We start from the raw sequence: 57671 nt of genomic DNA, 5'->3' as shown, positions 1-57671 counted from the left end.
CCGGAAGCAGCGTTTCGATGCCTGACAGGAGAGCCTCCACGCCTGCGCCCGTGGCGGCGGAGCCGAAGTAGACCGGATGGACGAGCGCCTCCCGGGTCTGCGCGACGAGAGACCTGTGCAGCGCTGCGTGCGTGACGGTGTGCTCGACGTACGCGGCCAGCAGGGCGTCGTCGTGCCCGGTCAGAACGTCGAGGGCGGCGGCCGGTCCGAGCCCGGGGGTGAAGCGGGCCGCGCGGGTGCCGAGGCCGGTGGCGGTCCCCATCGGCACGATCGCGGGGGTCAGCCGGGCCGAGATCTCCCGCAGCACCGCCTCGTGGCGTGCCCCGCTCCGGTCGATCTTGTTGACGAACAGCAGGGTCGGGATGCGCAGCCGCTGAAGCGTCCGCATCAGCACCCGCGTCTGCGCCTGCACCCCTTCGACGGCGGAGATCACGAGGACGACGCCGTCCAGCACGCCGAGGACGCGCTCCACCTCGGCGATGAAGTCCGGGTGACCGGGGGTGTCGATGAGGTTGACGGTCACGCCGTCGAGCGGGAACGAGACGACGGCGGACTTGATGGTGATGCCGCGCCGGCGCTCCAGGGCGAGGGTGTCGGTGCGGGTGTTCCCGTCGTCGACGCTGCCGATCTCGTCGATCACCCCGGCCGAATGGAGCAGCCGCTCGGTCAGGCTGGTCTTACCCGCGTCGACATGGGCGAGAATTCCAAGGTTGAGCATGTGCACGAAGCGTCATGTCCTTCGGAGAGAGGTCCGTTCCTGGCTGGGGGGACATGCACGCAGTGCGCATCTGAATCTCCTTCGGACTCGGTGACGTGGCTGTCCTGAGCAGTGCAGCAGACCGGCACGGAGGGTCACAACGGAATTAACCGCCGCCGGGGTACCCGGCGGGTGCGCGCAAGGAAGGGAGCGGCTCGTGCGTGACGTTCTCCCGGTGCTCGGCCGCTGGTACGCGGCCGGGGTCCCGTTCGGCCTCGCGACGGTCGTCCAGGTCAGCCGCAGCGCACCGCGCGACCCGGGCGCGGCGATGGCGGTGGGCCCGGACGAGGAGGTCGTGGGCAGCGTCTCCGGGGGCTGTGTCGAGGGTGCGGTGTTCGAACTGGCGCAGGACGTCGCCGCGGGCGGCGAGGCCCGGCTGGAGACCTTCGGCTACAGCGACGAGGACGCCTTCGCGGTCGGTCTGACCTGCGGCGGCGAGATCACGCTGCTCGTGCGCGCGGTCACGCCCGAGCGGGATCCCGGCTTCGGCGCGGTCGCGGACTCCGTCGCGGCGGGCGAGCCGGTCACCGTGGCGACCGTGACCGACGGCCCGGCGCCGCGCGGGGCGGCCCTCGCCGTCTGGCCGGACCGGACCCTCGGCACGCTCGGCGCCGGCGGCCTGGACGCGGCCGTGACCGCCGACGCCCGCGGCGAACTCGCTCTCGGCGCCACCGGCCTGCGGCACTACGGACCCGAGGGGCAGCGCCGCGAGGACTCCGTGAGCGTGTTCCTGCAGTCCTTCGCGCCACCGCCGCGGATGCTGGTCTTCGGCGCGATCGACTACGCGGCGGCCGTGGCCCGCATCGGGGACTTCCTCGGTTACCGGGTCACCGTCTGCGACGCCCGCCCCGTCTTCGCCACACCCCGGCGCTTCCCCGAGGGCGTCGAGGTGGTCGCGCAGTGGCCGCACCGCTATCTGCGCGAGACCGACACCGACGAGCGCACGGTGATCTGCGTCCTCACGCACGACCCGAAGTTCGACGTGCCCCTGCTCCAGGAAGCGCTGCGCCGGCCGGCCGCCTACATCGGAGCGATGGGCAGCCGCCGCACCCACGCCGACCGGGCGGCACGGCTGGCCGAGGCCGGGCTCACGGAGCGCGAGCTGTCCCGGCTGCGCTCACCGGTCGGCCTCGACCTCGGGGCCCGTACGCCCGAGGAGGTGGCGGTGTCCGTCGCCGCCGAGGTCGTGGCGCTGCGCTGGGGCGGCACCGGGGTGCCGCTCACCGCGACGGAGGGGGCGGTGCACCCGCACCGAGCCTCCTGATCGCCGGCGCCGAGCCCGTCGCGTCGCCATCACGCCGGGTTCGTACGATCGTGTCGGCGTCTGCACATCGGCATACCAGCACATCAGCGAAGGGATTCCCATGATCTTCATCACCGCCAAGTTCCGCGTCCGTCCCGAGCACGCCGACCGTTGGCCCGAGATCGCCGCTGATTTCACCCGGGCGACGCGCGCCGAGCCCGGCTGCCTGTGGTTCGACTGGTCGCGCAGCGTGGACGAGCCGTCGGAGTACGTCCTCGTCGAGGCCTTCCGCGACGACGAGGCCGGAGCCGCACACGTACAGTCCGCCCACTTCAAGGCCGCGCAGCAGACGCTGCCTCCGCATCTGGCCGAGACGCCGCGCATCGTGAACGCGAACGTCCCGCAGGACGACTGGTCGCTCCTCGGAGAGATGGCGGTGCCGGGAGAGGAGTAACTCCCTGCCCGCGAGCTGCTCACCGGCATGAGCCGCAAGTCGTAGCGGACTCGCTCTTGCCTCGGACGGCGGCCCCCCGTACGCTCACGGCCGTACCGACTGGACGGTATGGAGCCGAGGAGAGGCGCCGGAGATGAGCACGATCAACCGCCAGATACGCCTGGCCGCGCGTCCCGTGGGAGAGCCGCGCCCCACCGACTGGGAGCATGCCGAGGAGCCGGCGGGACAGCCGGGCGAGGGGGAGTTCCTGGTACAGGTGCTCTGCCTGTCGATCGACCCGGCGATGCGCGGCTGGATGAACGCGGGCAGGTCCTACATCCGCCCGGTGGAGATCGGCGAGGTGATGCGCGCCGGGGCGGTGGGCAGGGTGATCGCCTCCCGGCACTCCGGGTTCGCGGTCGGCGACCACGTGTCGGGCACGTTCGGCGTGCAGGAGTACTGCGTGTCGGACGGGCGCGGCGTGACCAAGGTCGACCCCGCGGCCGCTCCCCTGCCGACTTATCTCGGCACGCTCGGCATGTCGGGCCTGACGGCCTACTTCGGCCTGATCGAGGTCGGGCGTCCCGAGCCGGGGCAGACCGTCGTGGTCTCCGGAGCGGCCGGGGCCGTCGGCAGCGTCGTCGGACAGATCGCCAAGATCCTCGGATGCCGGGTCATCGGCATCGCCGGCGGCGAGGCCAAGTGCCGGATGGTGGTGGACGAGTTCGGCTTCGACGCCGCGATCGACTACCAGAGCGAGGACATCCGCAAGGCCCTGCGCGAACACGCCCCCGACGGCGTCGACGTGTACTTCGACAACGTCGGCGGCGACGTTCTGGACGCCGTGCTGCTGCGGCTGGCGCGCGGCGCCCGCGTCGTGGTCTGCGGCGCGATCTCCCAATACAACAGCACCAAGCCGCAAGGCCCCGCCAACTACCTGTCGCTGCTGGTGAACCGCGCCTCCATGACGGGCATCGTGGTGTTCGACTACGCCGATCGGTACGCGGAGGGCATCGCGCAGATGGCCGCGTGGCGGGCGGAAGGCCGGCTGAAGTCCCTGGAGGACGTGGTGTCCGGCTCGGTCGCGGCGTTCCCCGAGACCCTGATGCGCCTGTTCCGTGGTGACAACCACGGCAAGCTGGTGCTGAAGATCGCGGACTGACGGGCCGGGGGGAGGGAGAGATCCGATGAAGGCACTGACCTACCACGGCCGTCACGACATCCGCTACGGGGAGGTCCCCGACCCGGCCGTCACCAGCCCCACCGACGCCGTGGTGCAGGTGACCGCGGCCGGGATCTGCGGCAGCGACCTGCACATCTACGGCGGCAACGCGTTCAGCCCGGAACTGGGCTACACGCCGGGACACGAGTGTGTCGGCGTGGTGGTCGACACCGGCGGCCAGGTCACCCGGTTCAAGCCCGGCGACCGGGTTCTGGTGCCCGCCTCCGTCGGCTGCGCGCAGTGCCGGCAGTGTGCGGCCGGGTTCACCGCCCGCTGCGAGCGCGCCACGTCGAGCACGGAGCTCTGCTACGGAGTCAGCCCGAAGCTCCCGGGCAGCCAGGCCCAACTCCTGGCCGTGCCCTGCGCCGACGTCAATCTGGTGCACCTGCCCGAGGACATCTCCGACGAGGCCGCCCTCGTCCTGACGGACAACGCCCCCACCGCCTGGTACGGCTGCCGCCGTGCCCGCATCCAACCCGGTGAGACCGTCCTGGTCGTCGGCCTCGGCCCGGTCGGCCTCATGGCCGCTCAGTCCGCCTTCGCGATGGGCGCGGCACGGGTGCTGGGCGTGGACCTGGTCGCGGAGCGCCGCGCCTTCGCCGCAGGCCTGGGCGTCGAGCCGGTCGAAGGAGACGACGTGCGGTCGGCCGTCCGGGAGATGACATCCGGCCGCGGGCCGGACGCCGTGGTGGAGGCCGTGGGCTCCGACGCCACCATCGAACTCGCCCTCAAGGCCGTCCGGCAGGCCGGTCGCGTCAGCGTCATCGGGGTCAGTCAGAACAAGGCGTTCCCGTTCCACATGGGACTGGCGCAGATCAAGGAACTGGAGTTCGCCATCGGGCTGTGCTCGGTGCACTACGAACTCCCTCCCCTGATCGCCCTCACCCGTGCCGGACGGATCAAGCCCGAGGTCGTGGTCTCCCACCACTTCGCCCTCTCCGATGGACCGGCGGCGTACGAACTGTTCGCCGGCCGCTCCGACGGTGTCCGCAAGATCGTTCTCGACCCGACGGGCTGACTGGTCCCGGCCCTTCACGGCCAGGCGTTCAGCCGGTCTCCTAGGGTGAGTCCCTCGGAAACCGGAGGCCGCCATGTCACAGCGCCACGAATCCGCCCGACCGAGCCGTCCACGACTGGAGCCGCTCCCCGAAGAACAGTGGGACCCCCGGACCAGGAAACTGCTGGCCGCCGCTCCCCACGACCCCGGGGGCGGGATCCCGAACATCTTCACCACGCTCGTGCGCCATCCCGATCTCTACGAGCAGTTCATGCCTTTCGGCGGCCAACTGCTCGGCAGGGGCCGACTGCCGGGAGACCTGCGCGAGTTGCTGATCCTGCGCACCGCATGGAACACCGGCGCGCGGTACGAGTGGGGGCGGCACCTCCCCCTGGCCAGGGCCGCGGGTGTCGCGGACGCGGACATCGACCGCATCGGCGAAGGGCCGGAGGCACCCGGCTGGACGGACCTCCAGAGGCACCTGATCCGCGCGGCGGACGAGCTGCACGGTGATGCCGCGATGTCCGACGCGACCTGGGAGGGTCTGGCCGAGCACTTCGGCGACGCCGAACTGATCGAGATCGCCATGCTGGTGGGGCAGTACCACATGGTGGCCTTCTTCCTGAATGCCACCGGTGTGGAACTGGAGCCCGGTTTCGACAGCACCGGCTTCGCGGGGGAAAGAAACGACGGGTGAGGGGTGCCTGGAGGCTGCGGAGGGCCGACTCCAGATGAGTCGCTGCGAGCCGTCGCCGGTCGGTCTGCGGCCCCACGCGGAGATCATCGGCGAGGTGGCGAGGTCCAGGCGTCCCGCCTCGACGGCGGCGAGATGCTCGTCGATCTCCTCGTCCCTGGCGAGGCCCGCGGCGACGAGCCTGTCCCGCACCTGCCGGACGGTGGCCGCCTCCAGGACGTCGCAGGCGGGCGAGGTGATCGGGAAGTAGGCGTCGGCCTCGACGTCCACGAGGCCCGCCTCGCGCAGCAGCCGCGGCAGTCTGCGCCCGTAGGAGAGATCGGCGCCGCGCTGTCGCAGCAGCTCACGGAAGCCGGTGCGGAGCCGGTTGGCCCGCTCCTGCTCGGGGCCGTGCTCGTCGGGGCAGATCAGCGGCTGCAGCGCCGGGTCGGCGTCCTCGACCAGCAGCAGCCCGCCGGGCCTGAGCGCCCGGACCATGGCGCGCAGCGCGGCGTCGCGCTCGGTGACGTGGACCAGGACGAGACGGGCGTGCACCAGGTCGAAGGGGCCCGGCGGAGGGGCGTCGCGGCCGACGTCGTGCCGGAGCACCTCGACCCCCTCGGTGGCGGCCGTCCCGGTCCAGGACACGTCGATGTCGGTCGCGAGCACGCGCCCGGTCGGCCCGACGCGCTCGCGCAGCCACGCCGCCACGCTCGGCCCGCCGGCCCCGACCTCCCAGCAGCGCCACCCCTCGGCGACCCCGGCCGTCTCGATGGCGGAACGTCGAGGCGTCGAAGAGGGCCGCCAGCGCGTCGAAGCGCGTACCGGCCTCGGCCTGCCGGTTGGCCAGGAGGTATCCCTCGTCCCGACCCAAGCGGCGATCATGTCACGCGCCTGGCCGGGGCGGTTCAGCGCGGTGCGCGGGGCGGCAGCCGGTGCAGTTCCACGTCCGTGAGCAGCCCTTCGGTGACCGTGGCGGTCATGTAGGTGCAGTGGGGCTGACGGCGTCGGTCCGTCGGGGAGCCCGGATTCAGCAGACGCAGGCCGGAGGGGGCCGTGGTGTCCCAGGGGATGTGGCTGTGGCCGAAGACCAGCACGTCCAGGTCGGGGAAACGGGCGGCGCACCGCTGTTCCCGGCCCTGCTTGGCGCCCGTCTCGTGGATCACGCCGAACCGCACCCCGTCCAGTTCCGCGTACGCCACCTCCGGCAGCCGGGCCCGCAGATCAGCCCCGTCGTTGTTGCCGTACACACCGACGAGCCTCCGGCAGCGGGCCTCCAGCAGATCGAGGGTGTCCGTGTCGACCCAGTCCCCGGCATGGAACACGACATCGGCGTGCGGCAGTTCGGCGAGCAGGGGGGCGGGCAGTTCCCTGGCCCGCTTGGGCAGGTGGGTGTCGGACATGAGGAGCAGGCGCACGTCATCACCCTAGAGGGTGCCGAGCAATATCCACTTATACGGATGAATCGGCATCCAGGTTGAAGGGTCAGTGAAGATCCCTCCATTCTTCCTCCATGTCTCTCCTCTCCCCTGCCTTTGATGCGTCCGGGCTGCGCGACTACCCCTACGACTGGGCAGTGGTCGACGTGGAAACGTCAGGCCTGGTCGCCCGCCGCGACCGAGTGTTGTCCCTGGCCGTGGTGACGCTGGGGCCGGACGGGGAACAGACGGACGAGTTCTCGACGCTCCTCGACCCCGGCTGCGATCCCGGGCCGGTGCGTGTCCACGGGCTGACGGCCGAGAGGCTGCGCGGCGCGCCGGTCTTCGACAAGGTCGCGCCGCGGATCGCGGCGATGCTGCGGGACCGGGTGCTCGTCGCGCACAACGCCCAGTTCGACTACGACTTCCTCGCCCACGAGTTCGCCCGCGTCGGAGCCACGCTGCCGGTGGCTCGTCGTCTGTGCACCCTCGCACTGAACCGGCGGGTCGATCCCCCGACCGAGGACCTCAGGCTGGGCACGCTCGCCGCCCACTACGGCGTCCCCCAGGTCACGGCCCACGACGCGCTCGACGACACCCGAGTGCTGGCGGGGGTCCTGCGCGCCTCGCTGCAGGAGGCAGCACGTCTCGAACTCCCGCTGCCCCTCGTGCCCTGCCCGCCGCGCCAGGACCCCCGGTTCGCACCCCGGACATCCAAGGCGCCGTGCGCGTACCGCAATCCGGGGCGGCCGGAGCCGGGCGGGCCCTTGGTGCAAGGCATGAAGATCGCGATCACCGGTGAGACGCGGATGTCACGCGCCGAGCTGGAGCGGCGGGCGCTCGATGCGGGTCTGAACGTCATGACGTCCGTCAGCCGGCACACCAGCGCGCTGGTGACCAACGACGTCTCGTCCGGCTCCGGCAAGGCGCGTCGTGCGCTGGCGGAGGGGGTGCCCGTACTCGACGAGCCCACGTTCGTACGGCTGCTGGAGGATGTGCGGCCGGGAACGCCACATGAGCGGGCACGACCCGCGGAAGCCGCGACCTCATCTCCCGCAATGCCGGCTGCGGCCCTCGCGCAGGCACCTGTCCAACCGCCCGTTCCCGTTCAGCAGGCCCCGGCCCCTGTCCTCCCCGACCCGGCGAAATCGGCGCCGGTTACGCCGTCGCGCCCGGCACACCCGGCCCCGGCCACCCCCGCCCGCCCTCTCTCCGGCCGACGGGTCCTGGTACTCGGTGGCAAGCACCCCGATGCCGTGGCGGCTCGCAGCAGGATTGTCGAGCTCGGCGGGGCGGCAGCGATCAACCTCTCCGCGAGCGTCACCGACGTCGTACTCCTGGAGGGCGGCGAGCGGGACCGCCGGATGAAGCGGATCACCACGCTCGCGTTCCCCACACACGACGCCGCATGGCTCGACGCCCCGGTCATCGTCCCGCTCCCGCGCCAGGCCTGCGGGGCAGCGGCCTCACGCGTCCTGCCGCGCGGCGGCGTCGTCGATCTGCCGCAGTCGGGCGGACGGGCCCCTGCGGCTCCCTGGACCGTCACCGCATCCTGGGCCCAGCGGACGTCATGCGGGATCGACGTGGTCGCGTTCGTCGTCGACGAGCAGGAACAAGTCGGCTTCGACGAGGACTTCGTGTTCTACGGCGCACCGGAGAATCCCGGCGGAACGGTGCGACTGCACAGCGACGGGCCGACCGAGCAGACGGTCAGCGTCGGCCTTGCCGCGCTGCCGCCCTCTGCCCGCAAGGTGGTGATCGCCGCCGCCATCGACGGCTCCCCGACCTTCGGCGACGTCGGCGCCATCCACATCAGTTCCGGTCCGGGCACCAGCGCCGCACCGGTGGTCCAGGCCACGCTGGACGCCGCGACCACCGAGCGCACCCTGCTCCTCGCCGAGATCTACCGCCGCGGCCCGTTGTGGCGCCTGCGCACCGTGGGGCAGGGGTACGACCAAGGGCTCGACGCCCTCGCCCGGGGCTACGGCGTGGATGTGGCGAACTGACCCGCCCCTGACGGTGAACAGACAAGCAGCGCAGCTCAGTTGCCGTGTGGGGAGATGATCACGGCCAGGTCTCGAAAGGTGAGACCGCCTCGCCCACCGGGTTAGCATCGGGCAACACGCACTACAACAGGACGTCTACGGCGAGCGACCCGAAGGGGCCCGGAAACCCGATGCCGGTCAAGGTCAGCGTCATCATCCCCGTGTACAACCCGGGGGTCTACATCGAGGACTGCATCTCCTCGCTGCAGCGGCAGTCGCTGCCTCCCGACGAGTTCGAGGTGATCTTCGTCGACGACGGCTCGACCGACGAGACCCCGGCCCGGCTCGACTCTCTCGCCGCCGAGGACCCCCGGATGAAGGTCATCCACCAGGAGAACTCCGGCTGGTCGGGCAAGCCCCGCAACGTCGGCATCGAGGCCTCCCGGGGCGAGTTCGTGATGTTCGTCGACAACGACGACTACCTGGGCGACGAGGCCCTGGAGCGGATGTACGACTACGGCGTGGCCAACGGCGCCGATGTCGTCGTGGGCAAGATGGCCGGCAAGGGCCGCGGGGTGCCGGTGGAGCTGTTCCGCCGCAACCACCCGCGCGCCACCGTCGAGAACGCCCCGCTCATCGACAGCCTCACCCCGCACAAGATGTTCCGCCGGGCCTTCCTGGACCGCATCGGCCTGCGCTTCCCCGAGGGCAGGCGGCGCCTGGAGGACCACGTCTTCATCGCCGAGGCGTACCTGCGCGCGGAGAACGTCTCCGTGCTCAGCGACTACGTCTGCTACTACCACCTCCGGCGGGACGACGGCTCCAACGCCGGCTTCGAACGCTTCGACCCGGCCGGCTACTTCAGGAACCTCCGCGAGGCCCTCGACGTCGTCGAGCAGTACACGGAGCCGGGTCCGGTGCGCGACCGGCTGTTCCGGCGCTGGCTGCGCGTGGAGATGGTCGAGCGGCTGCGGGCCCGGCGCTTCCTGAACCTGCCGGACGACTACCGCAGGGAGCTGTTCGCGGAGATCCACGAGGTCGTCGTCGAGCGCTTCGGGCCCGGTGTCGCGGCCGGGCTGCAGCCGACGCAGCAGGTCGTCGCCGCGCTGACGGCGGCCGACCGGTACGACGACGTGGTGGCCTTCGCGGAGTGGGAGGCGGGCGTCGCCCCCAAGGCGACCCCCGGCGACATCGAGTGGCGCGACGGCTCGCTCCGCGTCGGCTTCACGGCCGAGTACCTGTCCGGCGGCGAGCCGATGCTCTTCCCCGCCGCATCCGAGGCCGCGCCGCTGACCGACGTACCGAAGGACGTGTCCGAGGCGGTGCGGTGGGTGGCCTCGGAGACCGCCGCGCGGTTCGGACAGGCCACGGCCGATCTGCTGCTGCGGGAGCGCTCCAGCGCCGCGCAGTACTTCCAGCCGGTGGAGTTCACACGCGAGACCGTGCCGGTCGGGGACGGCGAGGAGGTCCGGCTGGTGCTGCGGGCGACCGCCACGGTCGACCCGGCCGAACTGCCCCGTGACGGCGCCTGGGACGCACTCGTCCGGGTGAAGACCGGCGGCTGGACCAAGGAGTGCCGGCTGGGTCCGGCGCCGCGCGAGGACCGGCCCACGCCGGAGGTGGGCATCGTCGGCGACCGCCCGGTCCTGCCGTACTGGACCGAGCCGCACGGCAACTTCTCCCTGGAGGTCCGCCCGCGCGGCAAGCGGCTCGGGCTGGGCCGCGTTCAACTGGGGGATGTCACCGTCTCCGACGAGCGGTTCCGTGTCCTGCTTCCGGTGCACACCCCGGGCGACACGGACGTGCGGCTGAGGTTCGTCTCCTCCAGCCGGATCCTGGAGGTGCCGGGCACGCTCGCACCCCACGCGGACCGGCCGGGCTCGGCGGTGGAGGCGGAACTGCCCCAGGATCTCTCGGACGACGTCTGGCGCGTGGCCGTGTGCCTGAACCCGGGTGCCGACGGGGCTCGCTTCACCGGTCTGCCGTTCGCCCTTCGGGCCGGGGGCGGAAGTGTCCTGGTGACGCCGGTGCCGGGGCCCGGTGTCGCGCTGCGGCTGGCCCGGCGCGCCCGGCGCGTGCTCGGAGCCGCGCGCCGCAAGGTGAATTCCCGTATCAGGAACGGAGGGCGGTGACGGCATGCGACCCCTGGGGATAGAGGGCGCCTGGGTTCTGGAGCCCAAGATCTTCCCGGACGACCGGGGCAGCTTCCACGAGTGGTACCGGGGTGCGGAGTTCCGCGAGGCGACGGGGCACGACCTGTCCCTGGCCCAGGCCAACTGCTCGGTCTCGCGGCGGGGCGTGCTGCGGGGCGTGCACTTCGCCGATGTGCCGCCCAGCCAGGCCAAGTACGTCACGTGTGTACGCGGCGCCGTCCTGGACGTGGTGATCGACATCCGCGTGGGCTCTCCCACCTACGGGAAGTGGGAGGCCGTACGGCTCGACGACGACACGCGGCACGCGGTGTTCCTCGCGGAGGGCCTCGGCCACGCCTTCATGGCCCTCACGGACGACGCGACGGTGGTCTACCTGTGCTCGGAGGGTTACGCCCCGGGCCGCGAACACGGCATCCACCCCCTCGACCCGGCCTTGGGCATCGAGTGGCCCGAGGGCATCACCCCGCTCCTGTCCCCCAAGGACGAGCAGGCCCCGACCCTGGCGGAGGCGGAACGGCAGGGGCTGCTGCCGTCGTACGAGGCCTGCCTGGCGTACTACGCGGAACTGCGGGGCGGGCCGGGGACCGCGACTGACGGCTGAGGCAGGCGCAGTGGCGTGGGGCCGGGCGTACCCGGGCCCACGGTGCTCGGTGTGCCAGGCGCACGCATGCGTCGTCGGCGGACAGGCCGGGGCGCGTACTGAGGCCGGCGCGGACCTCTGCTCGCTGTACGGAACGCCGAAGGGCGGCACCCCCTGGCGGGGTGCCGCCCTTCGGGCGTCGTACGGCGGTGACTACTTGCGCATGACCTCGGGCGCGTGGCAGCGCAGGAAGCGGGCCACGAAGAAGCCGCAGATCACACCGAGGACGAGGGGCGCGCCCATGTCCAAGGCCCAGGCCCTGGCCGACGCGGCGGCCGAAGGCGGTGGAGACCTTGTCGGCCGGTTCGGCCGGTTCGGCCGGTTGGACACACCGCAGGCCCAGACGCGCGTGGCGTCCGGGCCTGTGCCCCGGAAGGCCGGGAAGGTCGTCGGCGCCGGCCGCCCCCGGGGGGGTGGCCGACACCCTCGTTCAGCGGCTCACGCCGACCTGCTGCAGGGCCTTGCGCAGGGGCTCCCAGCCGATGGAGCGGGGCAGGCCCCTGTTGCGGGCCTGGGTGAGGGGGCGCCAGAAGCCCGCTCCCAGGAGGGTTTCGGGGCGGACCGCGCCGGCCCGCTCCAGGATCGCCTCCGGGACCTTCTGCGGGTCGGGGATCTTGTACTCGGCCATGATCTCGTCGTACTTGTCGTGCAGGACCCGGTTGTCCGGGTCGGCGCCGAAGACGACCAGCTGGCCGGTGGGGGCGGTGTCCACCTGCACCGTGACCAGGTCGGGACGGTAGCGCGCCAGCACCTCGGTGATCTTGTAGACGTCACCGGTCCAGGCGTTGGTGTGCCGGTCCCGGGCCGCCTCGTCGATGCTGCGCGGCAGCATGTCGTCGAGGACGATCACACTGCCCCAGTCCGAGTACTTCTCGACGTTCATGAAGTCGCGCAGTGCGAACTCGAACAGGTGCATTCCGTCGATGAACGACAGATCCAGGGTCGTTTTGCGCCAGTAGCCGATCGGGCTGCGGCCGCGGCGCAGGTTGCGCAGCGGGTGACGGCCGCCCTTGAGGTGCTGGAGCGGGTTGTCGCGCGCGAAGAAGTCGTCGCTGGTGGCCTTCACCAGGTGGACGTCGCACCTCAGCTCCGAGACCACCTTGAAGGCGGGGTCGATCGCGATGCTGGGGACGCGGGACAGCGTCAGGCTGCGCCCGTCGTTGACGCCGATCTCCAGGTAGTTGCGGTTGGCGCTGACCTTGTGCAGTTCCCGGAGGAACTCATGGCGTTTCACGAGGAAGACCTTCCTTGCGGATGCGGGGCAGTGCTTCATGCAGGGCGGAGCGCCAGTCGCGCGGCAGCGGCAGGCCGATCTCCTGCCACCGTCGGTGTGCGAGGGCGCTGTACGCCGGGCGGGGGGCGGGCCGGGGGAAGGCCGCGCTGCTGGTGGGGCGCACCCGGTCCGGGTCTGCGCCGATGAGCGAGAACACCTCGCGGGCGAGGTCGAACCAGGTGGCCTCACCGGAGTTGGTGGCGTGGAAGACGCCGTGCGTTGCAGGGCCGAGCCGGGGGCCGAGGTCGGCGATCCGCTCGGCCACGTCCGCGCTCCAGGTGGGCTGCCCGCGCTGGTCGTCCACGACGTCGAGGGTGTCCCGGCGGGCTTCCAGGCCGATCATGGTCCGGACGAAATTCGAGCCGTGGACGCCGTAGAGCCATGCCGTGCGCACGATCGCGCTCGCCCCGGGGAGCTCTTCCAGTACGGCCCGCTCCCCGGCCAGCTTGGTGCGGCCGTAGGCGGTGCGCGGCCCCGTCGGATGGTCCTCCGGGTAGGGGGTGGAGCGGGCCTCGCCGGAGAAGACGTAGTCCGTGGAGACGTGGACCAGGCGGGCGTCGTGCGCGGCGCAGGCCCGGGCCAGCAGACGCGGACCGTCGCCGTTGATCTCCAGGGCGCCGGCCTCGTCGGTCTCGGCGTCGTCGACGGCCGTGTAGGCGGCGCAGTTCACGACGAGTTCGGGGCGGTGCTCCCGGACGGCCGCGTCGACGACCGAAGGGTTGGTGACGTCCAGGGCGGCGCGGTCGAGGCCCACGACGGTCTCGCCGCGCCGCGTGAGTTCCTCGACGACGTCACGGCCGAGCATCCCGCCCGCCCCGGCGATCAGCCACCTCATGCCTGCTCCTGGGCGACGCGCTGCTTCAGGGGCTCCCACCAGGTCCGGTTGTCGCGGTACCAGGCGACGGTCTCGGCGAGGCCGGTGGTGAAGTCGTGACGGGGGCGGTAACCGAGTTCGTCACGGGCCTTGGACCAGTCGACGGAGTAGCGCAGGTCGTGGCCCTTGCGGTCCTCGACGTACTCCACCCGGTCCCAGTCCGCTCCGCAGGCGTCCAGGAGCAGGCCGGTGAGTTCCTTGTTGGTGAGTTCGGTGCCGCCGCCGATGTTGTAGACCTCGCCGGGCCGGCCCTGGGTGCGGACGAGGTCGACGCCCTGGCAGTGGTCGTCGACGTGCAGCCAGTCGCGGATGTTGCGGCCCTCGCCGTACAGGGGCACCTTGTGGCCGTCGAGGAGGTTGGTGACGAACAGCGGGATGACCTTCTCGGGGAACTGGTGCGGGCCGTAGTTGTTGGAGCAGCGCGTGACGCGCACGTCCAGGCCGTGGGTGCGGTGGTAGGCCAGCGCGAGCAGGTCGGAGGAGGCCTTGGAGGCCGAGTAGGGCGAGTTCGGTTGCAGCGGGTGGTCCTCCGGCCATGAGCCGGACTCGATGGAGCCGTAGACCTCGTCGGTGGAGACGTGCACGAAGGGGCCCGTGCCGTGCCGCAGGGCGGCGTCCAGCAGGGTCTGGGTGCCGAGGACGTTGGTGCGGACGAAGTCGGCGGCGCCGCTGATCGAGCGGTCCACATGGGACTCCGCGGCGAAGTGCACGACCTGGTCCGCGTCGGCCGTCAGCTTGTCGACCAGCTCGGCGTCGCAGATGTCGCCCTGGACGAACTCCAGCCGCGGATGGGTCAGTTCGAGGTTGTCGAGGGTGCCGGCGTAGGTGAGCTTGTCCAGCACGGTGATGCGCGGCGCGTCGGGCGCGTCCGAGGCGAGCAGTGCGCGGACGTAGCGGGAGCCGATGAACCCGGCGGCGCCGGTGACGAGGAGGTTCATGAAGTGATCTGCACCTTGCTGTGATCTCCGAGGACGAAGCGGTGGGCGCTGGGGACGCTGGGGGCCGGGGTCACCTCGACGTGCCGGCCGATCAGCGAGGACTCGATGCGGCCGACGCCCTGGATCGAGGAGTCCCGCAGCACGATCGAGAACTCCAGCTCGCTGTCCGTGATCCGGCAGTTCTCCGCGACGGAGGTGAAGGGACCGACGTAGGAGTTGCTGACGACGGTGCCCGAGCCGATGACGGCGGGCCCGACGATACGGGAGTTGACGATCCGCGCACCCTCTTCGACCACCACCCGCCCGATGGTCTCCGACGCGTCGTCCACGTCGCCATCGATACGGCGCTCCATCGCTTCGAGGACCGTGCGGTTCACCTCGAGCATGTCGCCGACGTTGCCGGTGTCCTTCCAGTAGCCCTTGATGACCGTGGAGCGCACGTCGGCGCGGGCGTCGATCAGGTGCTGGATGGCGTGGGTGATCTCCAGTTCGCCGCGCCAGGAGGGTTCGATGGCGCGGACCGCCTCGTGGATGCGGGGCGTGAACATGTAGACGCCGACCAGCGCGAGATCGCTCTTGGGCTGGTCGGGCTTCTCCTCCAGGCCGATCACCTGGCCGGACGGGTCGAGTTCGGCGACCCCGAAGGCGCGGGGGTCGGCCACGCGCGTGAGCAGGATCTGGGCGTCGGGCCGGTGGTCGCGGAACTCGTCGACGAGGCCGGTGATGCCGCCGACGATGAAGTTGTCGCCGAGGTACATCACGAAGTCGTCGTCACCGAGGTAGTCCCGGGCGATCAGCACCGCGTGGGCCAGCCCGAGGGGCCGCTCCTGGGGGATGTAGGTGACCTTGAGGCCGAACTTCGACCCGTCCCCCACCGCTTCCTCGATCTCCTCGGCGGTCTCCCCGACGATCATGCCCACGTCGGTGATGCCGGCCTCGGCGAGCGACTCCAACCCGTAGAACAGGACGGCCTTGTTGGCCACGGGCACGAGTTGCTTGGCCGACGTGTGGGTGATCGGCCTCAGCCGTGTTCCTGCACCGCCGGACAGCACGAGAGCCTTCATTCGGTTCACCTTAGTCGTGATCCGGCGGATGTGAACATCACTTCTTTTAGTTGTCGATGCGCGCAGTTACTCGGGTCGTCACCGCGCGGTCGTCCGGAGGGCCGTCCGGAGAGGGATCAGTCCTCGCCCCGGACAATGTTCCACTCCGCGCCGGAGTGCGCCGTCCCCCGGGTGCTCCGGTCCTCGACGGCGGGGAGGCAGGTCCGCAGCGCGGCCTTTCCGCGCAGGCGGCGCGCCTTCGACCAGCCGGTTTCGTGCTGACGGACGGCGGGCTTCTCACTGGTGTCCATGGACTCCACGACTCATCATCTTCCTTCTGCTTCCGCTGCTGTTCGAGTCCCCAGCGAAAAACCGAACAAACCCGGACCGGAACGCTTGCGCCCCGCCGTCGAACTCCCCTTCCCCCGTCCGGTGTTCAGCAGTCGTGTGCGGTAGAACTGCGACCGGACCCACGACGGTCCCGCGCACGGCGGGGTGCGCGGGACCGTCGGGCGGGTCGCTGTTCGTCAGGCGTTGGGGCGCGCGGCGCTGATGTCGCCGAGCGCCGAGTCCGGGTCGCGCTCCATGGCCATGTCGCCCAGGGAGACGATGCCCACGGGGTGCCCGTGGTCGACGACCGGGATGCGGCGCACGGAGTGCTCGCGCATCAGCTCCACCGCCTGGGCCAGGTCCTCGTCGGGGCCGACGGTGACCAGCTCGTCGCTGCACGCGCCGGCGACGGTGATCCGCTCCGGGTCGCCGCCCCGGCTGACCGACCGCACCACGAGGTCACGGTCGGTGACCAGACCTCGCAGATGGTCGCCGTCCGTCACCAGGACGGCTCCGAGGTCCTCGTCGCGCATGATGCGTGCCACCTCGGCGACGGAGGTCTGCGGCTCGACGGTGACCGGGTCGCCGGTCATGATGTCGCGGACATGCTGAGCCATGATGTTCCTCTTCCTTCGGCTCGTGGCGGTTTCTCCGTCCTACACCGCGCCGGGTACCCGTCCGGCCGGGCTGCCAACGGGGAACCGCTCAGCGTCCCAGCACCAGCTCCGCCCACACCTGCTTGCCGCCGCTGACCGGCAGGGTGCCCCAGGTCGCGGAGAGCGCCTCGACGAGCAGGATGCCCCGGCCGCCGGTGGCCTCCCAGCCGATGCTGGTCGGTCTGACCGGGGAGCGGGGGGAGGCGTCGGCGATGGCGATCCGCAGACGGTTGTTGACGAGGGTCAGGTCCATCCGGACCTTGCCGTCGGTGTGGACCAGGGCGTTGGTGACGAGTTCGGAGACGACGAGGAGCGCGGCGTCGTAGTCCACGGTGACGCCCCAGGAACGCAGGGTGCGCCGGGCGAAGCGGCGGGCGTGCCCGACGGCCTGCGGCACCCGCCAGACCGTCCAGCTCTCCCGGAGCGGGCGCAGGTCCATGCCGTCGTAGCGCATGAGGAGCAGGGCGACGTCGTCGCTGCGCGGGGCGTCGCCCAGGAGGGCGTCGGCGACGAGTCCCAGGTCGGTGGGGGCCGCGGCGCCCAGCCGCTCGGCGAGGTGGTCCATGCCTTCGTCGATGTCGGAGTCGGGCGTCTCGACGAGACCGTCCGTGGCCAGGGCGATCACGGTGCCGGGCGGGAGCCGGAGCGGGCTCATGGGGAAGTCGGCCCGGGTGACCACCCCGAGGGGCGGACCGCCCTCGGCCTCGGCGACCTCGGTCCGGCCGTCCGGGTAGCGCAGCACCGGCGGCAGGTGCCCGGCGCGCACGCACCAGGCGGCCCCCTCCTCCAGGTCGATGTCGACGTAGCAGCAGGTGGCGAAGAGGTCGCTCTCCATGTCCATGAGGAGCCGGTTGGCGTGCGCGACCACCACGTCCGGCGGGTGTCCCTCGACGGCGTAGGCGCGCAGGGCGGTGCGCATCTGGCCCATGAGGGTGGCGGCGCCTGCGCTGTGGCCCTGGACGTCGCCGATGACGAGGGCGACGTGGTTGTCGGGCAGCGGGATGACGTCGTACCAGTCGCCTCCGAGTTCGAGCCCCGCCGTGCTGGGCAGGTAGCGGGCGACGGCCACCGCGCCCGGCAGGCGGGGCAGGCTGCGCGGCAGCAGCTGGCGCTGGAGCATGCCGACCAGTTCGTGCTCGGCGTCGAAGGCCCGGGCCCGCACCAGGGCCTGTCCGGCGAGGCCGGCGCAGGCGGTGAGCAGCGCGCGCTCGTCGGTGCCGAAGTCGTGCGGGGTGTCCCAGCCGATCAGGCAGGCGCCGGCCATGCGGTTCCCGGCGGGCAGCGGCAGGACGGCGAGGCCGCCGGGGCCGACCTCCGCCAGGGCGCGTTCCAGGGGGCTGCCGGCGGGCCAGATGCGGGCCCGGCCCTCGCGCAGCGCGGCGGCGAGGGTGGGCATGGCGCGCACGGGTGCGTCGGGCCACTCGGTGCGCCACTCCGACCGCCACAGCTCGGGCCAGGCCTCGGGTTCGGGCGGGTCGAGGACGGTGACGACGAGCCGGTCGCTCTCCAGCTCGGCGAGTGCGATCCGGTCGGCCCGCAGCGGCCGGCGCAGGGCGGCGACCACGGCCTTGCCGACGTCGCGGACGGTGACGGCGGTGGCCAGCGCGGCGGCCAGGCGCTGGACACGGGCCACGTCGGTGACGTCGGAGCGCAACGTGGAGACGTCGACGACCGTGCCCACGAGCCGTGCCGGGCGGCCCTCGCCGCCGGGCAGGAGGCGCCCGCGCAGCCGGAGCCACTTCGGGGGGCCGGTGGGCTGGAGCACCCGGAACTCCAGCTCCCGGTCGCCGATGGACATGTGGTCGGCCTCCACCACGGACATCAGCGACGGCAGGTCCTCGGGCACGGTCAGGCTGAGCAGCGTCTCGACGCGGCCGTCGAACTCCACGGGGTCCAGGCCGAACAGGTCCAGCAGGTCGTCTCCCACCCGGACGCGGCCGCTGTCCATGGCGAGGTTGAAGGCGCTCGGCGGCAGTTCACCGGCCTCGGCGGGCGCGGCCGGGGCGGTGAAGGCGACCGCGTCGGAGATGAGTTCCAGGCACCTGCGGTCGCCGTCGGTGAAGCCCTCGGGGCGCTCGCTCACGGCCACCAGGCAGCCGTGGTCCCCCTGCAGGGGAAGGGCCGTCAGGAAGAAGTCCCGGGACGGAACGCGCCGCGCCTGGGCGTGCTCGGCGAGTTCCGCCGGGCCCAGCGACACCGGTCGTCCGCCGCGGTGGGCCTCGGCGACCGGGGACCGCCCGGCGCGCGGATAGCTGTCGCGCAGCCCGTAGAGGGTCCTCGGAACCCCGGCCGACTCCATCAGGCACAGCAGCTCGCCGTCCTCGCTGGGCGCGTAGACGGCGGCCAGCGCCGCACCGGCGAAGACCAGTGCCTGTTCGAGGACGCGGCGCAGCCGTTCGGGCGAATCCTGATCGACCGCGATCGCCTTCAGGGCACTTTCGGCACGCAGCGTTCGCGTTCCGCGCTCTTGGGCGCCCTGACTGACCACGTTGGCCATTACAGCGCTAATGAGACACCTGCGCAGCCCCTGTGGGCGTTCCGTGGACCGGCGCCGACGCGGGCGCTCGAAAGGAACCGAACATGTCTTAACGCATGCGTTCCGCACGGTGTTCTCGTGACAGGCGTGACTGTGCGTGCCCGTCTCGTGGCTGGAAAGCTCGGTGCCCGTCACGGAGGGGGACGCATGGACAAGCGGTACGAGGTGTACGCGCTGGCCGACCGGCATTTCTACGAGACGCCGGACCGGCTGGCGCGGGGCGGGCAGGGGACAGCCGCCCACCTCTACGAGACGGCCCGCCGGCCGCTGCCGGAGGGCTGGGAGTCGGCCCGGATCGGCGACTGGCTGACGATGACGCCGCTCGGCCCGGACGGCGAGCCGCTGCAGGGCCCGGCCCAGGGGTGGAAGATCCACGCCTCGGCGACCCGGGCGAACGCGGAGGAGATCGCCCGGATCGTGTGGGACTACTGCGTCGAGCGGCGCGTCCCCTTCAAATTCGTGCCGGGCCCGCACCTGCTCCACCTGCGCAACACCAAGTACGCGCCACGCGACGGCAGCGGCAAGTTCGTCACCGTCTACCCGGCCGACGAGGAGCAGCTGCACCAGGTGCTGCGCGAGCTGGGCGCGCTGCTGAAGGGTTTCGAGGGTCCGTACATCCTCACCGACCTGCGCTGGGGCGAGGGGCCGCTGTACGTCCGCTACGGCGCCTTCGCACGCGCGTTCGTCGTGGACGAGCGGGGCTCGCTGGTGCCGGCGGTGCGGAACGGCGAGGGACGGCTGGTGCCGGACCGGCGGTCGCCGTCCTTCCAGGTACCCGAATGGGTGACGCTCCCGGCGTTCCTCCAGCCGCATCTCGACGCGCGGAACAACACGACGACGGGCGAGCTGCCGTACCGCATCGAGAAGGCGCTGCACTTCTCCAACGGCGGCGGTGTGTACGCGGGCACCGACACCCGCGACGGGCGCAAGATCGTCCTCAAGGAGGGTCGGCCGCACGCGGGTCTCGCCTCGGACGGCGCCGACGCGATCGCCCGGCTGGAGCGGGAGAAGCAGGCGCTGGAGCAGGTCGCCGGCACGGGCGTGGTCCCGGAGGTGCGCGACTGGTTCGAGCTCGGCGGGCACCGCTTCCTGGTGATGGACTTCCTGGAGGGCCGTCCGCTCAACTCCTTCTTCGCCGAGCGGCATCCGCTGCTCACCCAGGACCCCGACGCGGAGGCCGTCGCCGCCTACACGGCATGGGCCCTGCGCATCCACCGCAAGGTGGAGGAGGCCGTGGAGGCGGTGCACGCCCGCGGCATCGTCTTCAACGACCTGCACGTCTTCAACATCATGGTCGCCCCGGACGAGGAGACGGTGTTCCTCCTCGACTTCGAGGCCGCGGCCCCGGCCGAGGAGAACGGCCGCCAGGTCGTCGCCCACCCCGGGTTCTTCGCGCCGCCGGACCGCCGGGGCGCCGACATCGACCGCTACGCGCTGGCCTGTCTGCGGCTCGCTCTGTTCCTGCCCGTGACCACGCTGTTCGTGGTCGACCGCGGCAAGGCGGCGCACCTGGCCGAGGTGATCGCGGAGCAGTTCCCGGACGTGCCGCGGGAGTTCCTCGACGAGGCGGTCACGGAGATCACCCGGGAGGTGTCCGGCGGTACGCCGGCCGCTCCCTCCTCGCCGGTGGACCCGGGCGACTGGCCCTACAGCCGCGACTCGATGGTCAAGGCCATCCTCGCCTCGGCCACCCCGGAGCGCGACGACCGGCTCTTCCCCGGCGACGTCGCCCAGTTCTCCGACGGCGGGGGGCTCGGGCTGGCCCATGGCGCCGCGGGGGTGCTGTTCGCACTGGACGCGGCCGGCGCCGAGCGGTACGAGGAGGGCGAGCGCTGGCTGCTCGACCGGACGGCCCCGGCCCCGGTCGGCACCCCGCTCGGCCTGTACGACGGGCTCGCGGGCGTCGCCCTGGTCCTCGACCGGCTCGGGCACCGGCAGCGGGCACTGGACCTGGTCGAGGGCATCCTCGCCGAGCGGTGGCAGAACCTCTCCTCCGACCTGCACGGCGGACTGGCCGGGCTGGGCCTCGTCCTCGGGCATCTGGCCCGTACGACCGGCGAGGCGGAACTGGGCGAGCGGGCCCACGAGGCCGCGCGGATCCTCGTACAACGGCTCACCGAGCCGGTCCCGGCCTCGTCCCGGCCGCGCGCCGGACTGCTGCGCGGCGCGAGCGGCCCCGCCCTGCTCATGCTGCGCCAGTACGAGTGGACCGGCGAGGAGGCCTGGCTGGAGGCGGCTGCCGTGGCCCTGCGCCGGGACCTGGCATCCTGCGTCACCCGCGAGAACGGGTCGCTGGAGGTCGACGAGGGCTGGCGGACCCTGCCCTACCTCGGCGACGGCAGCGCGGGCCTCGGCATGGTCCTCGACGACCTCGTGGCCCACTCCCCCGGCCTCGCCGGGGAGTTCGAGCCGGCCCGCTCCGGTGTGCTCACCGCGGCCACCTCACGCTTCTACGCGCAGCCCGGGCTCTTCCAGGGCCGCGCGGGAATGATCCTGCACCTCAGCCGCACGACCACGCCGGGCGCGACCGAGGACCGGCTGGCCGGGCAGATCGCCGGGCTCGGCTGGTTCGCGATGGCGTACCAGGGCCAACTGGCCTTCCCCGGACACCAAATGATGCGGCTCTCCATGGACCTCGCCACCGGAACGGCAGGGTGCCTGCTGGCGCTCGGCGCGGCCCTCGACCCGGCGACCGACGCCCACCTGCCGTTCCTCCCGCCGCCCAGCAGGCGGCCCCACTGACGCGGTTCCGCGATCCCGCGGAGTCGTGACACCACCCCGTCCCCACGGATGACCACGGACGGACACCCAATGGAAGGACACACCATGGCACTTCTCGACCTGCAGACCATCGAGACCGAAGAGCGGACCGACGGCGGCGGCAACAGCACGGTGAGCCTGCTCTCCTGCATCAGCGCCGCGAGCGTTCTGCTCTGTCTCTGACCTACGGTCTGCTCGCCCCGGGCGGTCCTCTCCCTTCGGGGAGGGGCCGCCCGGGGTCCTTCCCGTCCCAGGAAAGGCCCGTATGACCTCGCGCGGCGACGACGACCCGGCGGCCGGACACGCGCGCACGCTGCTGCGCACGGCCACCCGGCACAGCGGGTCCCGCTGTGTGGCGCTGTGCCTGGTGAGCATCGCCGCGACGGGTGCCGGCCTGCTGCTGCCGGCCGCGCTGGGCCGGGCCCTCGATCTTCTGCTGGCGCAGGCCCCGGCGACACGCTGGGTGCTCTACTGCGCCGGCCTCGTGACTCTGCTCGCCCTGCTCGACGCCGTCCAGACCGTCCTGACCGGCACCGTCGACGCCCGTACCACCGCATGGCTGCGCCGCCGGCTGACCGGGCACGTCCTCGGCGTCGGCCCGCGGGCCGCCGACCGCTTCGGCTCCGGTGATCTCGTCGCGCGCCTGGTCGGCAACGCCGCCGAGGCGGGGACCACTCCCGCGGCACGTGCGGCGCTGCTGGCCGCGCTCGCCGGTCCCGTCGGCGGGGTGGTCGCGCTGGGACTGATCGACTGGTGGCTCGCTGCGGTGTTCCTCGCCGGAGCCCCCGTGCTGGCACTTCTCCTGCGCGCCGTCTCCCGTGACACCTCCGAGAGCGCGTCGCGCTATCAGCGGGCCCAGGGCCGGATCGCGGCCGCGCTGGCGGAGGCCGTCGAAGGGGTCCGCACGGTCCGGGCGGCCGGTACGGAGGGCCGGGAGACGGCCCGGGTGCTGCGACCGCTGCCGGACCTGTCCCGGGCCGGGCACGGCATGTGGCGGGTACAGGGGCGGGCCGCCGCCCGGGCGGTCGCCGTGGCCCCGCTGCTGCAACTCGGAGTCGTCGCGGTGGCCGGGGTGCTGCTCACCCGGGACCGGCTCTCGGTGGGCGAGGTGCTCGCGGCCTCCCGGTACGCGGTACTGGCGACGGGCGTCGGCGTGCTGGTCGGCCGGCTCGCGGGCCTGGCCCGGGCCCGGGCCGCGGCCCGGCGCCTCGGCGAGGTCGAGACCGAGCCCGCCACCGCGTTCGGCGCCCGCCGGCTGCCCGACGGCCCCGGGCGGCTGGAGCTGCGCGGGGTGACGGCCCGGCGCGGCGGACGCACCGTGCTCGACGGGGTGGACCTCGACGTGCCCGGCGGCACGACCCTGGCCGTGGTCGGGCGGTCCGGCGCGGGCAAGTCGCTGCTCGCCGCGCTCGCCGGACGGCTGACCGACCCGGACGCGGGCGAGGTGCTCCTGGACGGTGTGCCGCTGCGCGAACTGCAGCACGACGACCTGCGGGGCGCCGTCGGCTATGCCTTCGCCCGCCCGGCCCTCCTCGGCGGCACGGTCGAGCAGGCGATCGGCCTCGGTCTGCCGTCCCCCTCCCCCGCCCACATCCGCGCGGCGGCCCGCAAGGCCCTCGCGGACGACTTCGTCCGCCGCCTCCCCGGCGGATACGGCACGGCCGTCGCCGACGCCCCGCGCTCCGGCGGCGAGTCCCAACGGCTGGGCCTCGCCCGGGCGTTCGCGCACGGCGGGCGTCTGCTGATCCTCGACGACGCCCTCTCCAGCCTCGACACGGTGACGGAACGCCGCATCACCGACGCCCTCTTCGGCGACGGCCCGGGCACCACCCGGCTCCTGGTCGCCCACCGCGGCGCGACGGCCGCCTGCGCCGATGCCGTGGCGTGGCTGGACGGGGGGCGGGTGCGGGCGGTGGGACGGCACGAGGAGCTGTGGCGGCTCGCGGAGTACCGGGCGGTGTTCGGGGACGGGGCGGACGCCGCCGGCACGGATGCGGGCGACGGCGGCTCGCGGCAGGCCCCGGACGACGTGGAGAGGGACGTGACGGCATGAACGGCCCCCTGCGTACGGGCGCGGCTGCCGGGGACGGGGCGCGTCCATGACCGCCCGGATCCGGACGCGCGGGCGGCTCCGGCGGAACCCGGACCCGACCGCCGATACCCCCGCCGCACGACACGCCGGCCTCCCCGGCCGGGGCCTGCGCTTCCTGCTGGCCCGCCGGCGGGTTCTGCTGCGGCTCACCGCCTGGTCCGTGCTGGAGACCGGGCAGACCTTCCTCATCGGGTACGGGCCCGCCCGCGCCCTGGACGAGGGGTTCCTGCGCGGACGTGCGGACACCGGACTGGTCTGGCTGGCGGTGACCGGGCTCGGTGTCCTGCTCGGCGCGTACGGGACCGCCCGCGTCTACGCCGCCGTCGCCGCGCTGGTCGAACCGCTCCGGGACCGGCTCGTGGAACAAGTGGTCTCGCGCGGGGTGCGGACCGGTGACGCGGGGTCCCTGTCCGGGCTCACCCAGCAGGTGGAGATCGCCCGGGACACCTTCGCCGGACTGGTCATGGTCTCCCGCTCCTTCGTGGTCACCGCCGTCGGCGCCCTGGCGGGCCTGTTCACGCTCGCCCCGCCGCTCCTGCTGGTCGTGGGGCCGCCCCTGGCCGTCGGCATGGCTCTGTTCGCCGCGACGCTGCGGCCGCTCGCCCGGCGGCAGGAGACGTTCCTCGTCACCGACGAGGCCCTCGCCGGTGACCTCGGCACGGTCTGCCCGGGCCTGCGGGACATCACGGCGACCGGCGCGGAGGCGCACATCGCCACCGGCACCGGGGAACGGGTCGAGGCGGAACTGCGGGCGGCGCGCGCCCTGGCCCACTGGGGCGTACTGCGCGTGGCGTCCCTGGCGATCGGCGGCCAGCTGCCGATCGTGCTGCTGCTCGCCGCCGCCCCCTGGCTCCTGGCCCACGACGTCACCACGGGCGCCCTGGTCGGCGCTCTCGCCTACGTCACCCAGTCCCTGCTCCCGGCCCTCCGCAACCTGATCCACGGCCTGGGCACGAGCGGCTCCCGGCTGACGGTGGTGCTGCGCAGACTGACCCGGGCGGACGCCGATGACGACGGCACGCCTCACCCGGTCGCGAGCGCGCGCCCCACGAACGCCGGGCCGCCTCGTCCTGCCGACCGACCCGCCCCCGCGGACGCCGCCCCACACCACGCCCACGGCCCCGGCCCCGCGAGCGCCGCCGCGCACCACACCGACACACCCCGCCCCACAGCGAGCGCCCACCCCACCAACGCCGGGCCGCCTCCCCCAGCCGACCGACCAGCCCCCGCGGCCCCGCACGGCACCGACGAGAGCGCCTCCTCCTCGGAGGGGGGCCGCAGCGCGCCGGTCCCCCGTCCGGCGCGGGCCCAGCCCGCCGACGACCCACCCCCCGCCCTCTCCCTCACCTCCGTGACCTTCGCCTACGGCCCGGCCAGCACCCCTGTCGTCCAGGAGCTCGACCTCGCCCTCCCGCCCGGCGCGCATCTGGCCGTCGTGGGACCCAGCGGCACCGGCAAGTCCACGCTCACCGCTCTCGTGGCAGGGCTGCTCACACCCTCGCGCGGCACCATCCAGGTCGCCGGACACCCCGTGCCCGGCCCGGAGGCAGCGGCCGCACGCGTGCTCATCCCGCAGGAGGCGTACGTGTTCGGCGGCACCCTGGCCGAGAACCTCGCCTATCTGCGGCCGGACCCGGTGCCCGCGGAGGAGCTGCTGGCCGCGGCCGAGGCGGTGGGCCTCACCCCGCTGGCCGGCCGGCTCGGGGGGCTCGACGCCCGGGTCGATCCGGCGGCGCTGTCGGCCGGCGAACGGCAGCTGGTCGCGCTGACCCGGGCCTATCTGTCGCACGCCCCGCTCGCCCTGCTGGACGAGGCGACCTGCCATCTGGATCCCGAGACGGAGGAGCGCGCGGAGCGGGCGTTCGCCGCGCGGCCGGGCGGGACCCTGGTGGTCGTGGCCCACCGCATCAGCTCGGCCCGCCGCGCCGGCCGCGTCCTGGTGATGGACGGCCGGAGCACGGCGTACGGCAGCCATGAGGAGCTGATGCGGTGCTCCGCGCTGTACCGGGACCTCGTCGGGAGCTGGTCTCCCGCGTCGGCCCGGCGGGGATCAGAGCCAGCCCTGGCCCTGCGAGATGCGTATCGCGTCGATGCGGTTGCGGGCCCCGGTCTTGCGGGTGATGGCCGCCATGTAGTTGCGCACCGTCCCGTGGGACAGGTGCAGGCTCCCGGCGATCTCCGCGATGGAGGCTCCCTCGGCGGCGAGGGATAACACGCTCAGTTCTCTTCGGGTCAGCGGCATCTCGGCCGCCTTGAGGAATCCGAAGCCCAGCGAGTCGTTGACGAAACGTTCCCCCTCGGCGACGCGACGGATCCCGCGCAGCAGATTCTGCGGGGATCCCTCCTTGTCGACGTAGCCGAGCGCCCCCGCCTCGGCCGCCCGCTTCAGCAGGCCAGGCCGGTTCGCGGTGGCGAGCACGAGTAATCGCGGGCGCACCCGGTCCTGCCCCGGCCGGCACAGCTCGCCCAGCGGAGGGATGCCGTAGGAGTCCGCGCACTCCAGGTCCGCCGCGCACACGTCCGGCCGAACCGACCGCACCGTGCCCGGCGCGCCGCGCCACGACGTGTCGTGCACCGCCAGGTCGGACTCCTGCCGCAGCCAATCCGCCAGCACCGACCGCACCAGACACTCGTCGTGGACCAGAAGCACCCGGATCACCGACACCCCCTCCGCTCGCCGTACGCCCCCTCGTCGTGTTGAGCGCGTGCCCCATTGTTCGCGACCGTGACCCTGCGTGGGCGCGAAGAACCGGCCATCAGGAGGCGCGGGGGCGCACGCCCGGCGCCCGTACGCCCGGCCACGCTTCGACTACGGGGGCATGGGTCGGGGCGGTCGGGGTACAGGGGCGCCCCCGGCGGGGCCAGAGCGCATGTGACCGACGGTAACCGCGGTCGTCCCGGAACCGCTCGTCGTGCGGAACGGGCCGTCAGGGGGGAGATTTGTTCCTGGACCCGGTCGCGCGGCCGTGCGAGGAGGTGGTCGGCGTGTCCGACGGACAGTCGTCCGCGCAGGCGCCGGCAGCCGCCAGGACGCCGGTCGGCCGTCCCCTGCTCTCCCTGGCGCTGGCCTCGATGATGGACGAGGTGCACGCCCACTCCGGCGCGGTGTACCTGATGGCACCGGATCAGCCGGTGCTGGAGATGGCGGTGATGGCCGGTCTGCCCCGGGCGTTCGCGGCGCCCTGGGAGCGGGTGGGCCTGAGCTCGCCGATCCCGGTCTCCGACGCGGCGCGCGAGCGGCGGCTGGTGTGGGTCGGCGGCGAGGAGCAGATGGCCCGCCACTATCCGCGGATCGCCGTGGTGCTCCCCTACCCGTTCGCCCTGGCCGCGGTGCCGATCGCCACCGAGTCGACCGTCTACGGCGCGGTCTTCGTGACCTGGCCGGGCGCGCATCCGGCCGAGATGTCCGACCACGAGCGCGATCACCTCACCGCTGCCTGCGGCCGGCTCGCGGTCCGGCTGGAGCGGGCCGCCGCGCACAGCATCCCGCCGCACCCCGAGACCGACATGCTGGCCTCGCCCCTGGTGAGCGGGATAGCCGGCACGCTCGGCACGGTCGAGGCGGCCCGGATGGTGAGCCGGCTGCCGTACGGGCTGGTCTCGCTGGACCTGCACGGACGGATCGGCTTCGTCAACGCGGCGGCGGCCGAGCTGCTGAACGTCCCGGTCAGCCGACTGCTCGGCACCCAGCTGTGGGCGTCGGTGCCCTGGCTCAACGACCCGGTGTACGAGGACCGTTACCGGGCCGCGCTGCTGAGCCAGCACGTCACCTCGTTCGTGGCGCTGCGCCCGCCCGGCGAATGGCTGTCGTTCCGGCTGTACCCGAGCACGACGGGCCTGAGCGTCCGCATCACCAGATCCAGGGCCGTGTCCCGGATGAACCGGACCGCACCGCCGCCCGACGGGACGCCGTCCCGCCTGGTCACCATCTCGCAGGTGCTGGACCTGGCCGGCGCGCTCACCGAGGCGGTGGGGGTGCAGGACGTGGTGCAGCTGGTCGCGGACGAGATCGCCCCGGCCGTGGGCAGTCAGGCCCTGGTCGTGCTGGGCTCGCGGGCGAACCGGCTGCGGGTGCTCGGCCATCGTGGATACCCGGACCCGCACGTGGTGGAGCGGTTCGACGGCATGCCCCTGACCGAGCCGACACCCGGCACCCACGCGCTGCGGACGGGCGTACCCGCGTTCTTCGAGTCGCAGGAGCAGCTGGAGCGCCTGTACCCGGCGCGGCTCGCGACCCCCGACGGGTTCGCGGCCTGGGCCTTTCTGCCGCTGATCGCCCAGGGCCGCCCGGTGGGTACGTGCGTGCTCTGCTACGCCGAGCCGCACCCGTTCCCGACGGAGGAGCGGGCGGTGATGACCAGCATGGCCGGGCTGATCGCCCAGGCGCTGGAGCGGGCGCTGCTCTACGACGCCAAGCACCGGCTCGCGCACGGCCTCCAGGAGGCGCTGCTGCCGCACTCCCTGCCGTCACTGCCCGGCATCGAGGCGGTGGGCCGCTACGTGCCGGCCACTCAGGGCATGGACATCGGCGGCGACTTCTACGACCTGGTCGGCTCCCAGGGGATGGCGGCGGCGGTGATCGGGGACGTGCAGGGCCACAACGTGACGGCGGCCGGGCTGATGGGGCAGGTCCGCACCGCGGTGCGCGCGTACACGACCGTGGGACAGGCGCCCGAGGAGGTCATGCGCAGCACCAACCGGCTGCTGCTCGACCTGGGGTCCGACCTGTTCGCCAGCTGCCTCTACCTGCGGCTCGACCCGGAGCACGGCCGTGCCGTGATGTCCCGGGCGGGGCATCCCCCACCGCTGCTGAGACGGCCGGACGGCAAGGTGCGTGTCCTCGACCTTGCGGGCGGCCCACTGCTCGGCATCGACGCCTCGGCTGTGTACCCGACGACGGAGGTCGCCCTGGCCCCCGGTTCGCTGCTCGTCCTGTACACCGACGGGCTGGTCGAGTCCCCCGGCACGGACTTCGAGGAGGCCCTGGCGGATCTGGGCCGGCGCCTGGCCGACGCCGGGGACCAGCCGCTGGACGAACTCGCCGACAGCCTCGTCCGCCAGAAGCCTCATCGCACGGACGGGGAGGAACGGCTCGACGACATCGCCCTGTTGCTGATCAGGGCCCTCGGGTAGGCCCGGCGGGCGGCGGCACCCGAACGCCGATGGGCCGGCCCGGTCCCGCCAGGAAGGGGGCGGAACCGGGCCGGCTGCGTCGGACCGGCTGCCGACGGATTCGAAGGGTCAGCGGGACTCGGTCAGCCCGGAGTTGTCCTCGACGCCCTGACCCGCGTCCTGACCGGCACCGGCACCCGCACCGGCTCCGGCACCCGCTTCCTCGCCGCCGGCGTGCTCACCGGCACCGGCCTCTTCGCCCGCACCGGCTTCCTCACCGGCACCCGCACCGGCCTCGTCACCGGCGCCGGCCTCTTCACCAGCGCCCGCTTCCTCGCCGGCACCGGCTTCCTCACCCGCACCGGCTTCCTCGCCCGCACCCGCGCCGGCCTCGTCACCGGCACCGGCGCCGCCACCCGCGGCACCGCCCGCGCCGAGGGTCGCGCCGACAGCCTCCAGGGCGGTGGTCACCGGCTGGAAGAACGTCTCGCCGCCGGCCGTGCAGTCGCCGCTGCCGCCGGAGGTCAGGCCGATGGCCAGACCGTCCTGGGTGAACAGCGAGCCGCCGCTGTCGCCGGGTTCGGCGCAGACGTCGGTCTGGATGAGGCCGGTGACCGTGCCCTCCGGGTAGTTCACCGTGGCGTCGAGGCCGAGCACCTGGCCGTCGTTGAGCCCGGTGGTGCTGCCCATCCGGAAGACCTGCTGGCCGACGGTCGCCTCGGCGGCCTCGGTGATCGGCACGGTCTGGTCGCCGGTGTTGACCTCGCTGGGCGCCTCCGTCGCCGGGTCGTCGTACTTCACGAGTGCGAAGTCGCCGTCGCCGGGGAAGGTGGACTGGTCGACGGTGGCGATCGGCTGACCGCCCTGGGTGTCGGACCACTCGTTGCCGCCGAGGGTGCAGTGACCGGCCGTCAGGAAGGCCGGGGAGCCGTCGCCCGCGGTGACGTTGAAGCCGAGGGAGCAGCGCGAGCCGCCCGCGAAGATGGCGTCGCCTCCGGAGACGAACGGCTTGAAGGTGCCGGAGGACTTCTTGAGCGTGGCCATGCCGGAGCCGAGCTCCTGCACGGTGGATTCCAGTCTGTCCCACTTGGCGCCGGTCACGGTGCTGTCGGCGGTCACCAGGAGCTTGTTGGTGCGCGGGTCGATCGACCACGAGGTGCCCGCGATGGTCGCCTCGGACTTCAGCGTCGACGCCCCGTCCTGAAGCTCCGACCAGCTGTTGTCGACCTCGCGGACCTTCGCACCGGCGGCCTTCGCCTGCACGACCACGTTGTTGTTGTCGCCCGGCACGACGTTGACGACCAGCTGCTTGCTGGCACTGTCGTAGTAGGAGCCGCCGAACGCCTCTCCGAGGAGCCCGGAGAGCTGCGAGGCGAGATCCGAGGCGTCGCCCGCCTTCAGTGTCTTCGGCGCGGCCGCCGCGTCGCCGGACGAACCGTCCTGCGAGGCGTTGGCGTTGGGGAGCAGGATCGCGGCCGCGCCGAGCGCCACCACGCCGCCCGCCGCTATCGCGGCCTTGCGCTTCGGAATTCGCTTGTGACTCAAACTTCTCTCCTCCTGGGGGGGACGGAGCCTGTGCCGCCGTCCGGCAGCTTGGGGGGCGCCTGGATGGCTGTTGGTACGCACGGGCCGTGCGGGGCGTTCAATTCCGATTGCAAGTGATCCGTTCGCATCGCGGAATCAGCCAACTCCCGCTGCCCGCCCACCGACCGCGCGGTCCGCGAGTCCCCTGTTCCCATGGGCCGGTCGAGGAGGGCGGGCCCGGCCGGCCCGCGGAGAGTCATGGCCGGATGACGGCCCTTCAGCTACGGCACCGCTTCGGCATCGCGGAACGAAACGCTCCGTATCCGGTCGGGAACGATCTGTTGCAATCACGGAGTCGAATCCCGGCTTCAGCGAATCTGCACATCGAATGCTCAACCCGGTCACCGAAAGGAGGGTTATCCACACCCCGGCCGCGTCGGTCACGCCTTTGGGGCGGGAGTGCCGGATTCGCCGCCCCCTGAAACAAGGGCCCTGATGCGCCGATGCGGTGCCGCATGTGAAGAACTCGCCGCCAAGCGGTGCGCAGATCTGCACGGATCGGTGCTGCTGGGGCGCAAGTTCCCTGGTGAGGGGGGTGGTTGATTGGAAGCGCGGAGCCGCAGCGTGCTTTGATCCATCGCACCGCGGGGGCCGCTCAGGGCACTCGGAAACGGATGCCCGGTGCTCGCGGTCGCGGCCGTCATCTGTCCCCAGAGGGGGCCGCTCCCCCCTTGTGAGATATCCATATGAAGGGAAGTTCCATCATGAACTCCACCCCCCAGGTTGAGACCGTCGAGATCGCTGACGCCCAGCTCGACGCCATCTCCGGCGGCCTGTCCGTGAACGCCGTGAACACCGTCACCGACACCGTTGACGGCATCGCCCCGGTCTCCGGCCTGGTGGACACCGCCGTCGGCACCGTCGAGGGCGTCACCGGCCTCAACACGGCCCCGGTCACCGGCCTGGTCTCCGGCCTCTGATCGAGCCCTTGTGCCGTTGATTCCCGGAACCGCAGCCGGCGGTTCCGGGTTCTTCGGGTTCCGTATGCACCTCTTCCACGGGTGAGGGAAGTTCCTTGCAGTTCCGCCAACAGGCCCTCGCCAAGCTCCAGTCACCGGAGGAACTCGACCTCCCGGTGCGTTTCGCCCGCCCGCAGGGCTGGCTCGTGCTCTCGGTGACGGTGGTCGCGATGGCCGCCGCCTCGGTGTGGGCGATGACCGGCTCGGTGACCTCCACCGTCAGCGCACCCGCCGTCATCACGCACGGGCAGGGCAGTTACCTCCTCCAGAGCCCCGTCGCGGGCCAGGTCACCGCGGTGCTCGCCAAGCAGGGCGCGCAGGTGCCCGCGGGCTCCCCCGTGCTCAAGGTCCGTACGAGCAAGGGAGAAGCGGTCGTCCGCACGCTCGACGCGGGCCGTGTCTCCGCGCTCGCCGCGACCGTCGGGCAGATCATCCAGACCGGCGCGAACGTCGCCGCCGTCGAGAAGGTCGCCCACACCGGGGACCCGCTCTACGCGACCGTGTACGTCCCCGCCGAGAACGCCGCCTCGATCCCCGACGACGCCGCCGTGGACCTGACCGTGCAGTCGGTGCCGACGCAGGAGTACGGAGTGCTGCGCGGCCATGTGAAGTCGGTGGACCGCTCGGCCCAGTCCCCGCAGCAGATCGCCGCGTTCCTCGGGGACAGCCAGCTGGGCGAGCAGTTCACGAAGAAGGGCAGGCCGGTGGCCGTGACGGTCCGGCTGGACAAGTCCTCCGCCACCAAGAGCGGTTACAAGTGGTCGTCCGCGGACGGGCCGCCGTACAAGCTGACCTCCATGACGCTGGCCTCCGGTTCGATCCGGCTGGCCGACCAGCGCCCCGTCGACTGGCTGCTGCCATGAGCGCGACCGCACAGGAGCCCCGGAACCGGCGTCGCGCCGCCCCGCCGAAACGCAAGGTACCCAAGGCCCGGGCGAAGACCGTCCGCACGCCCACCGTGCTCCAGATGGAGGCCGTCGAGTGCGGCGCCGCCTCCCTGGCGATGGTGCTCGGCCACTACGGCAAGCACGTCCCGCTCGAAGAACTGCGCATCGCCTGCGGCGTCTCCCGCGACGGGTCGCGCGCCAGCAACCTCCTGAAGGCGGCCCGCTCTTACGGCCTGACGGCCAAGGGCATGCAGATGGACATGGCCGCCCTCGCCGAGGTGAAGTCGCCGGCCATCCTGTTCTGGGAGTTCAACCACTACGTCGTCTACGACGGCATGGGCCGCCGCTTCGGCCGGCGCGGCGTCTACATCAACGACCCCGGCAAGGGCCGCCGGTTCGTCCCCATGGAGGACTTCGACGGCAGCTTCACCGGTGTCGTCCTGGTGATGGAGCCCGGCGAGGACTTCGCCCGGGGCGGCCGCAAGCCCGGCGTCCTGGGCGCGATGCCCGCCCGGCTGCGCGGCACGGCGGGCACCATGCCCGCCGCGGTGCTGGCGAGTCTGCTGCTGGTGGCGGTCGGTGCGGCGGTACCCGCGCTGAGCCGGACCTACATCGACGAGTTCCTGATCGGCAACCAGACCTCGCTGCTCGGCGTGCTGTTCACGTCGATGGCGGCGTGCGTGCTGCTCACGGTCGTGCTGACCTGGCTCCAGCAGGCCAACCTGCTGCGCGGCCGCATCATCTCCTCCACCCTGTCCAGCGCCCGCTTCCTGCGGCATCTGCTGCGGCTGCCGGTGACGTTCTTCTCCCAGCGCAGCCCGGCCGATCTGGTGCAGCGGCTGCAGTCCAACGACGCGGTGTCCGAGACCCTGTCCCGCGACCTAGCGGCGGCGGGCGTGGACGCGATCGTGGTCGTCCTGTACGCGGTACTGCTCTACAGCTACGACCCGCAGCTGACGTTCGTCGGCATCGGCGTGGCCCTGCTGAACATCGTGGCCATGCGGGTCGTCATCCGGCTTCGGGCGACGCGCACGGCGAAGCTGCGCGCGGACACGGCCCGGCTCACCAACACCGCGTACACGGGCCTTCAGCTGATCGAGACGATGAAGGCGACCGGCGGCGAGGACGGCTACTTCCGCAAGTGGGCCGGACAGCACGCCACCACCCTGGAGGAGCAGCAGCGGCTCGGCGTGCCGAGCGCCTGGCTGGGCGTGGTCGCGCCGACGCTCGCGACCCTCAACAGCGCGCTGATCCTGTGGATCGGCGGCATGCGGGCGGTCGAGGGGCACATCTCGGTCGGTCTGCTGGTCGCCTTCCAGGCCCTGGTCACCCGGTTCACCGCCCCGCTGACCCGGCTGAACGGTGTCGCGGGCCGCATCCAGGACTTCGCGGCGGACGTGGCCCGGCTGAAGGACGTGGAGAACTTCAAGGCCGACCCGCTCTACGACCGTCCCGGCGCCGGTGAGTCCACGCGCCGCCTCCAGGGCCATGTCGAGCTGGAGAACATCACGTTCGGCTACAGCCCGCTCGACAAGCCCCTGCTCACCGGCTTCGACCTGACGGTCGGCCCCGGGCAGCAGGTCGCGCTGGTCGGCGGTTCGGGCAGCGGCAAGTCCACGGTGTCCCGGATGATCTCCGGGCTGTACGCGCCGTGGGAAGGCGTGATCCGCATCGACGGGCAGCGCATCGAGGACATCCCGCGGGGGGCGCTGGCCGCCTCGGTCTCCTTCGTCGACCAGGACGTGTTCCTCTTCGAGGGGACGGTCCGCGACAACGTGGCGCTGTGGGACACGTCGATCCCCGACGACGCGGTGGAGGACGCCCTGCGCGACGCCGCTCTGTACGACGTGATCACGCGCCGGCCCGGCGGCATCCACAGCAAGGTGGAGCAGGACGGCCGCAACTTCTCCGGCGGGCAGCGCCAGCGCCTGGAGATCGCGCGGGCGCTGGTGCGCCGGCCGAGCATCCTGGTGCTCGACGAGGTGACGAGCGCGCTGGACGCGGAGACCGAGCAGGTCGTGATGGACAACCTGCGTCGGCGCGGCTGCGCCTGCGTGGTGATCGCGCACCGGCTGAGCACGGTGCGCGACAGCGACGAGATCGTCGTCCTGCAGCACGGCACGATCGTGGAGCGGGGACGGCACGAGGACCTGGTGGCCCGCGGCGGCGCGTACGCGGCACTGGTCAGGGAGCGGTGAGATGACGGCCGTTCACGAAGGGCACGACGGCGACCTCGTGCTGGGCGCCTTCGGGCAGATGGGCTCGCGCATCGACTGCGCCGGGTTCAACCGTCTCGACCTCGAAGGCCCGCAGGTGCTGTGGCTGGTCGCGTCCGGCGCCGTGGATCTGTTCGCGGTCGACGCCGGGCAGCAGGGCCACTGGCACCATCTGGGCCGGCTGGAGGCGGGCTCGCTGGTGCTCGGCCCGGTGCCGGGACCGCAGCACACCTTGGTGGCCCGCCCGCTGCGGGACTGCGTGGTCCACCGCATCGGCCTGCGCGAGCTGTACCAGCCCGCCAACACGGCGACCTGGTCGTACGACGAGTACGGCAACCCGCAGTACGTGCCGCCGACGACGAGTCCGCTGGAGTACGCGCTCGCCCTCGGGGTCGGCCGCAGCCTGTCGATCCTGTTCCAGGCGCCGATGGCCACCGAGCGGGCCGCCGCGCCCACGGACGACGACGTGTTCTGGATGCAGGTGCCGCCGGGCAGCGTGCAGTACGGCTCGCTGTACGGCGCGGAGGCCGCGGCCGACCTGCTGATGGACCCGGGGCTGTGGCAGTCCATGGTCGACCAGCAGTACCGGCTGCTGACCACGCTGGACCGCTGGATCGAGCAGCTGGAGCGCACCCACGAGACCCGCACGGCCGAGGGCATCAAGGCCGGTGAGGCGGTGCGCGCCCAGGCCGACCAGACGCTGCTCGCGTCCATCGGCAAACGCTCCTCCCAGCGCACGACCGCCGCCGACGCGGACGCCACGTACGCGGCCTGCAAGCTGGTCGGGCAGGCGGCCGGGATCCGTATCACCGAGCCGACCCAGAAGGGCACCGGCGGCGACCGCCTCGACCCGGTCGAGCAGGTCGCCCTGGCCTCCCGCGTCCGCACCCGGGCCGTACGGCTCGACGGCCGCTGGTGGCGGGACAACGTGGGGCCGCTGGTCGGCCAGCGGGCCCTGTCGGGCGCGCCGGTGGCGTTGCTGTGGCGGCGCGGCGGCTATGTCGCGGTGCATCCGTCGACCGGCCGTGAGACGCCGATCGAGAAGGCGAACGCCGACGAGTTCGAGCCGCGCGCGGTGATGTTCTACCGTCCGCTGCCGGAGCGGGGGCTCAGTCCGCTGAGGCTGCTGCGGTTCTGCATGCAGGGCATGCGCGGCGACCTGACGGGCCTGCTGCTCAGCGGTCTGGTCACGGTGGCGATCGGGGCCATGGTGCCGGTCGCGACCGGCAAGGTGCTGGGCGAGTTCGTGCCGAAGGCGCAGACGGACCTGATCGTGCAGGTGTGTCTCGCGGTGATGCTGAGCAGTGTGGTGGCGGCGGCCTTCATGCTGTTGCAGAACCTGACCATCCTGCGGCTGGAGGGCCGGATCGAGGCCACGCTCCAGCCGGCGGTGTGGGACCGGCTGCTGCGGCTGCCGACGAAGTTCTTCACCGAGCGCTCCACGGGCGAACTGGCCAGCGCGGCCATGGGCATCAGCTCGATCCGCAGGCTGCTGGCGGGAGTCGGCCCGACCGTGGCCCAGTCGGTGACGGTGGGCGCGATGAACCTGGGGCTGCTGCTGTGGTTCAGCGTGCCGATGGCGATGGCCGCGATCGGCATGCTCGTCGTCATCGCGGCCGTGTTCCTGGGGCTCGGACTGTGGCAGGTGCGCTGGCAGCGGCGGCTGGTGGTGCTCTCCAACAAGCTGAACAACCAGGCGTTCCAGACGCTGCGCGGCCTGCCCAAGCTGCGGGTGGCCGCCGCCGAGAACTACGCGTACGCCGCGTGGGCGTCGGAGTTCGCGCGCAGCCGTGAGCTCCAGCAGAAGGTCGGCCGCATCAAGAACCTCACGACGGTGCTGGGCGCGGTGTATCTGCCGCTGTGCACCCTGCTGATGTTCATGCTGCTGGCCGGTCCGGCCCGGGGCTCGATGTCGGCGGCGGCGTTCCTCACCTTCAACACCTCGGTGACGATGCTGCTGACCTCCGTCACCCAACTGACCGGCTCGTTCGTCTCGGCGGTGGCCGCGCTGCCGCTGTTCGAGGAGATCAAGCCGGTGCTGGACGCGACACCCGAGGTGCGCACGGCGAGCACCCGGCCGGGCCCGCTGACCGGGGCGATCGAGGCGCGTCGGGTGTCCTTCCGCTACTCGGACGACGGTCCGCTGGTCCTGGACGACGTGTCGTTCGAGGTGCGGCCGGGCGAGTTCGTCGCGGTCGTCGGCCCGAGCGGCTGCGGAAAGTCGACGCTGCTGCGGCTGCTGATCGGCTTCGACCGGCCGGTGTCGGGCAGCGTGCTGTACGACGGGCAGGACCTGGCGGCCCTCGACCAGTCGGCGGTGCGCCGCCAGTGCGGAGTGGTGCTCCAGCACGCGCAGCCGTTCACCGGCTCGATCCTGGACGTCATCTGCGGCACCGAGCCGTACACGCCGGAGGAGGCGATGGCGGCGGCCGAGATGGCCGGTCTCGCCGAGGACATCAAGCGGATGCCGATGGGGCTGCACACCATCGTCGCGGGCAGCGGAGCCGTCTCCGGCGGCCAGCGCCAGCGACTGATGATCGCCCAGGCGCTGATCCGCCGGCCGCGCATCCTCTTCTTCGACGAGGCGACCAGCGCGCTCGACAACGAGACGCAGCGCACGGTCATCGAGAGCACCAAGGCCCTCAACGCCACCCGGATCGTCATCGCGCACCGGCTGTCGACCGTGATGGACGCCGACCGTGTCGTGGTGATGGAGGACGGCAAGGTCATCCAGCAGGGCTCGCCGGCCCAGTTGCTCGCCGACACGAACGGCCGCCTGCACGAGCTGGTCCGCCGCCAGATGGCGTGACGTAGGGCACTTCCCCACCGTCCCAGCGAAACGTTGCCGTTTCGCTGGGACTGAGGCGGCCGCCGAGGCCTCGTCCAAGCGGTGCTGGATCCTCGCGGTCGTCGCGCTCGCCCAGCTGATGGTGGTGCTGGACGCCACCATCGTGACCATCGCCCTGCCCTCGGCCCGACGTCGTCATCGCCGTGGCCGCCTTCGCGGGCGGCCGGCTCCTGCTCGCCCCTGCGGATCCTGCTCGACCGCGACCGCGAGGCCTCCTTCCTGGCCGTGCTGATCACCCCTGCCCTGCACCAGCACGGGGTGCCGGGGCCGTCGTGTGCAGGGACACGGCGGCCCCGCGGCCGGTGGCGTGTCCTCGCCGGTGCGGAGCGTGCGTCCTGTTGGCCCGCCCCGTAAATGGGTACCCACCGGCCATGCGAATCAGCGTGGTGGACGTGGGATCGAACACGGTCAGACTTGTGGTCGCGGACGCGGCGGACGGGGTGCCGCTGCCCGTGCACACCGCCAAATGGCGACTCAGGCTGTCCGAGCAGGTCACACCTGGGGGACCCATCCCGGAGCAGGCCGTGGGACAACTCGTCGACGCGGTGGCCGAGGCGAGCCGTACCGCCACCCGGTGGGGTGCGGCCGGCCCGCTGGCGTTCGCGACCGCCGTGGTGCGCAACGCGCCGAACCGGCAGGAGGTACTGCGCGCCGTCCGCGCCCGTACGGGCATCGACCTGTGCACCCTGCCGGGCGAGGTCGAGGCCGAACTGACGTTTCTCGGGGCCCGGCGCTGGATGGGCTGGCGGTCGGGGCCGCTCGCCCTGCTCGACATCGGCGGCGGCACGCTCGAAGTCGCCTTCGGACGCGGCCGGTTGCCCGACTTCGTGGCGTCGCTGCCGCTGGGCGCGCGGCGGCTGACGCACGAGTTCTTCGAGGCCGAGGACCCGCCGTCGCCGGAGCGGGTGCGGGCGCTGCGCCGCAAGGTCCGCCATCAGCTGCGGGACGTCGCGGCGCGGATCCGCTGGGAGGGCCCGCGCACCGCGGTCGCCACCTCCCGCACCTTCCAGCAGCTGGGGCGGCTGTGCGGCGCGGCGCCCGGACGCCACGGCCCGTTCGTGGACCGGCAGATGCACCGCTCCGAGCTGCGGGCGGCGATCACGCAGCTGGCCGCCCTGCCCGCCGCCGAACGCGCGCACCTGCCCGGCATCTCCGCACCGCGCGCCGCACAGAGCCTCGCGGGAGCGGTGGTCGGTCACACCGCGCTGAAGCTCACCGGCATCAAGGCGGTCACGGTCTGCCCCTGGGCGATCCGCGAGGGCGTGCTGCTGCGCCACATCGAGGACGGCCCCGCCTGGTGGGCGGAGGTCACCCGCCGCAGCGAGGAGGCCGCTCCTCCCGACCCGGTGCCGTTGCGCATCGCCGCAGCCACCACCTGAACGACCACGCCCGTGAGCGGGCGTACCGAACACAGGAAGGAGACCCCCGTGTCCCAGCACAAGGACCAGCGCGACGAGGACCAGCACGGCAAGCCGCCCGAGACGGCGCTCGAGGAGGTGCTGCGGGAGGTCGAGGACGCCGAGAACCGCACCCGGGACTCCGCCGAGCAGCGCCGCCATCGGGGTGAGGCCGGCGAGGCCGTCACCCCCAACGCGCGCGCCCAGGAGGAGTCCGACGGGGACTGACGCAGGCGGGGTGGGCCCGCGTCTCGTCGCCACGGGTCGCTCCTGGAGGAATGCCCAGGTCGGCCGCCTCGTACGACGGGGCGGGCGTCACACGACGGGTGACCTCGGTCGCCTGGCGGGTACCCGGCGCGCATGGAGCACGAAGGACCACGACTGCCCACCCCGCGCGGCCCGCTGAGCAGGGGCGTCGACGCGTATCTGCGGGGCGCGGGCCGCCTGCCCCGGCTGGAGGAGGTCGTCCGAGCCGACGTGTACGGCGACGACCTCCAGCTCGCCCTGTACCTGTGCTACGAGCTGCACTACCGCGGCTTCGCGGACGTCTCCCCGGAGCGCGAGTGGGACCCGGACCTGCTGCGCGTGCGCGGGGCCATGGAGCACCGCTTCCTGTCCGCGCTGCGCACCGACGCACACGTCCACGACAGCGTGGACGAGGCCTTGGCCGGCCTGCTGGTCGAGCCTGTCGAGGGCACCGGCGTCAGCCACTTCCTGCGTGACGAGGGCGAACTGTGGCAGGTGCGCGAGTACGCGGCCCAGCGCTCCCTGTACCACCTCAAGGAGGCGGACCCGCACGCCTGGGTGCTGCCGCGGCTGTGGGGCCGGGCGAAGGCCGCGATGGCGGCGGTGGAGTTCGACGAGTGGGGTGGCGGCCGCGCCGACCGCGTGCACGCCTCCCTGTTCGCCGACCTGATGACGGATCTGGGCCTGGACACCACATACGGCCGCTACCTCGACGCGTCGTCCGCCGAGGCGCTGGTCACCGTGAACATGATGTCCCTCTTCGGACTGCACCGGGCCCTCAGAGGTGCCCTGGTCGGCCACTTCGCGACGGTCGAGATCACCTCGTCACCGGGCTCGCGGCGGCTCGCCGAGGCGATGCGCCGCACGGGCGCCGGGTCCGCCGCCGAGCACTTCTACGACGAGCACGTCGAGGCCGACGCGGTCCACGAGCAGGTGGTGCGTCACGACGTCATCGGCGGACTGCTGCAACAGGAGCCGCATCTCGCCCCGGACGTCGCCTTCGGCATCGACGCCACCGAGTTCGTCGAGGAACGCTTCGGCGCCCGGCTGCTCGCCGACTGGCGTGCATCACGTTCGTCACTGCGTGCACCGCTTGCCCTGGAAACAGCTCATATCTCCTGATTGTCGGGGTACTCGGCGTCCGTGACTGCACTGGTACCCCCGGGCGTGTACGCCCCGCAGGAAGACACCGAGCTGTTGGCCGGCGCCTTGACCGACGAGCCGCTGCCCCCGGGCGCGAAGGTCCTCGACGTGGGCACCGGAAGCGGCGCCCTGGCCCTGGAGGCCGCACGCCGGGGCAGCCGCGTGACCGCGGTGGACGTGTCCTGGAGTGCCGTGTGGGCCGCGCGGCTGAACGCCCGGCTGGCGGGGCTCCCGGTCCGCATCCGGCACGGGAATCTCTTCGAACCCGTGCGTGGAGAAACGTTCGATCTGATCCTGGCCAATCCGCCGTACGTGCCGGCGCCGGACGGTCACCGCAGGCCGCCGCGAGGCGCGGCCCGGGCCTGGGACGCGGGCGGTGACGGGCGGCTGGTCGTCGACCGGATCTGCCGGGAGGCGCCCGGTCTGCTGCGGCCGGGCGGAGTTCTGCTGCTGGTGCAGTCGGCGCTCAGCGACCCGGACCTGACCGTCGGGCAGTTGCGCGGGGCCGGCCTGAAGGCCGCGGTGACCCGGCGGCGCCGGATCGCGCTCGGGCCGGTGCTGCGCGGCCGGGAACACTGGCTGCGGGAGCGGGGGCTGCTGCCCGCCGCCGATGACAAGGAAGAGCTGGTGGTCGTCCGTGCCGAACTCCCCGTCTGACCGGGCCGCCACGCCGCGCCGCGTCGCCGTCCAGCGCAAGGGCCCGCTGTTGATGGAGGGCCCCGTCGAGGTGGAGCTGGAGGACGGCTCCGTCGTCACCTCGGACCGCTTCCGTGTGGCCCTGTGCACCTGCCGTCGCAGCCGCCGCTACCCATGGTGCGACACGAGCCACCGCGACCGGGCGTGAGGCCCCGGGCGTAGAAAAGCCCAGGGGCCGACGGGCGGCCCCACTCCGCCCGCCGGCCCCCTTGCGCGAGATCGCGACTTCCCGTGACAACGGCCCGGCTCCCCAGCCACGGCCCGCTGCGCTTCACGGATTCAGCGCGATCCCGGTCTGTGGGCTCGGCCCTCTCAGAAGGAGAAGACGCCCGATCCCAAAGCGTTCTTCATGCAGTCGTTGGAGAAGGTGCGCTCGTAGGAGACGCGCTTGCCCTGCCAGACACCGTCGACGGTGACGACTACGGGGTCGTACTGCTTGGTGCACATCACGCCGTCCTTCGCGGTCAGGGCGTCGAGGTCGCCGCCGACGCCGCGCAGTTCCGCGCAGGCCGCTCCGGCCGCCGGGTGCGTGCCGGCGGGCATCGGGGCACAGGTCAGGGTGACCGCGCGTTCGGGAGTCGCTGTGATCGCGCTCTCTCCATGGCCCACCGTGAGGACGAGGGCCGACGGGGCGTAGAGCGCGGTGGGGGCCTGACCCGGGGTGGCGAGCGCGGCCCCGGAGAGGGGGCCGCAGACGGCGGTGGCCGTCAGGCCGAGGGTCATGGCCCAGCGCGCGGTGGTCCGCATTGTGTGCATCCTTCCGCATCGATTACAGGGTGTGCCGTCCCGTGCTCGGTCGGTGCCCGGAGCGGCGAGCGCGAGTCTGCCGAGTCCGCCGCGGAAACACACATCGACCCCACGGGTTTCAGTAACATTGCGTGTTGAATCAGTGGCGTGAAGTTACGGAATCTGCACGGGTGAAGCCCGTAACTGCGCGGTTTCCGGGGTCATGAAGCGGCCAGATGGCTGATTCCTGCGCGTTCGTTAATAGGCCTGAAACATTCCGATTCCGCTCTCGGCCGACTGCTTGGCGACCCCTTGTGTTCATGGATCGGCCGAGTAATCGTCATTACATGATTACTTCTGAGCAGACAGAGAAGCTCCGCGGCTGGTTCGCCGGCCGCCTGCCCGACGACCTCTTCGAGGAACTGACCGAGATCACGGTCGACCGCGAGGAGATCACCGTGATCGGCCGCATCCCCGCACCCCGGCTGGCCGAGGACGCCCCGGCCACCGAACGGGAGGCGGCCCTGGAGAGCCGGGTGCAGGACTTCCGGGAGCGCACCCGCGAGGACCGGATGGCCGTGGCCCGGGAGGCCGAGCACCGGTTCCGCCGGAAGGTGTCCTGGGGTGTGGAGTGCGGTGGGCAGCGGACGCTCTTCACGCACGTGGCCGCGCCGGTCATGACGCGGTTGCGCCAGCCGGAGCGCCAGGTCCTCGACACCCTGATCGCCGGCGGCGTGGCCCGCAGCCGCAGCGACGCGCTGGCCTGGTGCGTGCGCCTGGTGCAGCGTCATACGGACGACTGGCTCGCGGAGCTGCGCGATTCACTCGAACACGTGCAGCGCGTCAGGGCCCAGGGCCCGGACGCCGAACCGGACCCCACACCCCGCACGGACGACGCGGACGACGCGGACGACCAGGCGTGACCACCGTCGCCGCCGCGGCTGTTCCCGGACCCCGGGCGGCCTGCGGGCCCGGCACGGGAGGGGCGTTGTCGGACCCCTCGGCTACGTTGCCCGCATGACCGACTTCGCACTGGTGGCAGGGACATGGCTCGGGGCGTGGGCATGGGACGAGGTGGCCGCGGAGCTGCGCGGGGCCGGGCATGACGTGCACGCGCTGACACTGTCGGGCCTCGCCGAGAGACGTACCGAGCAACCGGCCGGGCAGCAGACGCACGTCCGGGACATCGTCGAGGAGGTGGAGCGCCTCGATCTGCGGGACGTCGTCCTGGTCGGGCACAGCTACGCGGGCGTCCCGGTCGGGCAGGCCGCCGAGCGGATCGGAGACCGGCTGCGGCGCGTGGTGTTCGTCGACGCGAACGTGCCGGTGGACGGGGAGTCGTTCCTGTCGGGCTGGCCCAGCGACCACGTACGGCGGGCGATCGACGGCCATGCCGGCTACTGGCCGCCGCTCGGCCCCGAGGACTACGCGGGGCAGGGGCTGACGGACGAGCAGATCGCCCGGATCGTGGGCGGCTCGACCCCGCACCCCGGTGTCACGCTCACCGAGCCGGCTGTCCTCGCCCGTCCCCTCGGCGAGCTCCCGGCGACGTATGTGAAGTGCCTTCTCGACGGGGACGAGCCGATGCCGGCGGTGGCCGCGGTGCTCGGGAGCGACAGCTGGGAGCTGGTGGAGCTGGACACCGGGCACTGGCCGATGTTCTCGCAACCGCGCGCGCTGGCCCGGGTGCTGCACGCGGCGGTCGCCCGCCCCTGATCCGCCGCAGCGCATACCGCTCGGTATCGTCGGCCGTACGGCACGGTCTCGACGAGGAGACGACGAGAGGCGGGGCGTACGGTGGGCAAGCACTGGGCGGACTTCCAGTACGAGATCTATCTGAACGGGATGACGGGTGCCGTACCGCGGCTGCCCACCGATCTGACCCGGCTGGAGGAGCTCACCGAGCAGCGGCTCGGGCCCGGCCCGGTGGGCTATGTGGCGGGCAGCGCGGGCAACGGCAGTACGGCCCGCGCCAACCGGGCGGCCCTGGAGCGCCGCCGGATCGTGCCGCGCATGCTGCGGGACGTGCACGAGCGGGATCTGTCGGTCGAGGTGCTGGGCCGTGCCCTGCCGGCCCCTCTCGCCCTGGCCCCGGTCGGCGTGCTGTCGATCATGCACCCGGACGCCGAGTCCGCCGCGGCCCGGGCCGCCGCCGCGCAGGGCGTGCCGTACATCCTGTCGTCCGCGTCCAGCACCCCCATGGAGCAGGTCGCCGAGGCGATGGGTGACGCCGAGCGCTGGTTCCAGCTGTACTGGCCGAAGGACCCGGAGGTGGCCCGCAGTTTTCTGAACCGGGCGAAGGCGGCGGGGTTCACCGCGCTGGTCGTCACCCTGGACACGCCGCTGCTGGCGTGGCGGCCGCGCGATCTCGACCAGGCGTACCTGCCGTTCCTGCACGGGGTCGGCACGGCCAACTACTTCTCGGACCCGGCGTTCCAGGCGGGCCTGGCCAAGCCGGTGCACGAGGATCCGAACGCGGCCGTGATGCACTTCGTCGGGATGTTCTCCGACCCGGCCAAGAGCTGGCCGGACCTGGCGTTCCTGCGGGAGAACTGGGACGGCCCGATCGTCCTCAAGGGCGTCCTGCACCCGGACGACGCGCGCCTGGCCGCCGACGCCGGAATGGACGGGGTGGTCGTCTCCAACCACGGCGGCCGCCAGGTGGCGGGCTCGACAGCCGCGGCCGATGCCCTCCCCCGCGTCGCGGAGGCCGTGGGCGACCGGCTCACCGTCCTCTTCGACAGCGGCGTCCGCACGGGCGACGACATCTTCAAGGCCCTCGCCCTCGGCGCCCGCGCGGTCCTCGTCGGCCGCCCGTACGTCTACGGCCTCGGCCTCGACGGCCGCCCCGGCGTCGAACACGTCATCCGCTGTCTGCTCGCCGAACTCGACCTCACGCTCGCCCTCTCGGGGCATGCGACACCGAGCACGATCGGCCCGGCCGACCTCGTCGAGGATCCGGCCTGAGGGGTGGGCTGCGCGGCGTGTCCGCCGCGCAGCCTCCGCTCAGGCCCCGGGGCCCGTCGTCACGCGGTGCGGCCGTCGGTCAGTGTCACCGGGTGGGCCGCCGGGTCGCCCTGCTCCTCGATCGACAGGGAGCCCGCCGTCGGCAGGGGGTCCGGCTGCCAGCGCTGGGCGTCGGTGTTCCGGTCGCGGACCTTGACGACGATGTCGGCGTCCGGGTCGTCGTCGGCCGGGGTGAGGGCGAGCTGCTCGTCCCAGCGGGGCAGCAACTCCCCCTGCACGGTGAGGTCGTAGCGCACGTCGTCGCCCCGCTCGGCATCCTCGTCGGCGCAGGTGCCGAGGACGACGACACCGGCGTCCTTGTGGGAGTCCAGACACAGCCCGGGATCGGCGACGCTGCGCAGCAGCCCGTCGTCCTCGTACGTCCACTGCTGGGTCCACACCGTCGAGCACTCCGCCAGCTTCGTGCCCGAGCCCTCCTTCGGCAGGTCCCGGATGTCGAGGCACAGGTCGGCACCCGCGTTGCGCAGCCGCGTCACGCCCTGGGCCGCGGGAAGCCCGGCGGTGCCGGGTGGCGTCACCGACGCGGAGCCCTTGCCGCCGGCGGCGCTGCTGGAGCCGGCCGGGTCTGCCTCACCGCCGTCGTAGGACGACGCGTTGATGATGAGCACCGTCGCCAGCACCCCGGCCGATACCGCGCCGACGCCGGAGAGCACCGCCCGCGAGGAGCGCGGCGCCCCCGGAACCCGGCGGGTGGGCACGGGGAGCCGGGACAGCAGCCCGTGCCGCCCGCCGCCCCGCCGTCCGCCGCCGCGCCGGCCCCCGCGTGCGCCGTGCGACGCCCGCCCCGGTCGCGAGTCGAGGTAGCGGCGGGCGCCCCAGCCGAGCACCGCCTCGGCGATCAACGGCCCCAGCGGGCCCTCGAAATGGCTCAGTTGTTCCGCCGCGTTCCGGCAGTAGCGGCACTCGTCCAGATGCTGCTGGACGTCCGGCAGCAGGGCGCCGCCCCGGCGGATCGGGACGTCGAGGAGGCGGTTGTAGAACCGGCAATCCTGGGTCGGCGAGAGTTCGCGATGGGCATGAACACAGCCTTCACGGAATTTGTCCCGTGCCTGTTCGAGGGCCGCCGATGCGATGTCGGTGTCCATGCCCAGCAGTCCGGCCGGGACGCTTAAAGGATCTGCCTCGACCTCGACATGCCACAGCAAACACCGCAAGGCTGCGGGAAGTGCCTGGAATGCCCGCTCCGCGAGGGTGCGATTTTCGGGCGTCATGGACGTCGCCGCACGCAGGCCGCGCCCTCCGGCCGGTTTCTGCAACGCGGGCAGAACGGCTGATATTCGATCGTCACCGGACCACTCGCGGATCGTGTCGCGCACGGTCACCAGAAGGGCCGGGCGCAGCGCGACGGCGGACTCGCCGAAGGCCAGGCGGTTGAGGGTCCGGTGGAAGGCGGTCCCGGTCACCATCGCGGCGACCTGCGCCGACGAGGCGAGACAGATGACCGCGTAGTCGTGCACGGACTGGTAGTGCCGCGCCATCAGCAGCGCGACGGAATGGGCGGCGACCTCGCCCTCCGGGCTGCCTCTCAGCGGGGCGGCGAGTGATTCATCGGATTCCCCGGGATCCCCGCCGGGCGGGGGATACGGGGGGCGAGGGGGGTGGGGGGTGGGCACTGAGATGGTTCCTTCCCACGCATGTGGCACACAGAAGTCCTGCCGCCGAAAAGGAGGCCCGGTTGGTGCGTACCTCTTTGGCGGGGCGCGGGAGGTGCGAATTCACCGACGGCGAATCGGACGCGGTCCACAAATCACGTGCGACACCCGGCCATTCCCCCCGCACGCGCGTTTCACTCTTGCACAACCCCCACACGGCCAACAAGGCGCCCGGACAACATGCCCGCCATTGACAAGAAGTCAGAAACGGGGGAACGGATGCGCGCAGGTCGCACCCGTTTTCGACATTTCCCTGCGGCCCGCGTGAATCGGGCACCGGATCCCCAGTTCCTCAGATCTGCCAGGAGCGCAGCCGGTCGGCCGCGCCGTAGACGTCGGTGGTGCCGGACAGCAGGTCGCGGGCGAGGTCGACGAGGGCGCCGTAGGGCGGGTCGATGCCGACGCCGCTGACGAACATGTACGCCACGGCGGTCGCGCAGGCGAAACGGGCGTTGGCCGAGGGCAGCGGCCGGAGCACGGTGATGGTGTGCAGCAGCGCGGCGGCCCGCCAGGCAGGGTCGGAGTTCACCCCGAGGCGCGGCGGGTCGACGCGGTGCCGGGCGACGGCGGCGACCAGCGCGGAGAAGTCGTTGACGGTGGGCTGGTCCGGCAGGACCTCCTCGTGGCGCTGAAGCAGCCAGGGCACGTCGATATGGATCACGGGTGCCATGGGTCAGGCGGCCCGCCCTTCGCCCTTGGCGGGCGGTTCGTCGTCGGGGAACGCGGCGGCGAACTCGTCGGCGTGGGTGGCGAAGAAGCGGCGGAAGGCCTCCGCGCCCTCCTGCAGGGCCCGGTGGCGGGCTATGTCGGCCGCGGCCGCTTCCCGCACGAGCGCCTTCATGGACGTACCGCGCTCCTTGGCGATCTGCCTGAGGTCCTCAAGTTCGCGGTCGCTGAACTCCACGTTGAGAGCTGGCATGCCTTCACGGTACCGCTCGGGTACTGACTCGTAAATATCCCCAGGTCAGGGAGGACGCGGGGAGGTACCGCACAGGCACCCCGCCTGAGATGTGGGTCACATCGGGCCGAGCGATGTCACATTCCGGGGCCCCGCTCGGCTCGCAGTAGTGAGCGCGTCTCTGGGAGGCCCACGCATGACCGAGATCTCCGTACCCGGCACCGACGCCCCGCTCGACGCGGCGACCGGGGTGTTCGTCGACCATCGCGAGCTGCTGTTCGGCGTCGTCTACAACATGCTCGGCAGTGTCGCCGACACCGAGGACGTCCTGCAGGAGACATGGCTGTCCTGGACGGCCCGCGGCGGGGGCGCTCCCCTGGCCGGTGTCGACAACCCGCGCGCCTATCTCGTCCGGGTGGCGGTCAACCACGCGCTGCGCCGCCGTGCCGTGATCAGCCGCCGGCGGGAGACGTACGTCGGCCCGTGGCTGCCCGAGCCCCTGGTCGGCGAGGACACCGAGACCGCCGAGGAACCGGCCCTGCGTTCCGAGTCGGTGTCGCTGGCGATGCTGGTGGTTCTGGAGTCGCTGACGCCGCTGGAGCGGGCCGTGTTCGTGCTGGGCGAGGTGTTCGGCTACCCGCACGCCGAGATCGCGGAGATCATCGACCGCTCCCCCGCCGCCGTACGGCAGTTGGCGCACCGGGCCCGGGAGCACGTGCACGCGCGGCGGCCGCGGTACGAGGCGCATCCCCGGGTGCGGCGGGAGGCGACCGAGCGGTTCGTGCGGGCGGCGCTCGGCGGGGACATCGCCGAGCTGATGGAGGTGCTCGCGCCGGACGTCACCGCGTGGACGGACGCGGGCGGCAAGCGCCGGCGGGCGAGTCTGCGCCCGGTGCACGGCCGGGACAAGGTGACCCGTCTGCTCACGGCCGGCCGGGGCGGTCCGGACCACCCGGTCTGGCGCTACCGGCGCGTCAACGGCGACGACGCGGCGGTGCTGTTCGACGGCGACGCGCCGTACGCGGTCCTGGTCCTGGACCTCACCCCGGAGGGCGACCGGGTGTGCGGCATCTACGTCGTGGCCAACCCGGACAAGCTCGCCCATGTGCCCGGGGCGGCGGCGTGAGCGCCGGACGCGGTGAGCGGCTCGCGGACTGGTTCGACGGCCGGCTCGGCATCCACACGCTGGGCAGGAAGTACCTGCGCAAGGTGTTCCCCGACCACTGGTCTTTCCTGCTGGGCGAGATCTGCCTGTACAGCTTCGTGGTGCTGGTCCTCACCGGCGTGTATCTGACGCTGTTCTTCCACCCGTCGATGAACGAGGTGACCTACCAGGGGAGTTACGTCCCGCTGAACGGTGTGCGGATGTCCGAGGCGTACGCGTCCACGCTGGACATCAGCTTCGACGTGCGCGGCGGGCTGCTGATCCGGCAGCTGCACCACTGGGCGGCGCTGGTCTTCGTCGCCGGGATGCTGACGCACATGATGCGGCACTTCTTCACGGGCTCGTTCCGCAAGCCGCGGGAGGTCAACTGGCTGTTCGGCTGGCTGCTGCTCCTCCTCGGCCTGTTCGAGGGGCTGTTCGGCTACTCCCTGCCGGACGACCTGCTCTCGGGCACGGGCCTGAGGTTCGTGCACGGCGCGCTGCTGTCGGTGCCGATCGTGGGGACGTATCTGGCGATGTTCCTGTTCGGCGGCGAGTTCCCCGGGGACGACATCGTGGCCCGCTTCTACTCGCTGCACGTGCTGCTGATCCCGGGGGTCATGGCGGCGCTGATCGTCGTCCATGTGCTGCTGGTCGTGTACCACAAGCACACCCAGTTCGCCGGGCCCGGCCGCACCGAGCGCAATGTCGTGGGCTCGCCCTTCATGCCGGTGTACCTGGCGAAGGCGGGCGGCTTCTTCTTCCTGGTGTTCGGGGTGCTCGCGCTGATGGCGGCGGTGGCGACGATCAACCCGGTCTGGTCGTACGGCCCCTACCGCGCCGACCAGGTGTCCACGGGCGCGCAGCCCGACTGGTACCTCGGCTTCGCCGAGGGCCTGGTGCGGATCATGCCCGGCTGGGAGATCACGCTGTGGGGTCACACACTGGTGCTGGGCGTGCTCATCCCGATCGTGGTGTTCCCGCTGCTGCTGGTCTTCATCGGCGTGTACCCGTTCCTGGAGGCCAGGTTCACCGGCGACCGGGACGAGCACCATCTGCTGGACCGGCCGCGCAACCGGCCGGTCCGTACGGCGATCGGGGCGGCATGGATCAGCCTCTACCTGGTGCTGCTGGCGGGCGGCGGCAACGACATCGTCGCGACCCGCTTCCATCTGTCGATCAACACGGTGACGTGGGCGGTGCGGATCGGGATGTTCCTCGTCCCGGCGGTCGTCTTCGTCGTCACCCGGCGGATCTGCCTGGGGCTGCAACTGCGCGACAAGGAGCTCGTCGCGCACGGCCGGGAGACCGGCGTGATCAAACGGCTGCCGCACGGCGAGTACGTCGAGGTGCACGAGCCGCTCGACCGGGCCCGGCTGCACACCCTGACCGCCCACGAGCGCCCGGGGGAACTCGTCGGGCACGAGCGGCGGCGCCGGGCGGTGGACGGGTCCGGTCAGGAGTGAGCGCGGCAGAACTCCCGGACGGTCCGGTTGAACGGCTCCGGCGCCTCGATGTTGCTGAGGTGCCCGATGCCGGGGAGCACGACCAGCGTGGCCCGCGGGATCGCTTCGAGGAACTGGTGGGCGACGGGCTCCACGGGTGAGCGGGCGTCGAGCTCGCCCCACAGCAGGAGCGCCGGTACCGCGATCTTCGGCAGCAGATCCCGCTGATCGGCCTCGGCCATGATGGTGAGCTCGGTCCGCAGGCTCTGGGCGCGGGCGTCGGCCGACATCACGGACAGCACCCGTACGGCGTCGGCGGGGGGCTTTCCGGCGAAGAGGCCCGGCACGGTCGGTGCGAACGCCTCGGCCGGGACCGCGAGCATCCGCTCCGCCCCCTCGACCCGGGACCGCACCTCCGCCGCGGACAGCGAGCCCTTCCAGCCCGCGTAGGTGTCGACCAGAAGCAGGGTCCGTACCGACTCGGCGTGCCGCCGGTAGAGCTCCAGCACGACGGTCCCGCCCCAGGACAGGCCGAGGACATGGGCCGGGCCGAGGTCCACGTCCTCGATGACGGCCGCCAGACAGCGGGCGTAGTCGGCCAGGGCGAACGAGGGCGGTACGTCGGAGGACCGGCCGGCGCCCGGTTCGTCCCAGGCGACGACGGTGAACTCGTCGGCCAGGTCCTCGACCTGGGGACGGAACAGCCGGGCGTCCGTCGTGGCGCCGTGCGCGAGCACGAGGGGCGGGCCCTGACCCACCCGGTCGTACGCGACCTCGATGCCGTCGACCCGCACCGCTGGCATGACACCAGGCTACGCGCGCGTGCCGGAGGCGTCCTGTCGGCGGACTCCCCCGGCACGCGGCACGGCTGTCCCGTCCCTACCCCTGGTCCGCCACGAAGGAGGCCATGCGGGTCAGGGCGGCGTTCCAGTTGATCGTGTGCTCATTGGTCGACCAGGACTGGATGTCGTCGATGTAGCAGAACTGGCCGACGCAGCCCTGGAGTTTGCTCTGGGCGTAGGGGTCCTGGATGCTCGAGTTCGGCCCGCCCGCCAGGGTGCCCTTCGGCGGGCCCGGCTGGTTCGGGTCGAGCTGGCGGGCGTACCAGCGGCTGTGCTGGTTCTGGGCGCTGACCTCGCCGTAGCCGGTGACGTAGGAGATGTTCAGCGCGTTACGGCCGAGAATGTAGTCCATGCTCTGCAGCGCGCCGTCCCGGTACTTCGAGGCGCCGGTGATGTCGTACGCGGTGGCGAGGACGACGGCGTTGTTGAGGACCTGGTGGCTGGAGCCCCAGTCGTACTTGTCGCCGTCCGGGGCGTACGGCATGCCGTAGGGGTGTGCCTTCAGCGTGGCCAGGTAGCGGTCGGCGCCCTTGATCACGGACTGGCGCACCTTGTCCCGGCCGGGCAGCCGGCTGGGCACCGTGGCGAGGTCGAGCCGGCCGGCCGCGCCGGTGCGGGCCCAGTCGAAGCCGATCGGCTTGAAGAGGTCGGCCGTGTGGACCGGGGACTCCAGGACATGCTCCTCGAACTGCTTCTCCCCCGTGGAGAGGTACAGCTCGGCAGCCGCCCAGTAGAAGTCGTCGCTGACGTCGCTGTCGGCGTAGGCACCGCCGCCGATGCCGTCGCTCTCGGAGGCGAGGCGGTCGGGGTGGGCGAGCGCCGCCGACCACGCCTTGCGGGCGGCGGACAGGGCCTTGCCGGCGAACGCCCTGTCGTAGGGCCGGTACAGGCGGGCTGCCTGCGCGGCCGTGGCGGCCAGGTTCAGGGTCGCGGCCGTGGACGGCGGGTGCAGCTCGCGCTTCTGCGGGTCGTCGTGGGGCATCAGCGGCAGTCCGGTCCACTGTTCGTCGTGCATCTTGTGGTGGGCCATGCCCGCCAGCGGCTTGCCGTCGGGCACCTGCATCTTCAGCAGGAACTCCAGCTCCCAGCGGGCCTCGTCGAGGATGTCGGGCACCTTGTTGCCGCTCTCGGGGATGGCGAGCGTGCCGTCCCCGAGCTTGTCCGCCTGCCCGGTGCGGGCGTTGCGCGCGCGTTCGTAGGTGCTCAGCAGCTCCCAGGTGGAGATGCCGCCGTTGACGACGTACTTGCCGTGGTCGCCGGCGTCGTACCAGCCGCCGCTGACGTCGAGGGTGTAGTCGCACACGCCGGGCTGGCAGGGCACCGAGGTGTCGCCCTTGTTGGGTGCGACGCCGACGTGACCGGCCGGGCGGCCGTAGCCGGGCCGCAGGTCGTCGCGGATGGCGAGGCCGCTGCGCTGGGTGTAGTAGTACTTCGCCGAGTCCAGCCGGAGCCGCTCGTAGGCGCTCGCGTCGATGTCGAAGGGCCGGCTCGTCTCGCCGTCGGCGACGAGCGTGAAGCCCGTGCCCTTCGTGCGGTGGGCGCCGAAGTCGATCGAGTGGACGTTCTGCCCGGAGGAGGCGTCGACGCCGCGCGGCAGGGTCGTGCCCCGGGCGACCACCCTCCCGCCGGAGTTCTTCAGCTGCCACGGCAGCTTGCCCGTGGCGTCGGTGACCAGGGTGGCGTTCTTCGGCCCGGCCGGCAGATAGGCGACCTGGTTCACGCGGACCCGGGGCCCGGTGTCGGGCTCGTACGGTTCCGGTGCCACGCCGCCGAGCAGCGAGACGTCGTCCATGCAGAAGCGCCAGGCGTCCGCGCTGCCGCCGAGCTGGAAGCCGACCTGGCCCTGCGCGGTGTCGACGGGCGAGGTGAAGGTGTACGAGTAGGTGTCGCCGGAGACGCTGAGCTGCGGTGTCACCTCGTAGTAGGTGTCGTACGGCGACACCGACAGGCCCACGATGGCCCGCACCACATGCCCGGCGGGTGTCCCGGTCGCGCTGAACGAGAAGCGGTACGACTCCCCCTTCACGAGGGTGATGTCGTTCTGCCCGACGGCGGCGTCCCAGCGGTTGGCGGTGCCGCCGGGGACGTCGGCGCAGAGCCGGCCGTCGGTCACGCCCGCGGTGACGTTGCTGGTCGTCCACCAAGGGTCGGTGGCGGTGTCGAAGGTGCCGTTCCTGACCTGCTCGACCTCGTCGGCCCCGGCCGGCGAGGAGGGCAGCGCGGTGAGCGCGGTCGCCAGCAGGGCCGTCAGGGACAGCAGGGCGGTTCTGCGTCGTTTCACGTCTGGGCTCCTCTGGGAGGTGCGGGTGGCGCTCGGAATGGGAGCGCTCCCAGATGCGGATGCCCGCCATGGTTGTGCTTGATGTGACACCCCGTCAACGGTCCGGACGGGACTGGCTGTTCGCCACCCGTCCGGACCCGTGGCACAACGGGGTTCAGGCGGCCGGCGTCTCCAGCCGGCTGATGCGGATCGCGCCCCGGGGCTCGCCGGGGTGACGGCTCGTGAGGGTGAGCCGGATCCGGGAACCGCGGAGGGCCTTGAAGGTGATCACGGTCGGGGCGTCGGAGGCGGCGGCCCAGCCGATCTCGGTGTCCCGCGCGGCCTGCCACGCGCGGCCGTCCCACACCGCCACCTCGATCGCCGCGGGCAGGCTGTGCGTGGCGTCCACGGTGAAGGCGACCTCCACCCGGTCGAAGCCGCGGGTGCGCCCGTGGTCGACCGAGACCCAGTCCTCGGCCCGCGCGCCGTCGAAGGCGGGCAGCAGGGCTGTGGCCTGCTTGAAGAAGCCGTTGGACCAGCCGGTGGCCGGATCTTTGTCGAGCATGGCGGCGGGCAGGGTGTCCGGACGGCCGGAATAGCTCGCGTCCGCGTGCGGGTGGTCGACGGGGGCCGGGTGATCCGGCCGGAAGGCGGCTGGGGCCGTCTCGGCCCGGTCCTGCGCCCGGGTGGCGCGTACGGTCGCCGTGCCCGCGCGCAGCCCCTCGGCGCGGGCGGTCACCTTCACCACGCCGGCCTCGGTGCCGGACCGGACGATGGCGAGGGCCTTGCCGTGGAAGGCGGTCCGGGTGCTCGCCTGGTAACGCTCGGCGCTCTCCTGGCGGCCGTTGTCGAGCCCGGCGAGGGAGCCGCCCGCCACCTCGAAGGACAGCAGGTGCTCCGCGTCGGGCACCACCACACCGCGCCGGTCGACGACCTCGGCGGTCACGAAGACCAGGGAGCGGCCGTCCGCGGCGAGGGACTCGCGGTCCGCGGTCAGGCGTATCGCGTGCGGGGCACCGGCGGTGCGCAGCACGTCGGTGGCGACCACCTTGCCGCCCTGCCGTGCGACGGCCTTCAGCTCGCCCGGCGCGAAGGGCACCTTCCATGTCAGGTGGAGCTTGCCGGCGCTGCCGTTCGGGCTGGTGTAGCTGCCGGGGTAGGGGCCGTCGGTGAAGGTCTTGTCGTCGCCGGTCGCCTCGGTCGTCTCCAGGTACGGGCGACCGTCGACGGTCTTCTTGGTGTCGAACCGCCGTACGCCCAGGGACTTCCCGTTGAGGTACAGCTCGACGGTGTCGACGTTCGCGTACGCCCAGACCTCGACCGTGTCACCCTTCTCGTGGTTCCAGGTCATCGGCAGCAGATGGACCATCGGCTCACTGACCCACTGGCTGCGGAACAGGTGGTACATGTCCTTCGGGAAGCCCGCCGTGTCGACCGCGCCGAAGAAGGACGCCTTGACCGGGAAGACGTCGTACGGCGTGGGCTCGCCGATGTAGTCGATGCCCGACCACAGGAACTGCCCGGCGAACCACTTCCGGTCACGGTCCTTCTTGTGGCCGTACTCGCCGCTCATGGTCCAGGAGGCGAGGTTGTTGTCGTAGGAGGAGGTCCCGCGCCTTCCCGGCGTGTAGTTCTCGCCGGTGTTGAGGTGCTCGGGTTCCTGGTACTCGCCCCGGGTCGACGTCTCCGACGAGGACTCGGACTCGAAGAGGAACAGATGCGGGTAGGCCGCGTGCAGCTGGTCCACCGACTTGGCGGTGTTGTAGTTGAGGCCGAGACCGTCCAGCTTGGCGAGCATCAGGTCGGCCGCGGAGCCCTTGGCGGGGAGGCGGCGGTACTTGTCGGAGCCGATGATCAGCGGACGGGTGTCGTCCGCGGCCCTGATCGCGGCGATGATCCGGTCGGCCATGGCGAGGCCGGCGGTGGAGGTGGAGTCGGGCACCTCGTTCCCGATGGACCACATCAGGACGGCGGGCGAGTTGCGGGCCGCCAGCACCATCTCGGTGGTGTCCTTCTCGCACCACTCGTCGAAGAACCGGCCGTAGTCGTACCGGTTCTTGCCGGTGCGCCAGCAGTCGAACGCCTCCACCAGCATGATGACGCCGAGCTCCTCGCAGACCTGGATCACCTCGGGCGCGGGCGGGTTGTGGGAGGTGCGCAGGGCGTTGACGCCCATGGACCGCATGATCTCCATCTGCCGGCGGACGGCGTCGATGCTGACGGCGGCCCCGAGTGCGCCCAGGTCGTGGTGGAGGTCGACACCCTTGATCTTGTGGTGGGTGCCGTTGAGGAAGAAGCCCTCGTCCGGGTCGAAGCGGAAGGTTCGGAAGCCGAAGGGCGTGCGGTAGGTGTCGGTGGTCTTGCCGCCGACGCGCAGTTCGGTCTGCAGGGTGTAGCGGTGCGGCGCCTCGAAGTCCCACAACTCGGGGCGCCGGACGGTAAGTTCGTGCGTCTCGGTCCGCTCGCCGGTGACCGCGGCGGTGGAGGAGGTGCGGGCGACCGTCCGGCCCTTGCGGTCGACGATCCGGGAGACGACCTCGACGTCCGCACCCGCCCCCGAGGCGTTGACGACGGATGTGGCGACCCGTACGACGGCACGCTCGGCGGAGATCTCGGGCGTGGTGACGCGGGTGCCCCAGCGGGCCACGTGCACCGGCTCGGTGATCACCAGGCGGGCCTCGCGGTAGATGCCGCTGCCCGAGTACCAGCGGCTGCTGGGGAGCCGGTTCTGGACCTTGACGGCGATCACGTTCCCGGTGGTGCCGTCGGTGTGCACCAGGTCGGTGAGGTCCAGGGCGAAGCCGGTGTAGCCGTAGGGGTGGCGGCCGGCCTCCTTGCCGTTGCAGTAGACGGTGGAGTCCATGTAGACACCGTCGAACTCCACCGAGACGCGCTTGCCGGCGAGGGCGGGCGGCAGGGTGAAGGCCAGGCGGTACCAGCCGAGGCCGCCGGGCAGGAAGCCGGTGCCGCTGGTGGTGCCGTGCTCGGTGGTGGGGGTCTGCTCGATGCTCCAGTCGTGCGGGACGGCGGTCTCGCGCCATCCGGAGTCGTCGTAGCCGGGAAGGTGGGCCTCGGCGTAAGCCCCGGTCGGGTCGGTGATGCCCCCCGGGTTCACCAGTGCGAAGCGCCAGCCGTCGCGCAGTGCGACGGTCCGGCGGCCGGACGCGCCGCGCACCTCCCCGGCGGCCCACGCCTCCGGGGCGGCGAGCAGCGCTCCGGCCGCGGGCGCGGCCGCGGAGGCGAGCAAGACCGATCTGCGAGTGACCGACATGACGGCTCTCCCTCATTAGGGCCCAGAAGTACTCACAACTCATCGCGAACAAACAGATTCTGTCGATGTGTCACACCGGCCCGTCAAGGGTGCGGGAGCGCCCTTCTGCCTCAGGGATCACTTCGGCCGAATGTGCGCCAGATGCGGGCCGAGGAGGCGGCACCGGGGTTACCGGTCCACGTCGGGCGCCTACGGACTAGGCTGGAACTCAACTGGCCTCCCTGTTCACTGTGAGTGTCCGTATGGAGTCGCGACGATGAGCCCGGACGAGGCGTTCGACGATGGCGTGGCCGCCCGTGCCGTCATCGCCGTCGACGGCACGCTCACCGAGTGGAGCGAGGGCGCCCGCCGTCTGCTGGGCCACACGGCCGCCGAGGTCGTGGGCCGCCCCGCCGCCGCGCTGCTGGCCCACGGCGCGGACCCGCCGCCCGTGCCGGAAGACTCCCGCTGGAGCGGCACACTCACACTGCGTCACCGTGACGGCCACCCCGTGTCTCTGTGGGTCCTCGCCCACCGCAGACCGCCGGACGAAGCGGAGGCGACCGACTGGCTCGCGGTGTCCCCGCCGGAGTCCGCCGACCACGGGCTTCCGGAGGACCCGCTGGTGCGCATGGCCCTGACCCAGTCGCCCTGCGCCACGATGATCTTCGACGAGCGACTGCGGCTGCGCGGCGTCAACGAGGCCATGGCGGACCTCGTGGGACTGCCCGCCGGGCGGATGCTGGGCCTGAGGCCCACCGACATCGGCAGCCGTCCGCAGAACTCCGAGCTCGAAGAGTATCTGCGCCGGGTGCTGAGCACCGGCCGGCGGCAGGACATGCAGACGTACATGAAGGCGACCGGCGAGAACCGGGGCGCGCACGCCTGGCTGGCCCGGATGGCGCCGCTCACCGACGGTACGGGCCAGGTACGGGGCGTGTGCGTGACCGCCCACGACTTCTCCGACCAGTACCGGTCACGGGAGCGGCTGCAACTGGTCAACGAGGCGAGCGTGCGGATCGGCACCACCCTCGACGTCACCCGCACGGCGCAGGAGCTGGCGGACGTGTGCGTCCCGGCGCTCGCCGACTTCGTCAGCGTCGACCTGCTCGACCCGCAGGAGCACGGCGGCGAGTCCGCCGGAGCGCCGGCCACGCCGCTGAGTCTGCGCCGGTGCGCCCACCAGTCGGTCAACAAGGGCAGCCCCGAGGCCGTCGCCAAGCCGGGGCAGGTGGACGTCTACCCGGAGAGCTCCCCGCAGGCCGCCTCGCTGGTCGCGGGGCACACGGTCGTGGCCTCGGGCTCGTCCGGCGACC

Annotated in this window: 45 protein-coding genes and 2 pseudogenes (2 of these 47 only partly in view); 28 read left to right on the top strand and 19 right to left on the bottom strand. The window is 72.3% G+C overall.

The window, feature by feature from the left end:
* Positions 1-724, bottom strand: the 5' end (the start) of a protein-coding gene (locus tag AB0G20_RS26065; RefSeq protein ID WP_361306504.1) for a translation factor GTPase family protein. It extends 1250 nt beyond the left edge of the window; only the first 724 of its 1974 coding nucleotides appear in the window; it begins with the start codon at positions 722-724; its stop codon lies beyond the left edge, outside the window.
* A gap of 190 nt (positions 725-914) precedes the next feature.
* Between AB0G20_RS26065 and AB0G20_RS26060 the strand changes: the two genes are divergently transcribed.
* The 5 genes from AB0G20_RS26060 to AB0G20_RS26040 all read left to right on the top strand — a co-directional run bounded on the left by AB0G20_RS26060 (position 915) and on the right by AB0G20_RS26040 (position 5349).
* Positions 915-2021, top strand: a complete 1107-nt coding sequence (locus AB0G20_RS26060; RefSeq protein ID WP_361306502.1) for an XdhC/CoxI family protein — start codon at positions 915-917, stop codon at positions 2019-2021.
* 100 nt (positions 2022-2121) lie between these two features.
* Positions 2122-2454, top strand: a complete 333-nt coding sequence (locus AB0G20_RS26055; RefSeq protein WP_361306500.1) for a putative quinol monooxygenase — start codon at positions 2122-2124, stop codon at positions 2452-2454.
* A 133-nt stretch (positions 2455-2587) separates the two neighbouring features.
* Positions 2588-3595, top strand: coding sequence for an NADP-dependent oxidoreductase (locus AB0G20_RS26050; RefSeq protein WP_361306498.1), 1008 nt, complete (start codon positions 2588-2590; stop codon positions 3593-3595).
* Between the two features lie 25 nt (positions 3596-3620).
* On the top strand, positions 3621-4673 hold the full coding sequence (locus tag AB0G20_RS26045; RefSeq protein ID WP_361306496.1) for an alcohol dehydrogenase catalytic domain-containing protein: 1053 nt from the start codon (positions 3621-3623) through the stop codon (positions 4671-4673).
* A gap of 73 nt (positions 4674-4746) precedes the next feature.
* On the top strand, positions 4747-5349 hold the full coding sequence (locus AB0G20_RS26040; protein ID WP_361306546.1) for a carboxymuconolactone decarboxylase family protein: 603 nt from the start codon (positions 4747-4749) through the stop codon (positions 5347-5349).
* Between the two features lie 63 nt (positions 5350-5412).
* Here the strand turns inward: AB0G20_RS26040 and AB0G20_RS26035 are convergent.
* Positions 5413-6199 (bottom strand): annotated as a pseudogene (locus tag AB0G20_RS26035) (methyltransferase domain-containing protein); the annotation flags it as partial.
* A gap of 34 nt (positions 6200-6233) precedes the next feature.
* Entirely contained in the window at positions 6234-6743 is a 510-nt protein-coding gene (locus AB0G20_RS26030) for a metallophosphoesterase (RefSeq protein WP_361306494.1), read from the bottom strand.
* Between the two features lie 95 nt (positions 6744-6838).
* Here AB0G20_RS26030 and AB0G20_RS26025 point away from each other — a divergent pair, with 95 nt between their 5' ends.
* The 3 genes from AB0G20_RS26025 (at position 6839) to rfbC (ending at position 11482) form a co-directional block, all read left to right on the top strand.
* On the top strand, positions 6839-8749 hold the full coding sequence (locus tag AB0G20_RS26025; protein WP_361306492.1) for a DEDDh family exonuclease: 1911 nt from the start codon (positions 6839-6841) through the stop codon (positions 8747-8749).
* Positions 8750-8919: 170 nt separating this feature from the next.
* Positions 8920-10860: a glycosyltransferase family A protein gene (locus tag AB0G20_RS26020; RefSeq protein ID WP_361306490.1), complete on the top strand. Its 1941-nt coding sequence runs from the start codon at positions 8920-8922 to the stop codon at positions 10858-10860.
* 4 nt (positions 10861-10864) lie between these two features.
* Positions 10865-11482, top strand: a complete 618-nt coding sequence (gene rfbC, locus AB0G20_RS26015) for a dTDP-4-dehydrorhamnose 3,5-epimerase (RefSeq protein ID WP_361306488.1) — start codon at positions 10865-10867, stop codon at positions 11480-11482.
* Positions 11483-11951: 469 nt separating this feature from the next.
* Here the strand turns inward: rfbC and AB0G20_RS26010 are convergent, their stop codons facing one another.
* From AB0G20_RS26010 to AB0G20_RS25980, 7 genes are all read right to left on the bottom strand, one after another.
* Positions 11952-12755 (bottom strand): class I SAM-dependent methyltransferase, encoded by an 804-nt coding sequence (locus AB0G20_RS26010; RefSeq protein WP_161366059.1) that lies wholly within the window; start codon positions 12753-12755, stop codon positions 11952-11954.
* Positions 12742-13629 (bottom strand): dTDP-4-dehydrorhamnose reductase, encoded by an 888-nt coding sequence (rfbD, locus tag AB0G20_RS26005; RefSeq protein WP_361306486.1) that lies wholly within the window; start codon positions 13627-13629, stop codon positions 12742-12744. The genes AB0G20_RS26010 and rfbD overlap by 14 nt, the downstream gene beginning before the upstream one ends.
* On the bottom strand, positions 13626-14606 hold the full coding sequence (rfbB, locus tag AB0G20_RS26000; protein ID WP_361306484.1) for a dTDP-glucose 4,6-dehydratase: 981 nt from the start codon (positions 14604-14606) through the stop codon (positions 13626-13628). The genes rfbD and rfbB overlap by 4 nt, the downstream gene beginning before the upstream one ends.
* Positions 14603-15670, bottom strand: coding sequence for a glucose-1-phosphate thymidylyltransferase (locus AB0G20_RS25995; RefSeq protein ID WP_361306482.1), 1068 nt, complete (start codon positions 15668-15670; stop codon positions 14603-14605). Before AB0G20_RS25995 ends, rfbB begins: the two co-directional genes overlap by 4 nt.
* 116 nt (positions 15671-15786) lie before the next feature.
* Positions 15787-15960, bottom strand: a complete 174-nt coding sequence (locus AB0G20_RS25990; protein ID WP_361306480.1) for a hypothetical protein — start codon at positions 15958-15960, stop codon at positions 15787-15789.
* Positions 15961-16176: 216 nt separating this feature from the next.
* Positions 16177-16596, bottom strand: a complete 420-nt coding sequence (locus AB0G20_RS25985; RefSeq protein ID WP_361306478.1) for a CBS domain-containing protein — start codon at positions 16594-16596, stop codon at positions 16177-16179.
* An 88-nt stretch (positions 16597-16684) separates the two neighbouring features.
* A complete protein-coding gene (locus AB0G20_RS25980; RefSeq protein WP_361306476.1) occupies positions 16685-19132 on the bottom strand; it encodes a SpoIIE family protein phosphatase in 2448 nt (815 codons plus the stop codon).
* A 186-nt stretch (positions 19133-19318) separates the two neighbouring features.
* Between AB0G20_RS25980 and lanKC the strand changes: the two genes are divergently transcribed.
* From lanKC to AB0G20_RS25960, 4 genes and pseudogenes are all read left to right on the top strand, one after another.
* Positions 19319-21913 (top strand): class III lanthionine synthetase LanKC, encoded by a 2595-nt coding sequence (lanKC, locus tag AB0G20_RS25975; protein WP_361306474.1) that lies wholly within the window; start codon positions 19319-19321, stop codon positions 21911-21913.
* A gap of 84 nt (positions 21914-21997) precedes the next feature.
* Positions 21998-22114, top strand: coding sequence for a SapB/AmfS family lanthipeptide (locus AB0G20_RS25970; protein ID WP_031113019.1), 117 nt, complete (start codon positions 21998-22000; stop codon positions 22112-22114).
* Positions 22115-22196: 82 nt separating this feature from the next.
* Entirely contained in the window at positions 22197-23984 is a 1788-nt protein-coding gene (locus AB0G20_RS25965) for an ABC transporter ATP-binding protein (RefSeq protein ID WP_361306472.1), read from the top strand.
* A 46-nt stretch (positions 23985-24030) separates the two neighbouring features.
* A pseudogene (locus AB0G20_RS25960) lies at positions 24031-25830 on the top strand (ABC transporter ATP-binding protein/permease); the annotation flags it as partial.
* 243 nt (positions 25831-26073) lie between these two features.
* On the opposite strand, the gene AB0G20_RS25955 reads toward AB0G20_RS25960, so the two are convergent.
* Positions 26074-26682 carry a response regulator transcription factor gene (locus AB0G20_RS25955; protein WP_361306470.1) on the bottom strand — a complete coding sequence of 203 codons (609 nt, stop codon included), beginning with the start codon at positions 26680-26682 and terminating at the stop codon, positions 26074-26076.
* A gap of 317 nt (positions 26683-26999) precedes the next feature.
* On the opposite strand from AB0G20_RS25955, the gene AB0G20_RS25950 reads away from it, so the two are divergent.
* Positions 27000-29156 carry a SpoIIE family protein phosphatase gene (locus tag AB0G20_RS25950; RefSeq protein WP_361306544.1) on the top strand — a complete coding sequence of 719 codons (2157 nt, stop codon included), beginning with the start codon at positions 27000-27002 and terminating at the stop codon, positions 29154-29156.
* 108 nt (positions 29157-29264) lie between these two features.
* Here AB0G20_RS25950 and AB0G20_RS25945 read toward each other — a convergent pair whose 3' ends face one another.
* Positions 29265-30680 (bottom strand): S1 family peptidase, encoded by a 1416-nt coding sequence (locus AB0G20_RS25945; protein ID WP_361306468.1) that lies wholly within the window; start codon positions 30678-30680, stop codon positions 29265-29267.
* A 743-nt stretch (positions 30681-31423) separates the two neighbouring features.
* Here AB0G20_RS25945 and AB0G20_RS25940 point away from each other — a divergent pair.
* The 9 genes from AB0G20_RS25940 (at position 31424) to AB0G20_RS25900 (ending at position 41259) form a co-directional block, all read left to right on the top strand.
* On the top strand, positions 31424-31639 hold the full coding sequence (locus tag AB0G20_RS25940) for a hypothetical protein (RefSeq protein WP_003994898.1): 216 nt from the start codon (positions 31424-31426) through the stop codon (positions 31637-31639).
* 95 nt (positions 31640-31734) lie between these two features.
* Positions 31735-32541 (top strand): HlyD family efflux transporter periplasmic adaptor subunit, encoded by an 807-nt coding sequence (locus tag AB0G20_RS25935; protein WP_361306466.1) that lies wholly within the window; start codon positions 31735-31737, stop codon positions 32539-32541.
* Positions 32538-34763, top strand: coding sequence for an NHLP family bacteriocin export ABC transporter peptidase/permease/ATPase subunit (locus AB0G20_RS25930; protein ID WP_361306464.1), 2226 nt, complete (start codon positions 32538-32540; stop codon positions 34761-34763). Before AB0G20_RS25935 ends, AB0G20_RS25930 begins: the two co-directional genes overlap by 4 nt.
* A gap of 1 nt (position 34764) precedes the next feature.
* Entirely contained in the window at positions 34765-37590 is a 2826-nt protein-coding gene (locus tag AB0G20_RS25925) for an NHLP bacteriocin export ABC transporter permease/ATPase subunit (RefSeq protein WP_361306462.1), read from the top strand.
* A gap of 410 nt (positions 37591-38000) precedes the next feature.
* Entirely contained in the window at positions 38001-39008 is a 1008-nt protein-coding gene (locus AB0G20_RS25920; RefSeq protein ID WP_361306460.1) for a Ppx/GppA family phosphatase, read from the top strand.
* Positions 39009-39056: 48 nt separating this feature from the next.
* On the top strand, positions 39057-39254 hold the full coding sequence (locus AB0G20_RS25915; RefSeq protein WP_361306458.1) for a hypothetical protein: 198 nt from the start codon (positions 39057-39059) through the stop codon (positions 39252-39254).
* 132 nt (positions 39255-39386) lie between these two features.
* Positions 39387-40394 carry an iron-containing redox enzyme family protein gene (locus tag AB0G20_RS25910; protein ID WP_361306456.1) on the top strand — a complete coding sequence of 336 codons (1008 nt, stop codon included), beginning with the start codon at positions 39387-39389 and terminating at the stop codon, positions 40392-40394.
* 21 nt (positions 40395-40415) lie between these two features.
* On the top strand, positions 40416-41072 hold the full coding sequence (locus AB0G20_RS25905; protein WP_361306454.1) for a HemK2/MTQ2 family protein methyltransferase: 657 nt from the start codon (positions 40416-40418) through the stop codon (positions 41070-41072).
* A complete protein-coding gene (locus AB0G20_RS25900; RefSeq protein ID WP_361306452.1) occupies positions 41053-41259 on the top strand; it encodes a CDGSH iron-sulfur domain-containing protein in 207 nt (68 codons plus the stop codon). Before AB0G20_RS25905 ends, AB0G20_RS25900 begins: the two co-directional genes overlap by 20 nt.
* A 164-nt stretch (positions 41260-41423) precedes the next feature.
* Here the strand turns inward: AB0G20_RS25900 and AB0G20_RS25895 are convergent, their stop codons facing one another.
* Complete coding sequence (locus AB0G20_RS25895; RefSeq protein WP_361306450.1) at positions 41424-41858, bottom strand: protease inhibitor; 435 nt, start codon at positions 41856-41858, stop codon at positions 41424-41426.
* Between the two features lie 326 nt (positions 41859-42184).
* Between AB0G20_RS25895 and AB0G20_RS25890 the strand changes: the two genes are divergently transcribed.
* The 3 genes from AB0G20_RS25890 to AB0G20_RS25880 all read left to right on the top strand — a co-directional run bounded on the left by AB0G20_RS25890 (position 42185) and on the right by AB0G20_RS25880 (position 44804).
* Positions 42185-42760 (top strand): hypothetical protein, encoded by a 576-nt coding sequence (locus tag AB0G20_RS25890; RefSeq protein WP_361306448.1) that lies wholly within the window; start codon positions 42185-42187, stop codon positions 42758-42760.
* Positions 42761-42854: 94 nt separating this feature from the next.
* Positions 42855-43553 carry an alpha/beta fold hydrolase gene (locus AB0G20_RS25885; protein WP_361306446.1) on the top strand — a complete coding sequence of 233 codons (699 nt, stop codon included), beginning with the start codon at positions 42855-42857 and terminating at the stop codon, positions 43551-43553.
* 81 nt (positions 43554-43634) lie between these two features.
* The gene (locus tag AB0G20_RS25880; protein ID WP_361306444.1) at positions 43635-44804 is read left to right on the top strand and encodes a lactate 2-monooxygenase; all 1170 of its coding nucleotides are present in this window, start codon (positions 43635-43637) and stop codon (positions 44802-44804) included.
* A gap of 59 nt (positions 44805-44863) precedes the next feature.
* On the opposite strand, the gene AB0G20_RS25875 is transcribed toward AB0G20_RS25880, so the two are convergent.
* The 3 genes from AB0G20_RS25875 to AB0G20_RS25865 all read right to left on the bottom strand — a co-directional run bounded on the left by AB0G20_RS25875 (position 44864) and on the right by AB0G20_RS25865 (position 47435).
* On the bottom strand, positions 44864-46477 hold the full coding sequence (locus AB0G20_RS25875; protein WP_361306442.1) for an RICIN domain-containing protein: 1614 nt from the start codon (positions 46475-46477) through the stop codon (positions 44864-44866).
* 331 nt (positions 46478-46808) lie between these two features.
* Positions 46809-47186 carry a hypothetical protein gene (locus tag AB0G20_RS25870; protein ID WP_031110699.1) on the bottom strand — a complete coding sequence of 126 codons (378 nt, stop codon included), beginning with the start codon at positions 47184-47186 and terminating at the stop codon, positions 46809-46811.
* A 3-nt stretch (positions 47187-47189) separates the two neighbouring features.
* Positions 47190-47435, bottom strand: a complete 246-nt coding sequence (locus tag AB0G20_RS25865; protein WP_030845137.1) for a hypothetical protein — start codon at positions 47433-47435, stop codon at positions 47190-47192.
* A 175-nt stretch (positions 47436-47610) separates the two neighbouring features.
* On the opposite strand from AB0G20_RS25865, the gene sigJ reads away from it, so the two are divergent.
* Together sigJ and AB0G20_RS25855 are read left to right on the top strand one after the other, a co-directional pair.
* Positions 47611-48540, top strand: a complete 930-nt coding sequence (gene sigJ, locus AB0G20_RS25860) for an RNA polymerase sigma factor SigJ (protein ID WP_361306440.1) — start codon at positions 47611-47613, stop codon at positions 48538-48540.
* Positions 48537-50024 (top strand): cytochrome bc complex cytochrome b subunit, encoded by a 1488-nt coding sequence (locus AB0G20_RS25855; RefSeq protein ID WP_361306438.1) that lies wholly within the window; start codon positions 48537-48539, stop codon positions 50022-50024. Before sigJ ends, AB0G20_RS25855 begins: the two co-directional genes overlap by 4 nt.
* On the opposite strand, the gene AB0G20_RS25850 is transcribed toward AB0G20_RS25855, so the two are convergent.
* From AB0G20_RS25850 to AB0G20_RS25840, 3 genes are all read right to left on the bottom strand, one after another.
* Positions 50015-50806 carry an alpha/beta hydrolase gene (locus AB0G20_RS25850; protein ID WP_361306436.1) on the bottom strand — a complete coding sequence of 264 codons (792 nt, stop codon included), beginning with the start codon at positions 50804-50806 and terminating at the stop codon, positions 50015-50017. The two genes, AB0G20_RS25855 and AB0G20_RS25850, sit on opposite strands and share 10 nt — an antisense overlap.
* A 76-nt stretch (positions 50807-50882) precedes the next feature.
* Complete coding sequence (locus AB0G20_RS25845; protein WP_361306434.1) at positions 50883-53126, bottom strand: glycoside hydrolase family 9 protein; 2244 nt, start codon at positions 53124-53126, stop codon at positions 50883-50885.
* Positions 53127-53280: 154 nt separating this feature from the next.
* Positions 53281-56376, bottom strand: coding sequence for a glycoside hydrolase family 2 TIM barrel-domain containing protein (locus AB0G20_RS25840; RefSeq protein ID WP_361306432.1), 3096 nt, complete (start codon positions 56374-56376; stop codon positions 53281-53283).
* A 256-nt stretch (positions 56377-56632) separates the two neighbouring features.
* On the opposite strand from AB0G20_RS25840, the gene AB0G20_RS25835 reads away from it, so the two are divergent.
* Positions 56633-57671, top strand: partial view of a SpoIIE family protein phosphatase gene (locus AB0G20_RS25835; protein ID WP_361306430.1) — the start only. Its footprint extends 1349 nt past the window's final position; only the first 1039 of its 2388 coding nucleotides appear in the window; it begins with the start codon at positions 56633-56635; the stop codon falls past the right edge of the window.

Source organism: Streptomyces sp. NPDC024017 (assembly GCF_040638895.1).
Lineage (GTDB): Bacteria > Actinomycetota > Actinomycetes > Streptomycetales > Streptomycetaceae > Streptomyces.
This window is presented reverse-complemented; position numbering and strand designations above follow the sequence as displayed.

Excerpts from the sequence above, each read along its gene's own strand:
- AB0G20_RS26055 (WP_361306500.1), top strand. The coding sequence starts at position 2,122 with ATGATCTTCATCACCGCCAAGTTCCGCGTCCGTCCCGAGCACGCCGAC.
- AB0G20_RS26050 (WP_361306498.1), top strand. The coding sequence starts at position 2,588 with ATGAGCACGATCAACCGCCAGATACGCCTGGCCGCGCGTCCCGTGGGA.
- AB0G20_RS26045 (WP_361306496.1), top strand. The coding sequence starts at position 3,621 with ATGAAGGCACTGACCTACCACGGCCGTCACGACATCCGCTACGGGGAG.
- AB0G20_RS26040 (WP_361306546.1), top strand. The coding sequence starts at position 4,747 with ATGTCACAGCGCCACGAATCCGCCCGACCGAGCCGTCCACGACTGGAG.
- AB0G20_RS26025 (WP_361306492.1), top strand. The coding sequence starts at position 6,839 with ATGTCTCTCCTCTCCCCTGCCTTTGATGCGTCCGGGCTGCGCGACTAC.
- AB0G20_RS26020 (WP_361306490.1), top strand. The coding sequence starts at position 8,920 with ATGCCGGTCAAGGTCAGCGTCATCATCCCCGTGTACAACCCGGGGGTC.
- rfbC (WP_361306488.1), top strand. The coding sequence starts at position 10,865 with ATGCGACCCCTGGGGATAGAGGGCGCCTGGGTTCTGGAGCCCAAGATC.
- rfbD (WP_361306486.1), bottom strand. The coding sequence starts at position 13,629 with ATGAGGTGGCTGATCGCCGGGGCGGGCGGGATGCTCGGCCGTGACGTC.
- rfbB (WP_361306484.1), bottom strand. The coding sequence starts at position 14,606 with ATGAACCTCCTCGTCACCGGCGCCGCCGGGTTCATCGGCTCCCGCTAC.
- AB0G20_RS25995 (WP_361306482.1), bottom strand. The coding sequence starts at position 15,670 with ATGAAGGCTCTCGTGCTGTCCGGCGGTGCAGGAACACGGCTGAGGCCG.
- AB0G20_RS25990 (WP_361306480.1), bottom strand. The coding sequence starts at position 15,960 with ATGGACACCAGTGAGAAGCCCGCCGTCCGTCAGCACGAAACCGGCTGG.
- AB0G20_RS25985 (WP_361306478.1), bottom strand. The coding sequence starts at position 16,596 with ATGGCTCAGCATGTCCGCGACATCATGACCGGCGACCCGGTCACCGTC.
- AB0G20_RS25980 (WP_361306476.1), bottom strand. The coding sequence starts at position 19,132 with ATGGCCAACGTGGTCAGTCAGGGCGCCCAAGAGCGCGGAACGCGAACG.
- lanKC (WP_361306474.1), top strand. The coding sequence starts at position 19,319 with ATGGACAAGCGGTACGAGGTGTACGCGCTGGCCGACCGGCATTTCTAC.
- AB0G20_RS25970 (WP_031113019.1), top strand. The coding sequence starts at position 21,998 with ATGGCACTTCTCGACCTGCAGACCATCGAGACCGAAGAGCGGACCGAC.
- AB0G20_RS25965 (WP_361306472.1), top strand. The coding sequence starts at position 22,197 with ATGACCTCGCGCGGCGACGACGACCCGGCGGCCGGACACGCGCGCACG.
- AB0G20_RS25940 (WP_003994898.1), top strand. The coding sequence starts at position 31,424 with ATGAACTCCACCCCCCAGGTTGAGACCGTCGAGATCGCTGACGCCCAG.
- AB0G20_RS25930 (WP_361306464.1), top strand. The coding sequence starts at position 32,538 with ATGAGCGCGACCGCACAGGAGCCCCGGAACCGGCGTCGCGCCGCCCCG.
- AB0G20_RS25925 (WP_361306462.1), top strand. The coding sequence starts at position 34,765 with ATGACGGCCGTTCACGAAGGGCACGACGGCGACCTCGTGCTGGGCGCC.
- AB0G20_RS25920 (WP_361306460.1), top strand. The coding sequence starts at position 38,001 with ATGCGAATCAGCGTGGTGGACGTGGGATCGAACACGGTCAGACTTGTG.
- AB0G20_RS25910 (WP_361306456.1), top strand. The coding sequence starts at position 39,387 with ATGGAGCACGAAGGACCACGACTGCCCACCCCGCGCGGCCCGCTGAGC.
- AB0G20_RS25895 (WP_361306450.1), bottom strand. The coding sequence starts at position 41,858 with ATGCGGACCACCGCGCGCTGGGCCATGACCCTCGGCCTGACGGCCACC.
- AB0G20_RS25890 (WP_361306448.1), top strand. The coding sequence starts at position 42,185 with ATGATTACTTCTGAGCAGACAGAGAAGCTCCGCGGCTGGTTCGCCGGC.
- AB0G20_RS25885 (WP_361306446.1), top strand. The coding sequence starts at position 42,855 with ATGACCGACTTCGCACTGGTGGCAGGGACATGGCTCGGGGCGTGGGCA.
- AB0G20_RS25870 (WP_031110699.1), bottom strand. The coding sequence starts at position 47,186 with ATGGCACCCGTGATCCATATCGACGTGCCCTGGCTGCTTCAGCGCCAC.
- AB0G20_RS25865 (WP_030845137.1), bottom strand. The coding sequence starts at position 47,435 with ATGCCAGCTCTCAACGTGGAGTTCAGCGACCGCGAACTTGAGGACCTC.
- sigJ (WP_361306440.1), top strand. The coding sequence starts at position 47,611 with ATGACCGAGATCTCCGTACCCGGCACCGACGCCCCGCTCGACGCGGCG.
- AB0G20_RS25850 (WP_361306436.1), bottom strand. The coding sequence starts at position 50,806 with ATGCCAGCGGTGCGGGTCGACGGCATCGAGGTCGCGTACGACCGGGTG.
- AB0G20_RS25840 (WP_361306432.1), bottom strand. The coding sequence starts at position 56,376 with ATGTCGGTCACTCGCAGATCGGTCTTGCTCGCCTCCGCGGCCGCGCCC.